This is a genomic window from Nocardia sp. BMG111209 (genome assembly GCF_000381925.1).
Classification (GTDB): Bacteria; Actinomycetota; Actinomycetes; order Mycobacteriales; family Mycobacteriaceae; genus Nocardia.
In genome coordinates this window covers 403,700-461,370 of record NZ_KB907309.1, presented here as the reverse complement: position 1 = coordinate 461,370, position 57,671 = coordinate 403,700, and the positions used below count along the sequence as shown (strand labels likewise).

The 57,671-nt window shown below is 69.5% G+C and carries 50 protein-coding genes and 4 tRNA genes (2 of these 54 running past the window's edge); 32 read left to right on the top strand and 22 right to left on the bottom strand.

From position 1 onward, the window contains the following. A protein-coding gene (locus G361_RS0133205) for a folate-binding protein YgfZ (protein ID WP_019931453.1) crosses the window boundary here: on the bottom strand, positions 1–827 show its 5' portion. It extends 292 nt beyond the left edge of the window; only the first 827 of its 1,119 coding nucleotides appear in the window; it begins with the start codon at positions 825–827; its stop codon lies off the left edge, out of view. Between the two features lie 244 nt (positions 828–1,071). Here G361_RS0133205 and G361_RS0133200 point away from each other — a divergent pair, with 244 nt between their 5' ends. The 5 genes from G361_RS0133200 to G361_RS0133175 all read left to right on the top strand — a co-directional run bounded on the left by G361_RS0133200 (position 1,072) and on the right by G361_RS0133175 (position 8,368). Next, positions 1,072–1,959, top strand: a complete 888-nt coding sequence (locus tag G361_RS0133200) for an aminodeoxychorismate lyase (protein WP_019931452.1) — start codon at positions 1,072–1,074, stop codon at positions 1,957–1,959. Positions 1,960–2,088: 129 nt separating this feature from the next. After that, positions 2,089–3,540, top strand: a complete 1,452-nt coding sequence (locus G361_RS0133195; protein WP_019931451.1) for a cytochrome ubiquinol oxidase subunit I — start codon at positions 2,089–2,091, stop codon at positions 3,538–3,540. Between the two features lie 9 nt (positions 3,541–3,549). Further along, on the top strand, positions 3,550–4,638 hold the full coding sequence (gene cydB / locus G361_RS0133190; protein WP_019931450.1) for a cytochrome d ubiquinol oxidase subunit II: 1,089 nt from the start codon (positions 3,550–3,552) through the stop codon (positions 4,636–4,638). A 4-nt stretch (positions 4,639–4,642) separates the two neighbouring features. Beyond that, positions 4,643–6,412 carry an ABC transporter ATP-binding protein/permease gene (locus G361_RS0133185; RefSeq protein ID WP_036496165.1) on the top strand — a complete coding sequence of 590 codons (1,770 nt, stop codon included), beginning with the start codon at positions 4,643–4,645 and terminating at the stop codon, positions 6,410–6,412. A gap of 285 nt (positions 6,413–6,697) precedes the next feature. Next, on the top strand, positions 6,698–8,368 hold the full coding sequence (locus G361_RS0133175; RefSeq protein WP_019931447.1) for an ATP-binding cassette domain-containing protein: 1,671 nt from the start codon (positions 6,698–6,700) through the stop codon (positions 8,366–8,368). A gap of 296 nt (positions 8,369–8,664) precedes the next feature. On the opposite strand, the gene G361_RS0133170 is transcribed toward G361_RS0133175, so the two are convergent. The 6 genes from G361_RS0133170 to G361_RS0133140 all read right to left on the bottom strand — a co-directional run bounded on the left by G361_RS0133170 (position 8,665) and on the right by G361_RS0133140 (position 12,924). After that, a complete protein-coding gene (locus G361_RS0133170; protein ID WP_019931446.1) occupies positions 8,665–9,441 on the bottom strand; it encodes an FABP family protein in 777 nt (258 codons plus the stop codon). Between the two features lie 189 nt (positions 9,442–9,630). Beyond that, positions 9,631–9,936 (bottom strand): DUF1416 domain-containing protein, encoded by a 306-nt coding sequence (locus G361_RS0133160; RefSeq protein ID WP_019931444.1) that lies wholly within the window; start codon positions 9,934–9,936, stop codon positions 9,631–9,633. 5 nt (positions 9,937–9,941) lie between these two features. Continuing rightward, the gene (locus tag G361_RS0133155) at positions 9,942–10,775 is read right to left on the bottom strand and encodes a sulfurtransferase (RefSeq protein WP_019931443.1); all 834 of its coding nucleotides are present in this window, start codon (positions 10,773–10,775) and stop codon (positions 9,942–9,944) included. 32 nt (positions 10,776–10,807) lie between these two features. Further along, positions 10,808–11,299 (bottom strand): DUF4395 domain-containing protein, encoded by a 492-nt coding sequence (locus G361_RS0133150; RefSeq protein ID WP_019931442.1) that lies wholly within the window; start codon positions 11,297–11,299, stop codon positions 10,808–10,810. Between the two features lie 312 nt (positions 11,300–11,611). After that, positions 11,612–12,070, bottom strand: coding sequence for a thioredoxin family protein (locus G361_RS0133145; protein WP_019931441.1), 459 nt, complete (start codon positions 12,068–12,070; stop codon positions 11,612–11,614). Continuing rightward, positions 12,067–12,924 (bottom strand): LmeA family phospholipid-binding protein, encoded by an 858-nt coding sequence (locus tag G361_RS0133140; RefSeq protein ID WP_019931440.1) that lies wholly within the window; start codon positions 12,922–12,924, stop codon positions 12,067–12,069. Before G361_RS0133140 ends, G361_RS0133145 begins: the two co-directional genes overlap by 4 nt. 292 nt (positions 12,925–13,216) lie before the next feature. Here G361_RS0133140 and G361_RS0133135 point away from each other — a divergent pair, with 292 nt between their 5' ends. From G361_RS0133135 to pstB, 6 genes are all read left to right on the top strand, one after another. Next, positions 13,217–13,987 carry a response regulator transcription factor gene (locus G361_RS0133135; RefSeq protein ID WP_019931439.1) on the top strand — a complete coding sequence of 257 codons (771 nt, stop codon included), beginning with the start codon at positions 13,217–13,219 and terminating at the stop codon, positions 13,985–13,987. Continuing rightward, complete coding sequence (gene mshD / locus G361_RS0133130; RefSeq protein ID WP_019931438.1) at positions 13,984–14,928, top strand: mycothiol synthase; 945 nt, start codon at positions 13,984–13,986, stop codon at positions 14,926–14,928. Before G361_RS0133135 ends, mshD begins: the two co-directional genes overlap by 4 nt. Positions 14,929–15,212: 284 nt before the next feature. Then, positions 15,213–16,334, top strand: a complete 1,122-nt coding sequence (pstS, locus tag G361_RS0133125) for a phosphate ABC transporter substrate-binding protein PstS (RefSeq protein ID WP_026343800.1) — start codon at positions 15,213–15,215, stop codon at positions 16,332–16,334. A 13-nt stretch (positions 16,335–16,347) separates the two neighbouring features. Then, complete coding sequence (gene pstC, locus G361_RS0133120) at positions 16,348–17,409, top strand: phosphate ABC transporter permease subunit PstC (RefSeq protein ID WP_019931436.1); 1,062 nt, start codon at positions 16,348–16,350, stop codon at positions 17,407–17,409. Next, a complete protein-coding gene (gene pstA, locus G361_RS0133115) occupies positions 17,409–18,311 on the top strand; it encodes a phosphate ABC transporter permease PstA (RefSeq protein WP_019931435.1) in 903 nt (300 codons plus the stop codon). The genes pstC and pstA overlap by 1 nt, the downstream gene beginning before the upstream one ends. Positions 18,312–18,330: 19 nt before the next feature. Then, positions 18,331–19,107, top strand: a complete 777-nt coding sequence (gene pstB / locus G361_RS0133110; protein ID WP_019931434.1) for a phosphate ABC transporter ATP-binding protein PstB — start codon at positions 18,331–18,333, stop codon at positions 19,105–19,107. 104 nt (positions 19,108–19,211) lie between these two features. Here pstB and phoU read toward each other — a convergent pair whose 3' ends face one another. The 5 genes from phoU to G361_RS0133085 all read right to left on the bottom strand — a co-directional run bounded on the left by phoU (position 19,212) and on the right by G361_RS0133085 (position 24,961). Beyond that, entirely contained in the window at positions 19,212–19,883 is a 672-nt protein-coding gene (gene phoU, locus G361_RS0133105; RefSeq protein ID WP_019931433.1) for a phosphate signaling complex protein PhoU, read from the bottom strand. Positions 19,884–19,982: 99 nt separating this feature from the next. Next, entirely contained in the window at positions 19,983–21,959 is a 1,977-nt protein-coding gene (locus G361_RS0133100) for an LCP family protein (RefSeq protein WP_019931432.1), read from the bottom strand. A gap of 150 nt (positions 21,960–22,109) precedes the next feature. Beyond that, positions 22,110–23,258 (bottom strand): tRNA dihydrouridine synthase DusB, encoded by a 1,149-nt coding sequence (gene dusB / locus G361_RS0133095; RefSeq protein WP_019931431.1) that lies wholly within the window; start codon positions 23,256–23,258, stop codon positions 22,110–22,112. Positions 23,259–23,328: 70 nt separating this feature from the next. After that, on the bottom strand, positions 23,329–24,300 hold the full coding sequence (locus G361_RS0133090) for an acyl-ACP desaturase (protein ID WP_019931430.1): 972 nt from the start codon (positions 24,298–24,300) through the stop codon (positions 23,329–23,331). Positions 24,301–24,888: 588 nt separating this feature from the next. Next, positions 24,889–24,961 (bottom strand) — tRNA-Lys (locus G361_RS0133085). Positions 24,962–25,856: 895 nt separating this feature from the next. Here G361_RS0133085 and G361_RS0133080 point away from each other — a divergent pair. The 7 genes from G361_RS0133080 (at position 25,857) to G361_RS0133050 (ending at position 28,794) form a co-directional block, all read left to right on the top strand. Beyond that, entirely contained in the window at positions 25,857–26,516 is a 660-nt protein-coding gene (locus tag G361_RS0133080) for a TetR/AcrR family transcriptional regulator (protein ID WP_019931429.1), read from the top strand. Positions 26,517–26,651: 135 nt separating this feature from the next. Continuing rightward, positions 26,652–26,724: transfer RNA gene (locus tag G361_RS0133075), tRNA-Glu, on the top strand. A gap of 35 nt (positions 26,725–26,759) precedes the next feature. Continuing rightward, positions 26,760–26,833, top strand: a tRNA-Asp gene (locus G361_RS0133070). 36 nt (positions 26,834–26,869) lie between these two features. Then, a tRNA-Phe gene (locus G361_RS0133065) sits at positions 26,870–26,942 on the top strand. Positions 26,943–27,114: 172 nt separating this feature from the next. Next, the gene (locus G361_RS0133060; protein ID WP_026343798.1) at positions 27,115–27,528 is read left to right on the top strand and encodes an SgcJ/EcaC family oxidoreductase; all 414 of its coding nucleotides are present in this window, start codon (positions 27,115–27,117) and stop codon (positions 27,526–27,528) included. A gap of 276 nt (positions 27,529–27,804) precedes the next feature. Further along, entirely contained in the window at positions 27,805–27,990 is a 186-nt protein-coding gene (locus tag G361_RS0133055) for a hypothetical protein (protein WP_019931427.1), read from the top strand. Positions 27,991–28,050: 60 nt separating this feature from the next. After that, positions 28,051–28,794, top strand: coding sequence for a polyprenol monophosphomannose synthase (locus tag G361_RS0133050; protein WP_019931426.1), 744 nt, complete (start codon positions 28,051–28,053; stop codon positions 28,792–28,794). Here G361_RS0133050 and G361_RS48770 read toward each other — a convergent pair. After that, a complete protein-coding gene (locus G361_RS48770) occupies positions 28,791–30,701 on the bottom strand; it encodes an HAD-IB family hydrolase (protein WP_019931425.1) in 1,911 nt (636 codons plus the stop codon). The genes G361_RS0133050 and G361_RS48770 overlap by 4 nt on opposite strands. Beyond that, complete coding sequence (locus tag G361_RS0133040; protein WP_036496312.1) at positions 30,698–33,076, bottom strand: glycerol-3-phosphate 1-O-acyltransferase; 2,379 nt, start codon at positions 33,074–33,076, stop codon at positions 30,698–30,700. The genes G361_RS48770 and G361_RS0133040 overlap by 4 nt, the downstream gene beginning before the upstream one ends. A 179-nt stretch (positions 33,077–33,255) precedes the next feature. Between G361_RS0133040 and G361_RS0133035 the strand changes: the two genes are divergently transcribed. After that, positions 33,256–34,557, top strand: coding sequence for a salicylate synthase (locus G361_RS0133035; RefSeq protein ID WP_019931423.1), 1,302 nt, complete (start codon positions 33,256–33,258; stop codon positions 34,555–34,557). A gap of 142 nt (positions 34,558–34,699) precedes the next feature. Here G361_RS0133035 and G361_RS0133030 read toward each other — a convergent pair whose 3' ends face one another. Beyond that, positions 34,700–36,319, bottom strand: a complete 1,620-nt coding sequence (locus G361_RS0133030) for a (2,3-dihydroxybenzoyl)adenylate synthase (protein WP_019931422.1) — start codon at positions 36,317–36,319, stop codon at positions 34,700–34,702. Positions 36,320–36,433: 114 nt separating this feature from the next. Here G361_RS0133030 and G361_RS0133025 point away from each other — a divergent pair, with 114 nt between their 5' ends. The 6 genes from G361_RS0133025 to G361_RS0133000 all read left to right on the top strand — a co-directional run bounded on the left by G361_RS0133025 (position 36,434) and on the right by G361_RS0133000 (position 44,406). After that, positions 36,434–40,222 (top strand): non-ribosomal peptide synthetase, encoded by a 3,789-nt coding sequence (locus G361_RS0133025; RefSeq protein WP_019931421.1) that lies wholly within the window; start codon positions 36,434–36,436, stop codon positions 40,220–40,222. Positions 40,223–40,308: 86 nt separating this feature from the next. Further along, positions 40,309–41,193 (top strand): oxidoreductase, encoded by an 885-nt coding sequence (locus G361_RS0133020; RefSeq protein ID WP_019931420.1) that lies wholly within the window; start codon positions 40,309–40,311, stop codon positions 41,191–41,193. A gap of 39 nt (positions 41,194–41,232) precedes the next feature. Further along, complete coding sequence (locus tag G361_RS0133015) at positions 41,233–41,526, top strand: hypothetical protein (RefSeq protein WP_019931419.1); 294 nt, start codon at positions 41,233–41,235, stop codon at positions 41,524–41,526. Between the two features lie 107 nt (positions 41,527–41,633). Then, complete coding sequence (locus G361_RS0133010) at positions 41,634–42,107, top strand: carboxymuconolactone decarboxylase family protein (RefSeq protein ID WP_019931418.1); 474 nt, start codon at positions 41,634–41,636, stop codon at positions 42,105–42,107. Positions 42,108–42,184: 77 nt separating this feature from the next. Continuing rightward, positions 42,185–43,105, top strand: a complete 921-nt coding sequence (locus G361_RS0133005; protein ID WP_019931417.1) for a sigma factor — start codon at positions 42,185–42,187, stop codon at positions 43,103–43,105. A gap of 116 nt (positions 43,106–43,221) precedes the next feature. Then, on the top strand, positions 43,222–44,406 hold the full coding sequence (locus G361_RS0133000) for a pyridoxal phosphate-dependent aminotransferase (protein WP_019931416.1): 1,185 nt from the start codon (positions 43,222–43,224) through the stop codon (positions 44,404–44,406). 9 nt (positions 44,407–44,415) lie between these two features. On the opposite strand, the gene G361_RS0132995 is transcribed toward G361_RS0133000, so the two are convergent. The 3 genes from G361_RS0132995 to G361_RS0132985 all read right to left on the bottom strand — a co-directional run bounded on the left by G361_RS0132995 (position 44,416) and on the right by G361_RS0132985 (position 46,598). Then, positions 44,416–45,060 carry a LysE family translocator gene (locus G361_RS0132995; RefSeq protein WP_026343795.1) on the bottom strand — a complete coding sequence of 215 codons (645 nt, stop codon included), beginning with the start codon at positions 45,058–45,060 and terminating at the stop codon, positions 44,416–44,418. Positions 45,061–45,225: 165 nt separating this feature from the next. Next, entirely contained in the window at positions 45,226–46,308 is a 1,083-nt protein-coding gene (locus G361_RS0132990; RefSeq protein WP_019931414.1) for a 3-deoxy-7-phosphoheptulonate synthase, read from the bottom strand. A 98-nt stretch (positions 46,309–46,406) separates the two neighbouring features. Beyond that, positions 46,407–46,598, bottom strand: coding sequence for a hypothetical protein (locus G361_RS0132985; RefSeq protein WP_019931413.1), 192 nt, complete (start codon positions 46,596–46,598; stop codon positions 46,407–46,409). 39 nt (positions 46,599–46,637) lie between these two features. On the opposite strand from G361_RS0132985, the gene G361_RS0132980 reads away from it, so the two are divergent. From G361_RS0132980 to G361_RS0132955, 5 genes are all read left to right on the top strand, one after another. After that, on the top strand, positions 46,638–48,293 hold the full coding sequence (locus G361_RS0132980) for a DNA repair helicase XPB (RefSeq protein ID WP_019931412.1): 1,656 nt from the start codon (positions 46,638–46,640) through the stop codon (positions 48,291–48,293). Positions 48,294–48,337: 44 nt separating this feature from the next. Further along, a complete protein-coding gene (locus tag G361_RS0132975) occupies positions 48,338–49,012 on the top strand; it encodes a DUF3239 domain-containing protein (protein ID WP_019931411.1) in 675 nt (224 codons plus the stop codon). A 30-nt stretch (positions 49,013–49,042) separates the two neighbouring features. Beyond that, on the top strand, positions 49,043–49,681 hold the full coding sequence (locus G361_RS0132970; protein ID WP_019931410.1) for a LysE family translocator: 639 nt from the start codon (positions 49,043–49,045) through the stop codon (positions 49,679–49,681). A 52-nt stretch (positions 49,682–49,733) separates the two neighbouring features. Next, a complete protein-coding gene (locus tag G361_RS0132965) occupies positions 49,734–51,152 on the top strand; it encodes a M1 family metallopeptidase (protein WP_019931409.1) in 1,419 nt (472 codons plus the stop codon). 317 nt (positions 51,153–51,469) lie between these two features. Beyond that, a complete protein-coding gene (locus G361_RS0132955) occupies positions 51,470–51,979 on the top strand; it encodes a hypothetical protein (RefSeq protein ID WP_019931407.1) in 510 nt (169 codons plus the stop codon). Between the two features lie 9 nt (positions 51,980–51,988). On the opposite strand, the gene G361_RS0132950 is transcribed toward G361_RS0132955, so the two are convergent. Beyond that, on the bottom strand, positions 51,989–54,319 hold the full coding sequence (locus G361_RS0132950; protein WP_019931406.1) for a helicase-associated domain-containing protein: 2,331 nt from the start codon (positions 54,317–54,319) through the stop codon (positions 51,989–51,991). 226 nt (positions 54,320–54,545) lie between these two features. On the opposite strand from G361_RS0132950, the gene G361_RS0132945 reads away from it, so the two are divergent. Beyond that, positions 54,546–54,734, top strand: a complete 189-nt coding sequence (locus G361_RS0132945) for a hypothetical protein (RefSeq protein WP_026343792.1) — start codon at positions 54,546–54,548, stop codon at positions 54,732–54,734. A gap of 789 nt (positions 54,735–55,523) precedes the next feature. Here the strand turns inward: G361_RS0132945 and G361_RS0132940 are convergent. Both G361_RS0132940 and G361_RS45775 read right to left on the bottom strand, forming a co-directional pair. Then, on the bottom strand, positions 55,524–56,165 hold the full coding sequence (locus G361_RS0132940; RefSeq protein WP_019931404.1) for a transglycosylase family protein: 642 nt from the start codon (positions 56,163–56,165) through the stop codon (positions 55,524–55,526). Positions 56,166–56,569: 404 nt separating this feature from the next. Then, positions 56,570–56,803: a hypothetical protein gene (locus tag G361_RS45775; protein ID WP_019931403.1), complete on the bottom strand. Its 234-nt coding sequence runs from the start codon at positions 56,801–56,803 to the stop codon at positions 56,570–56,572. A gap of 176 nt (positions 56,804–56,979) precedes the next feature. Between G361_RS45775 and G361_RS0132930 the strand changes: the two genes are divergently transcribed. Continuing rightward, positions 56,980–57,402: a cold-shock protein gene (locus G361_RS0132930; protein WP_019931402.1), complete on the top strand. Its 423-nt coding sequence runs from the start codon at positions 56,980–56,982 to the stop codon at positions 57,400–57,402. 33 nt (positions 57,403–57,435) lie between these two features. Here G361_RS0132930 and G361_RS0132925 read toward each other — a convergent pair whose 3' ends face one another. Next, positions 57,436–57,671: the 3' end of a DUF2771 domain-containing protein gene (locus tag G361_RS0132925; RefSeq protein ID WP_019931401.1), read on the bottom strand. It continues 289 nt past the right edge of the window; 236 of the gene's 525 nt are visible here — the last part of the coding sequence; its start codon lies beyond the right edge, outside the window; the stop codon is at positions 57,436–57,438.

Here is a 57,671-nt window from a genome sequence, read left to right as displayed (position 1 = left end):
AGGTTCTGCACCCGGGCCACCGTCTCCTGGCCGCGGTAGCAGCCCTTGTTCAGGTGTACGGCGCCGCGTTCGGCGATATCGCCGATCCAGCGGGCCTCGTGCGGGATGGTCCGGTCGTCGGTATCGATCCCGAGGCGCGGGCGCAGGGCCGCCACCCGCAGGGCCTCGTAGGTCCACATCCCGGCCGGTTCGGCGCCCGCGGTGGTCAGCCGGGACCACCAGTCGGCGAGTTCGGCGCGCGGGACGACGAGATCGTAGGAATCCTCGGTGGGCCAGGGCATCCGGCGCAGGAAACCGTCGCGATCACCGAGCCGCACCGCACCGTAGACGTCGGGCAGCGTCTCCACCCCCAGGGCGGCGGCGAGATCGGGCACCCGCGGCCCGAGCAGGCTCAACACCGCGTGGCCGGGGGCCGCCTCCGGTCGCGCATCGGCCCAGAACACCATCTTGCGCAGGAAGTCCAGCAGCTCCGGACCGCGTTCGCCCTCGGTGTCGATCCACGCCGTGTCACCGAGATCGGTGAGGACGAAGTGGTTCAGCACCCGGCCGTTGAGATCGAGGTCGAGATTCTCGGCGGATCGCCCGTCGGCGAGATCGGCGACGGCCTGGCTGGAGATGGTGTGCAGCCAGGACAGCCGCTCGCGGCCGGTGATGGTGAGCACGAACCGGTGTGACCGGTCCACGATCGCCACCCGCTGCGCGGCGGCGCGCTGTTCACCGAACGGATCGCCGTAATGCCAGGCCACCGCCGTGTCGGGGGAGCCGGGCGGACCGGCGACTGCTCCCCGCTCCTGCAGCAGTGGGCTGGTCGGAAGAACGTCGGTCACACCAACCACTGTATGGGAAACCTCGAACTTCGGCCGGGCCACCTCCGCCGGGGTGGGAAGATCGACAGTGCCGTGGTCCCCCGATCGTGGCCGGGAGGAACGGTGATCGTGGCCGGGAGGTGCCCCCGGGATTCGGGGGTGTCGTGGCACATTAATTGACACAGCATAGGTTTCGATGGCCGAAATGTGTACCGAAGGTTCGGTAGCCCGTCGCGGAACGGCCTGTTGGCCTAGGCTTCCACGCATGGTGGATCGAGTTCTGGTGACTCTCGATGGCACGATCAGAGACCTGGACGAGCCGTTGCTCTATGCCGACGATATCGGGCTGCTACGCGGCGACGGCATCTTCGAGACAGTGCTGCTCCGGGACGGCAAGGCCTGCGCGCTGGAATTACATCTGGCTCGTTTGCGCCGTTCCGCGGAGGCGCTGGACCTACCCGAACCCGATCTCGGGCGGTGGCGTCGCGCGGTCGAGATCGCGGCGAAGGAGTGGGGCAGCGAGCGCGAGGGCACCCTGCGCCTCGTGTTCACCCGCGGCCGCGACACCGATCCGCATCCGGGGCGCGACTCCGGCACCTCCTACGTTCTCGTGGTGCCGGTGCCCGAACGGGTGAACAAGGCTCGCGCCGAAGGGATTTCGGTGATCACCCTGGCGCGCGGCACCTCGATCGAGCTCGCACCCACCGCGCCCTGGCTGCTGCTCGGCGCCAAGACCCTCTCCTACGCCACCAATATGGCCGCGCTGCGCTTCGCCGCGCGCAACCATGCCGACGACGTCATCTTCACCAGCCCGGAGCATCGGGTGCTGGAGGGGCCGCGGTCCACCGTGGTCATCCAGCGCGACGACAAGCTGATCACCCCGCCGGTGCGCAACGGCGTGCTGCCGGGGATCACCCAGCGCGCGCTGTACGCGGAGGCCGGGAAGGCGGGCTGGGACTGCCGCTACGAGCCGTGCTTCGTGGCGGATCTCATCACCGCCGACAGCGTGTGGCTGTTGTCCAGCGTCACCCTCGCCGCGCGCGTGTCGTCGCTGGACGGGCTGCGCATGTCGGCGCCGGAGCGGGCCGCCGAGATTCCGGAGCTGGTGGATCGCGGGATCTCCAAGCTGTGGAGCCTGACCGACTGGAAGTGATCGGCCGGACTCCGGTCGTGGAAAAAAGCTCCGGTGGTGCACCGGAGTGTCGTGACCCAAGACTCGTTGCCCGGCGGCCGATCCTGCGTAGCCTTTACTACGACACGTCGTAGTACGGCAGGAGGCCGCATGAATGTCGTCGATGTCGCGCGCTGGCAGTTCGGGATCACGACCGTCTACCACTTCATCTTCGTGCCGCTGACGATCGGGCTGGCCGGTCTGATCGCCGTCATGGAAACGGTGTGGGTCGCGACCGGTAACGACGCCTGGGTGCGCCTGACCAAATTCTTCGGGAAGCTGTTCCTGATCAACTTCGCCATCGGTGTCGCGACCGGCATCGTGCAGGAATTCCAGTTCGGGATGGCCTGGAGCGAGTACTCGCGGTTCGTCGGCGACGTGTTCGGCGCGCCGCTGGCGATGGAGGCGCTGGTCGCCTTCTTCCTGGAGTCGACCTTCCTCGGGCTGTGGCTGTTCGGCTGGACCCGGTTGCCGAAACTCGTCCACCTGGGCTGCATCTGGCTGGTGGCGATCGGCACCGCCGCCTCCGCGTACTTCATCGTCGCGGCGAACTCGTTCATGCAGCATCCGGTCGGCGCCGAGTACAACCCCGCGACCGGCCGCGCGGAACTGCACAGCATCGCGAAGGTGCTGACGAATCCGACCACGCTGGCGGCCTATCCGCACATCGTCGCCGGCGCCTATATCGTCGCGGGGTCGTTCGTCGCCGCGATCGCGATCTGGTGGCTCGGTCGTGAGGCGCGGGCCGGTCGCGGCGCGGCCGCGAACGCGATGTGGCGGCCGGCCGCCTGGCTGGGGGTCTGGGTGGTGATCGTCTCGGCGGTCGTGCTGTTCTTCACCGGCGATACGCAGGGCAAGCTGATGTTCCAGCAGCAGCCGATGAAGATGGCCTCGGCGGAATCGTTGTGCCACTCCCAGCTCGACCCGAAATTCTCGGTGCTGACCATCGGCACCCACAACAACTGCGACAGCGTCACCCACCTCATCGAGGTGCCGTATGTGCTGCCCTACCTGGCCGAGAGCAAATTCTCCGGAGTGCGGCTCGAGGGTGTGAAGGATCTGCAGGCCGCCTACAACCAGAAGTTCGGGCCCGGTGACTACCGGCCGAACCTGTTCGTCACCTACTGGAGTTTCCGGGCCATGATCGGCTTCCTGGCCGGTCCGGCGCTGCTGGTACTGGCGGCGTTCTGGGCACTGTGGCGCGGCCGGATGCCGCGGCAGCGCTGGTGGCCGTGGCTCGGCGCGTTCGCGGTGGTGACGCCGTTCCTCGCCAACAGCGCGGGCTGGGTGTTCACCGAGATGGGCCGCCAGCCCTGGGTGGTCGCGCCCAATCCGACCGGCGACGCGCACATCCGGATGACCGTGCAACAGGGCGTCTCCGGACTGTCGGCCGGCACCGTGCTCACCTCGCTGATCGTCTTCACCCTGCTGTACGGGGCGCTCGCGGTGGTGTGGTTCTACCTGATGCGCCGCTACGCGTACGCGGGACCGGAACCCGTGAAGGCCGTTGCCGAGGCCGACGCGAACGACGTTGCCGTCGAGAAGCTTTCGTTCGCCTACTGAGGAGCTGTGATGAGTCTGCCGGAATTCTGGTTCTTGCTGATCGGCGTCCTGTTCACCGGCTATTTCGTGCTGGAGGGCTTCGACTTCGGGGTGGGCATGCTGATGCCGATCCTCGGCCGCGGCGACGACACCCGCCGCCGCGCGCTGCTCAACACCATCGGCCCGGTCTGGGACGGCAACGAGGTGTGGCTGCTGACCGCGGGCGGCGCGATGTTCGCCGCCTTCCCGGAGTGGTACGCCAGCCTGTTCTCCGGGATGTACCTCGCGCTGTTGCTGATCCTGGTGGCGCTGATCGTGCGGGCCTGCGCGATCGAATACCGCGGCAAGATCGACGATCCGCGCTGGCGGCTCTGGTGCGATGTCGCGATCGGATTCGGCTCGTGGGTGCCCGCGATCGGCTGGGGCCTGGCGTTCGCGAACATCGTGCACGGGGTGCGGCTGAACGCGCATCGGCAGATGGAGGGCGGCCTGCTGCCGCTGCTCGGGCCCTATGCCCTGCTCGGCGCGCTGACCACGGCACTGCTGTTCGCGCTGCACGGCGCGGTCTTCATCGGCCTGAAAACCGGTGGGGAGATCCGGGATTCGGCCGACCGGACGGCGCGGGTGCTGTTGCTGCCGACCGCGGTCGTGGTCGCCGTGTTCGGGATCTGGACGCAGCTGTCCCACGGCACCGGCTGGACCTGGGCGCCGCTGGGCATCGCGGTGGCCGGACTGCTGCTCGCGGGTGTGGCCGTACTCGTCCGCCGCGACGGCTGGGCCTTCACCGGCACCGCGATCACCATCGTGGCCGCGGTGACGCTGCTGTTCGGCGCCCTGTTCCCGCATGTGCTGCCCTCGACCCTGGATCCGGCCTACGGGCTGACCGTCGACGGCCGCGCGATCGACGGCCACGCCACCGTCGCCGCCTCCTCCACCCACTACACGCTGGTGGTGATGAGCTGGGTGGCGGCGGTCATGACCCCCGTGGTGCTGATCTACCAGGGCTGGACGTACTGGGTGTTCCGCAAGCGGATCACCCTGGACCAGATCCCGGCGCCGACCGGTCTGCCGCTCGAGCAGGTCGTCTACGGCCGGCATGCCAAGAGCGCCGAGGTGTAGTCCGATGGCCGCACCCGTGGATCCGCGCCTGTGGCGGCACGCTCGTTCGGCCCGCCGCTATCTCGTTGTCGCCGTGGCACTCTCGCTGGTGACCACGGCCGGCATCGTGGTCGCGGCGATCGCGCTGGCCGGGGTGCTCGCGGGCGTCGTCACCGATCCGGCCCGGCGTGACATCGCGTCCTGGCGCACCGCGCTGCTGGTCTTCGCCGGTGCGGTGCTGTGCCGGGTGGTGGCGACGTGGTGGCAGTCCCGGCTGGCCCACCGCGCGGGGGCGCGGGTGGTCGCCGAACTGGAGACCGCCGTCCTCGCGGCCGCCGCCGCACTCCCGCCCCGCGAATTGGAGTCGCGCCGAACCGAACTGGCCGTCGTGGTCGCCGACGGGCTGGCCGGGCTGCGACCGTACTTCAGCGGCTACCTCCCGGCCCTGTTGCTCGCGGTGCTGGTGCCGCCGAGCGTGCTGGCGGTGATCCTGTACCACGATCCGGTGTCCGGTGGCATCATCGCGGTCACCCTCCCCCTGATCCCGATCTTCATGATCCTGATCGGCCGGATGACCCAGGGCCGCTCCGCCGCGACACTGGCGGCGGCCACCCGGCTGTCCGGCCAACTGCTGGACCTGTTCGCCGGCCTGCCGACACTGCGCGCCCTCGGCCGCGAAACAGCCGGTGCGGCAGCGGATTCGGCCGCCGCACCGGGGCGCGGCGCGGCCGAAGAGATCGCCGATGCGGTTTCCGCCACGACGATGCGGCACCGGGTGTCCGCCCTCGGTGTCACGCTGCGGGAACGCACGATGGCGGCGCTGCGGGTGGCGTTCCTGTCGTCGATGGTGCTGGAACTGCTGGCCACGCTGTGTGTCGCGTTGGTCGCCGTCTCGATCGGGATGCGGCTGGTCTACGGCCATATGAGCCTGTATGCCGGACTGCTCGCCCTCGTTCTGGCACCCGAGGTGTATCTGCCGCTGCGGGCCGTCGGTGAACGCTTCCACGCCGCTCAGGACGGAATGGCGGCCGCGGACAAGGCTTTCGGGGTGCTCGAGGATCCGGCCCGGATCGTGCCCGGTACTCGTGGGCTCGACGTTCCGCACCCGATCGTCGAGATCCGCGATCTGTCCGTCGCCGCCCGCGACGGTCTGGCCCCGGCCGGCCTGTCGGCGATGCTGCGCCCCGGTACGGTGACCGTGTTCACCGGTCCCAACGGCTGCGGCAAATCGACCACGCTGCAAGCGATTCCGGGCCTCGTCACCCCGGACGGCGGCGAGGTGCTGGTGGACGGCATCCCGGTTGCCGATCTGGACCCGGACGGCTGGTGGCAGCGTATCGCCTGGCTCCCGCAACGTCCGGTGCTGCTGCCCGGCACCCTGCGGGACAATCTCGACCTGCTCGGTACCCGCACCTTCGACACCATCCCGAGCGCCGAGCTGGAAGATGCTTGCGCGGCAACGGGTTTCGATGACGTGCTGGGTGACCTGCCCGACCGCTGGGACACGGTGGTGGGCGCCGGTGGCACCGGACTCTCACTGGGGCAGCGGCAGCGACTGGTGCTCACCCGAATCCTGGTGGCGGACCGCCCGATTCTGCTGCTCGACGAGCCGACCGCCCATCTCGACGAGGTCGCCGAGGCCCGGGTGCTCGCCGCCCTCGTCGCTCGTGCCCGAGCCGGCGCGACCGTCGTCCTGATCGGTCACCGTCCGGCAGTGCTCGCTGCTGCCGACGAGGTGATCACCGTGATGTCCACGGCCACAACGCCATTGAGACCTGTGGAGCTGATCGGATGAGCGCGCTTGTTCGGCGTCGTGCCGCCCGCCTATCGAGCTCCGGCGAGCAGATCTTCCACGACGGCGCGCTGGTCCGAAGAGGCAGTCGCTCATACCCGGAGCTCGTCCGCAGGGGTCGCTCGTACCGGGTGTCGTTCGATGCGGTCGGTTCGCTCGGAGCGGCCGGCCGGCCGAACGTGATCGGCCTGCTCGCGGTCACGGCGCCGGTCGCCTACGGCTGCGCGTCGTTCGCCGGGATCGGGATCTCGGCGGAACCGTCGGGACGGCGGAGGAGGGAGTAGTCCGATGTCGTTGCTGCTGAAAGATTTCCGGCGGATGCGGGAACTGGCCGGGTTGCCGTGGTGGCGGGTCGCGGTGTCCGTGCTGTGGGGTGTGCTGGCGCTGGGGAGTGGGCTGGGGCTGGCGGGGCTGGCCGCGTGGTTGATCGCGCGCGCGTGGGAGATGCCGCATGTGCTGGAGCTCAGCGTGGCCGTGGTGATCGTGCGAGCGCTGGGGATCTCGCGAGGCGTGTGCCGGTATGTGGAGCGGCTGGCGACCCACGATGCCGCGCTGCGCGCGATGACGCGGGCTCGGGCGGGGGTCTACTCGGCGCTGGCGGCGGCGGACGTCTGGAGTCTGCGGCGTGGCCGGGCCGAGGACGATCCGACCCGACTGCGGCGCGGTGACCTGCTCACCCGGATCGGGCGCGACATCGACGATCTGGGGGCGGTGGTGGTGCGGGCGGTCGTACCGATCGCCGTGGCGTTCGTCTTGTCGGTCGCGGCGGTGCTGGCGCTGGGGACCGTTTCGGTGGCCGCGGCGGGGGTGCTCGCGGTCGCGCTGGTGGTGGCGGGTGTGCTCGCACCCTGGTGGTCGGCGCGGGCGGCCCGGGAGGCGGAGACGGCGGTGCGCGCGGATCGGATCGCGTTCACGACGGCGGCGGTCACCGTGCTCGATCATGCGCCGGAACTGCGGGTGGCCGGTCGGCTCGGCGGTGCGATGCGGGACGCGACCGACGCCGCTGCGCGCGCGGTGGCGGCCGAGGACCGGGCGGCCGCGCGCGGCGCGTGGGCGGCGGCGGCGCTGCCGTTGTCGATCGGGGCGAGCGTGCTGGGTGCGCTGGCGATCGGAATCATGTTGTACGGCAGTGGTTCCGGCGCACCAGCCGGTCCGATGCAACCGGCGCCGGCCGGCGGGATCACGCCGATGGCCCTCGCCGTGCTGGTCCTGCTACCGCTGTCGGCGTTCGAGGCGGTGGCGGTGCTGCCGGCCGCCGCGCAGGCGCTGACCCACGGCCGGGCGGCGATTCGGCGCATCTTGACGGCCGAACGGGTTCGGAACACGCTGCCGCCCAACGGTTCTCCGCTCATGCCCGCCGGTCGGCGGATCGCGGTGGTGGGACCCAGCGGGGCCGGTAAGACCACGCTGCTGATGTCCTGGGCGGGGCTGTTCGACGTGCCGCGGCCGGGGGTCACCTTCTTCGCCGAGGACGCGCATCTGTTCGGCACCACGGTGCTGGAGAATCTGCGGGTCGCCCGCGGTGATCTGACACCCGCGGCGGCCGAGGCCGCGTTGCGGGCGGTCGGTGCCGGGCCCTGGCTGGACGGGCTGCCCGACGGTCTGGACACCGACCTGGTCGGGGGCGCGGCGGCGGTCTCCGGCGGTCAGCGGCGGCGCATCCTGCTGGCCCGCGCGCTGATCTCACCGGCCCGGGTGCTGCTGCTGGACGAGCCGACCGAACATCTGGAAGCCGTTGCGGGAGCGGATCTACTGCGGGCACTGCTCGACGAGACCAGCGGGTTGGTCGAACCCGATCGCACGGTCGTGGTGGTCACCCACCGGCTGCCGCCGGATCACCGCGCCGAGACCGTGCTGGACGTGGCCGCGGGTGGCGTCGTCCATGTCCGGTCCGTCTGCGCGGAAAGGGCTCCGACCAGGGATTCCGCGCTCCGCGAAAATGCGTTGCCGATCCGTTGAGCGCGGACTACCTTGATCTCTACACGGGAAAGGAGGTGGTTCCGAGAATGAGTAATTCCAGGACACGTGAGGTGGCTGCCGGCTAGGCGTCACCGCTGCAAAGACGGATTCCGTTCGCGCGAACGCCGAACCAATCCCAGGCAGTCACCCGGCCCCCGAGCCCCCGATTGGTCCGATCGGGATCGTGCGAGGTTCTCCTCCACGATACGGCTCGGGGGCTGTTCCCTGTCCGGGCTCGTCCCGGAGAACAGCTCCGGCACCCACGCGGGCGCCGGAGATACGAATTCGATTGTGGCTCAGCCGATGTAGCGTTGCAGCCGAGCCGACAGGCGAGGTTCGAGCACGCCGTCGGCGACCACCCGCTCCTCGACGTAGCCCAGATCGCCGCCCTCGACGATGCCGTAGAGGCGCTTGGCGCCGCCCACCACCGCGCCGGACTGGCTGCGGATCACGACATCGGTGGCCAGCTCCCAGGACGACTGGGTGAGCGCCTGGCCGTAGAACAGTTCGACGATGCCGGAGCTGTGCGTGAGCAGCAGTTCGATCACCTCGTCGTCACCGTCGGTGCCGACCCGCCAGAAGCCGCTCTCGCGCAGATCGGGGCCGGCGTAGCTGCCGTCCGCGTCGATCACCCAGGAGCGCGCGTTCCAGGTCAGATAGTCGCCGCCGTCGTGCGACACGATGATCTGCTGGCCGAAGTGGTAGTCGCCGCGCTCGGGATCGTTGCCCTCGCCCTCACCGCGCCACACACCGACCAGCGGCAGCAGTGCGAGCATCGCGGAACTCAGATCCGGGCCCAGGCGCAGGTTCGCCGTATCGTCGGGCAGCGGGAGATCCGGGAGCTGCGGAATGTTGCGGCTTCCGGTGGATTCGGCGCGATCGGCGGCCTCGATGACGGCTCGGTCGCCACTGCGGCGGGCCGTATCTTCGGCGCCGCGGGGGGCCGCGCCATCAACGCTGCCGCGGGCCGCGTCGTCGCCACTGCGGCGGGCCGTATCGTCCTCGTCCGCGGTTTTCGGCGCCGTCCCGTTCGTCGTTACGTTCTCGACGTGCTCGTGCGCCGCGTCGCTCACGACTCGGTGAACAGCCGGTAGAGGACGTACAGACCGAACCATGCGATCAGCACGGAAACGAGGACCAGCAGAATCTCGAAGGCAAGGACCACGTCTGGCATTCTAATCACCCACTGCCCCGGACATGCGAACGGCCCCGGGAAAATTTCCCGGGACCGTTCCCATGGTTGCCGAACGATAAGCGGCGACCTACTTGGCGACGGAGACGTCCACGTTGTGGATGCCGGCGCCCTCGGGCTTCACCTGCGCCGTGCCGTTGCCGGCCGACGACAGCGCCCGGATGGTCCAGGTGCCGGGGGCGGCGAAGAAACGGAAATCACCGGTGCCGGAGGCGACTACCTCCGCGGTGAACTCGTCGCCGGAATCCAGCAGACGAACGAACGCGCCGCCGACGGGGTTACCCTCGGCGTCCAGGACACGGCCGGTGATGACCGTCTCCTTCTCGGTGTCGACATTCGCGGGCAGGGTCTGGCCCTGGGTAGGTGCTGCACACATGTCTATTACGCTCCCAACTCGATCGGTGCACCGACGAGGGAGCCGTACTCGGTCCAGCTCCCGTCGTAGTTCTTGACGTTCTTGTGGCCCAACAGCTCCTGCAGCACGAACCAGGTGTGCGAGGAGCGCTCACCGATGCGGCAGTAGGCGATGGTCTCCTTCTCGCCGTCCAGACCGGCCTCGGCGTAGAGGTCCGCCAGCTCCGCATCCGACTTGAAGGTTCCGTCCTCGTTCGCGGCCTTGCTCCACGGCACGTTGATCGCGCTGGGGACATGGCCCGGACGCTGGCTCTGCTCCTGCGGCAGGTGTGCGGGAGCCAGGATCTTGCCGGAGAACTCGTCGGGCGAACGCACGTCGACCAGGTTCTTGGTGCCGATGGCGGCGATGACCTCGTCGCGGAAGGCGCGGATGGACAGATCCTGCTCGGCCGCCTTGTAGGTGGTGGCCGGCCGGTTCACGCCGTCCTGGGACAGCGGGCGGCCGTCGAGCTCCCACTTCTTGCGGCCGCCGTCGAGCAGCTTGACGTTCTGGTGGCCGTACAGCTTGAAGTACCAGTAGGCGTAGGCGGCGAACCAGTTGTTGTTGCCGCCGTACAGCACCACGGCGTCGTCGTTGCCGATTCCGCGGGCCGACAGCAGATCGGAGAACTGCTCCCGGTTTACGAAGTCACGACGGATCTGGTCCTGCAGATCCTTCTTCCAGTCGAGCCGGACGGCGCCCTCGATGTGGCCCGTGTCGTAGGCGGAGGTGTCCTCGTCGACCTCGACGATGACGACGCCGGGGGCGTTGAGGTTCTCTTCGACCCAGTCTGCGGAGACCAGGACATCGGAGCGAGCCATGTTGTTCCTTTCAGAGGTGACTTGCCAGGAGGCTAGGCGGGGTTATCGCTCGCAGCGGGGAGTACCCGCAATGCGAGGGGGTACAGCATGCAGCCCAGGCAGATGCCGAAGGCCGCGTTGAGAAACGCCGCGAACAGGGCGAACGCGGTGAAGATCGCGCCGAAGACGACGCTGCCCGCGACGAACCCGACGAAGCCGAGTACCGCGAAGATCAGACCGACCAGCTGGGCGAACCGCAGCGGCGGCACCGGCTCGGTCTCCGTGACCGGCCGCAAGCGCGGCGCGATCAGGGCGTAGAGCCGGCCGTAGGGGCTGCGCCGCGGGCCGAGGAGCGCGCCGAGCGCGAACACCACCGCCTGCAGGCCGAGCAGCACGGCGGCCACGGTGGGACCGAAGGCCGCCGCCACCAGGACCAGCACCAGCACGGCCGAGGTCACCCAGGCGGCGAAGCGAGGGCCGCGGACGTCGACCTGCCCCGCGGGCGGTAACGGCCGATCGGTGGCGAGAATGTTTTCATCGGACATGGTGCAAGCTCCTGCGCTGGGAAGTCGGCCAGTTTTCTCCGGATGCCGGGCGGTGCCGGTTCGGGTACGTGATTCGTACGCACGGCGAAGAACAGAACCGGTCGGCAACAGAGGTTGACGAAGGGCCGACCGGCTAGCGGCACAGGCAGCAACAGCCGCCGAGGCGGCACAGATCAACTGTGCGGCGTCGGGTGAGCATCAGCTCTCGGCGGGTTTGCACGAGTAGCAGTTTACCTGCTTCGTGCGGGGAATTGGACCCGGGGTACGGAACTTTGTCACGAATTCGCTGGTCCGATCATGAACGGACGCGGTTCAGGCGACCTGTGGCACGGTCAGCGGGCGGACCGCACTGTGCAGATCGGCGGCCCGCGGCACCCCGGAGATCCGGAAGCGCTCCCGGCCCGCGGCGTCGAAGACGAAGGTGGTGGGCAGCGACAGCACGTTGAGTTCCCGGGCCAGCGCGGGCTGCGCGTCGATATCGATCTCGACGTCGCGCGGCGGTTGCGGACTGTCGGCCAGGCCGGTGACGACGCCGGCCACCACCCGGCGCACGGCCGCGCACGGGCCACACCAGTCGGCGGAGAAATGCAGGATCACGGGGGTGTCCGGGGTGATGCCGGCGGCGGCCAGCAGTCCGGCGCGCGCGTCGGCCGCACCGGCCGCGGCGCCCCTGCCCGGGGTCTCGCGGGCCCGGCCCTCGCGGCTCTTCAGGATCAGCCCCGCGGCCAGCGCGGCCAGCAGGACGACCACCAGGATGATCAGCGCCGTCATGGTCTCGCGAACCTGTCCATATCGATCGTCACGTCCTCACCTTTACCTTCCACGACGATGCCGCCGTATTCGGTCTTCACCTTGTTCGGGTGCACACCGAACGGCAGATCGCGGGTGTCGATGGTGCGGGTGAACCGGCTCAGGACCACCGACTTGTCCAACAACGGCCCCTCCACGACCGGCGTCGAGATGGTCGCGGTGGCGGAGTCCTTCTCCTTGTCCTTGTAGAGATCGGTGGCGACGATGCGCACCTGATCCCCGTCGAGCAGGAGATCCGCCTGCACGCTCACCCGCTGGGTGGTGCGCGGCTCGATGCCGGTCAGGATGGTGCCGGTGAGTACCAGTTTACTGGTGGTGCTCACCGGCCCGTCCGCCGAGTTGTCCGAGCCGTCGCTGCCGTCGCTGTTGTCCGATCCCGGTGTGCCGTCGTCGGACTTGTCCTTGTCGACGGGTTTCAGCTGCACCGAGAGGTCGGGAATCCGGAACAGCCGGCCCAGTTCGACCGGTTCGATGCGCATCCGGCCGGCCACCTCGTCGACCGGCACCGAATGCAGGTGGACGTCGGCCAGATCGCCGGGCGGTACGTGCGCGCGGCTCAGCGTCGCCTCCACCACGATCTCGCCCGGGATGTCGGGCCGCACCGCGCGGGCGCGGATGTCCACCGTGCGGTAGGTCCCGCGCACCGCCTGCACGAGGAACGGGAAGCCGTGGATGGTGACCTCGGGATCGGCCGACAACTGGGCGCCGGCGCGCAGCGATCGCGACACGCGGTACTCGGAATAGGCCGCCGTGGTGAAGTCCGCCACCACCGCGAGCGCGGCCACCAGCACCACCGCGCCGATCACCCGGCGCACGACGATTCCGCGCCGCCCCGTCTCCCCACGCGTGGGCCCGTCGTTGGTCACAGGTCCTGCGTGTGTGCCGCTCGGATGGGAGTTTCCCGGGGAGTTACCCATGTACGCACGATATCTGTTGTACCCCCCGCCGGCCCGGGGGTCCGTGGCCCCGAGCTGGGTAGGTTGCCCGGAATGCGTGGTGAACGGGACGGACGCGCTAATGTAGGCACGAATTACCTGTGCAGACTTGCATGGATTCGCGAAAGACACCGAGGTTGCCGCGGACATGCCAGATTGGGAGGAGAGCTGAATGGAGCTGCTCCTGCTGACATCCGACCCGAATCCGGAGTCGGTGTTGCCTTCGCTGGCCTTGTTGCCGCACAACGTCCGGCCCGCGCCCACCGAGGTCGCCTCGCTGCTCGAGGCCGGTACCGCGGATGTGGCACTGGTCGACGCCCGCACCGATCTGGCCGCCGCGCGCGGCCTGTGCCGGCTGCTCGGCAGTACCGGCTCGTCGGTTCCCGTGGTGGCAGTACTGACCGAGGGCGGTCTGGTGGCCGTGAACGCGGACTGGGGTCTGGACGACATCCTGCTGCCCGGCACCGGCCCGGCCGAACTCGACGCCCGGCTGCGGTTGCTGGTGGCCCGCAACGGCGGCGCCGCGAGCCCGGAGAACACCGGCAAGATCACGCTCGGCGAGCTGGTCATCGACGAGGGCACCTACACCGCCCGGCTGCGCGGCCGGCCGCTCGATCTCACGTACAAGGAATTCGAGCTCCTCAAGTACCTCGCCCAGCACGCCGGCCGGGTCTTCACCCGCGCCCAGTTGCTGCAGGAGGTGTGGGGTTACGACTTCTTCGGCGGTACCCGCACGGTCGACGTCCATGTGCGGCGATTACGCGCCAAACTCGGCAGCGAATACGAATCGCTGATCGGTACCGTGCGCAACGTGGGCTACAAGGCCGTGCGTCCGGCCCGCACCGCCAGCGGTAAGGGCGAACCGGCCACCACCTTCGCCGACGACGATGTCGAGGGCACCGACGACTCGCAGCTGGCTCCGGCCAACGGATCGCTGTCGTGACGGAATCCGAGACGACGGCCCGCCCGCAGGCGCCGGGCCCGGGTGACTGGGCCGTCGCGCTGGACGACGAGACCGCCGCGGGTGTGCGCCGCGCGTTCGAGCGGGCGGTCGCGGCCGACGGAGTCGACCCCTTGTCCGAACAAGTGCTGCTGTCGTTCACCTCCGAATCACCGGCCCGACACCTGGTCGCGGACCGGGACGGAGAGGTGGCGGGCTACGCCAACCTGGTGCCCGCGCACGGCGAGCATCCGGCCATGGCCGAGGTCCTGGTCGACCCCAGACAGCGAGGCCGCGGTCTCGGGGCCGCTCTGGTCGCGGCGGCGCTGGCGGCCGGCGGACCGGAGGCCCGGGTCTGGGCGCACGGCAATCTGGCCTCCGCGCGGGCGGTGGCCGGTCGGCTCGGCCTGCGCGTGGCCCGGGAACTGTGGCAGATGCGCCGCGGGCTTGCAACCGGTGAGCTACCGGAACTGCTGGTCCCCAGCGGCCTCGAACTGCGCACCTACGCCGGTCCGGCCGACGACGCGGAACTGCTGCGGGTCAACGGCGCGGCCTTCGATTGGCATCCGGAACAGGGCGGATGGACGGCGGCCGATATCGCGGCGCGGCGGGAGTCGGACTGGTTCGATCCGGCGGGGCTGTTCATCGCCGTCGATCCGGCCGATCCCGACAAGATCCTGGGCTTCCACTGGACGAAGGTGCATCCGGCGACGCCGACGGAACCGGCGGTCGGCGAGGTCTACGTGGTGGCCGTCGATCCGGCCGGTCAGGGCCGTGGCCTGGGCCGCCTGCTGACCCTGGCGGGCCTGCACTACCTGCGCGAGCGCGGACCGGGCGAGGTCCTGCTCTACACCGAGGCCGACAACACGGCCGCCGTGCACACCTACACCCGGCTGGGTTTCGAGGTGGCGCACGTCGACGCCGCCTATACCGCGGTGGGCTGAACCGGTCCGTGGGACCGGCGGCCGAGCGCCGCGAACCGGCGATTTCGGGCGGCTCGAGACTCGAGTTACATTGCGGTTAATCTCACAATCGGGACTTGGAATCGCGCCGGGTTGTTCACTCTTCGTTCACTTACCCAGGTCTCGCTGTCAACCGACCCACCCTACGTTACTTGTGGGCGGCGCATCGCTGCCTGGTGCGCAGTGTTCCCTGTGAATTGCTCACCACCGCGCCCGCCCGATCGTTGAGGGATCGGGCGTGTACGACACGATTCCCGGAGGACTAGGTGAATCTCAAGCGCACGAGCGCTCTCCTCGGTGTGCTGGCTGCGGCCGGCGCTCTGACCCTTTCTGCCTGTGGCAGCGACGACAACTCCAACCAGTCGTCCGGTGGCTCCAGCGTGGCCAAGACGTCCGTCGACTGTGGTGGCAAGAAGGCTCTGAAGGCCAGCGGCTCCTCGGCTCAGAAGAACGCGATGGACCGTTTCGTCGCCGCCTACCAGCAGAACTGCGACGGCTACAACCTGGACTACACCTCCAGTGGTTCGGGTGCCGGTGTCAACGAGTTCATCGGTGGCCAGACCGATTTCGGTGGCACCGACTCGCCGCTGAGCGCGAAGAACCAGGAGCCGGACAAGGCCAAGGCCCGCTGCGCCTCGGACGCGTGGAATCTGCCGACCGTCTTCGGTCCCATCGCGATCACCTTCAACCTGGGTGACGTCACCAAGCTGAACCTGGACGGCCCGACCGCCGCCAAGATCTTCAACGGTGGCATCACCAAGTGGGACGACCCGGCCATCAAGGCGCTGAACGCCGGTGTCAACCTGCCGAGCGACGCGATCCATGTGATCTACCGCAGCGACGACTCCGGCACCACCGACAACTTCCAGCTGTACCTGGACGCCGCGTCGAACGGTGCCTGGGGCAAGGGCGCCGGCAAGGCGTTCGCGGGCGGCACCGGTGAGGGTGCGAAGGGCAACGAAGGCACCTCGGCGATCATCAAGAGCACCAAGGGCGCCATCACCTACAACGAGTGGTCCTTCGCCAAGTCGCAGAGCCTGAACATCGCGTCGGTCGTCACCTCCGCGGGCCCGACCCCGGTCGCGCTGACCATCGACTCCGCGCAGAAGGCCGTCGCCGGCGTGCAGGTCAAGGGCACCGGCAACGACCTGGTGCTGGACACCAGCTCCTTCTACAAGCCGACCCAGGCCGGCGCCTACCCGATCATGCTGGCCACCTACGAGGTCGTGTGCTCGAAGTACGCCGATGCCAACACCGCCAAGGCGGTCAAGGCGTTCCTGACCTCCGCGGTCGGTAACGGTCAGGCGGGCCTGGACACGGCCGGGTACATCCCGCTGCCGGACGCGTTCAAGGCCAAGCTGACCACCGCCATCAACGCCATCAACTGATTGCAGCCTCCCCATGACCGTGCACGACGAAGTCGCCCCCGCGGGTAGGTCCACCGAGACCGACCCGCGGGCGGGCGGAGAAGCCGCCACCATGTCCCTCGAGAGCACGCCCGAACCCTCGACGCCGATCAAGGCCCGAGGCGGGCGTTCGCACAGCAAGAACGCGGAATTCGCGTTCCGCTCGCTGGCCACGGCCGCGGGCGCGACGATCGTCGCTGCGATCGCGCTGATCGCTTTGTTCCTCTTGATCCGCGCGGTGCCGTCGGTGGCGGCCAACAAGGCGAATTTCTTCGCCAGCACGGAATTCAATGTCCGTGACGCGAACAATCTGCGCTTCGGTATCCGCGACCTGTTCGCGGTGACCGTGCTCAGTTCGCTCATGGCATTGGTGATCGCGGTGCCGCTGGGTGTCGGGATCGCATTGTTCCTGACCCAGTACGCGCCGAAGGCGCTCGCCCGTCCGTTCGCGATCCTGGTGGATCTGCTGGCGGCGGTGCCTTCGATCGTGTTCGGTCTGTGGGGAATCCTGGTTCTGGCCGAGAAACTGTCTCCGGTGGAGCAGTTCCTGAACGACAATCTCGGCTGGTTCTTCCTTTTCGATACCGGCAATGTCTCGGTGACCGGCGGTGGCACCATCTTCACCGCCGGCATCGTGCTCGCCGTGATGATCCTGCCGATCATCACCTCGGTGAGCCGCGAGGTCTTCAACCTCACCCCGCGCGCCCACATCGAGGCCGCCCAGGCGCTGGGCGCCACCAAGTGGGAGGTGGTGCGGATGACCGTGCTGCCGTACGGCCGCAGTGGTGTGATCGCCGGTTCCATGCTCGGGCTCGGCCGCGCGCTCGGTGAGACCATCGCGGTCCTCATCGTGCTGCACACCGCCGCCAAGGCCGGCCACTGGTCGCTGTTCGACGGCGGGTACACCTTCGCCTCGAAGATCGCCTCGGCCGCTTCCGAATTCAGTCAGGCGCTGCCCACCGGCGCCTACATCGCCGCGGGCTTCGTGCTGTTCGCGCTGACCTTCGTGGTCAACGCGCTCGCCCGGATCGCGGCCGGCGGGAAGGTCAACGGCTGATGTCCACCACGACTCTCGACCGCCCGATCAAGGCGCCGACCTTCCGGGACGTGAGCGCCTCGCGCAAGCTCCGCAACAACCTCGCCACGGTGGTCATGTGGCTGTGCTTCGCCATCGCGCTGGTGCCGCTGGGCTGGGTGCTGATCCTGGTCATCCAGAAGGGTCTGCACGCCGCCACCCGCAACGGCTGGTGGACCAGGTCGCAGCGCGGCATCCTGCCCGACCAGTACGGCGGCGGTGTCTACCACGCCATCTACGGCACGATCATCCAGTCGGCGATGGCCGCGGTGATCGCGGTGCCGCTGGGCATCCTGGCGGCGATCTTCCTCGTCGAGTACGGCCGCGGCCTGCTGGCGAAGGTCACCACCTTCATGGTCGACATCCTCGCCGGTGTGCCGTCGATCGTCGCCGCGCTGTTCGTCTTCGCCCTCTGGATCGCGACCTTCGGCTTCCCGCAGAGCGCGTTCGCGGTATCGCTGGCGCTGGTGCTGCTGATGCTGCCCGTGGTGGTGCGCAGTACCGAGGAAATGCTGAAACTCGTCCCCGACGAGCTGCGCGAGGCGTCGTACGCGCTCGGCATCCCGAAGTGGAAGACGATCCTGCGGATCGTCGTACCCACCGCGGCCCCCGGCATGATCAGCGGCATGCTGCTGGCGCTGGCCCGCGTCATGGGCGAGACCGCGCCGGTGCTGGTGCTGGTCGGCTACTCGAAGTCGATCAACTACAACATCTTCAACGGGAACATGGCATCGCTGCCGCTGATGATCTATCAGGAGCTGTCCAACCCGGAGCCCGCCGGCCGGGCCCGGGTGTGGGGCGCGGCCTTCACGTTGATCGCGATCATCGCGCTGCTGTACCTCGCCGCGGCGGCGGCGAACAAGCTGCTCACGCGGAACCGATAGAGGCGGAACGGAATATCACATGGCCAAGCGGATCGATGTCAAAGATCTGAACATCTACTACGGGAAGTTCCACGCCGTCGCCGGCGTCGCGCTGACCGTGCTGCCGCGCAGCGTCACCGCCTTCATCGGTCCGTCCGGTTGCGGTAAGTCCACCGTGCTGCGCTCGCTGAACCGGATGCACGAGGTCACCCCGAATGCCCGGGTCGAGGGCGGGGTGCTGCTCGACGGCGAGGACATCTACGGCGCCAGCGTCGATCCGGTCGGCGTGCGCCGCACCATCGGCATGGTGTTCCAGCGGCCGAACCCGTTCCCCACCATGTCGATTCGCGACAACGTGGTGGCCGGGCTGAAGCTGCAGGGTGTGCGCGGCAAGAAGGAACTCGACGAGGTCGCCGAGCGCTCGTTGCGTGGCGCCAACCTCTGGAACGAGGTCAAGGACCGGCTGGACAAGCCGGGCGGCGGCCTCTCCGGCGGTCAGCAGCAGCGGTTGTGCATCGCCCGGGCCATCGCGGTGTCCCCGGACGTGCTGCTGATGGACGAGCCCTGTTCGGCGCTGGACCCCATCTCCACGCTGGCGATCGAGGATCTGATCGCCGAGCTGAAGAAGGAGTTCACCATCGTCATCGTCACGCACAACATGCAGCAGGCGGCGCGCGTGAGCGATCAGACGGCCTTCTTCAACCTGGAGGCGCAGGGCAAGCCGGGCAAGCTCATCGAGATCGATGAGACGGAGAAGATCTTCTCCAACCCGTCGCGCAAGGAGACCGAGGACTACATCTCCGGTCGGTTCGGCTAGATCGGCCGAGAGTTCGGACAGGCCGAGGGCCCCGGGGTAATTCCCCGGGGCCCTCGTCGCGTGCCGTGGGCCGAGGATCTCCTCTTCGGATCCTCGGCGCAATCCTAGATGTGCTCGATCTCCGCGTCCGGATCCGCGGGCAGCACGCCGGTCACCAGGAAGACCACCCGGCGGCCGATCTCGACGGCATGATCGGCGAACCGCTCGTAGTAGCGGCCGAGCAGCGTCACATCCACCGCGGCGGCGACGCCGTGCTTCCATTCGCGGTCCATGAGCAGCGTGAACAGGTGCCGATGCAGGTCGTCCATCGCGTCGTCGTCGCCGCTGAGTTCGGCGGCGCGTTCCGGATCGCGGGTCTCCAGCACATCCTTGGCCGCGGTGGCCATGGCCACCGCGACCCGGCCCATCTCCGCGAAGTAGCCGTTGACGGCCTCGGGCAGGGCGTGGTTCGGGTGGCGGCGGCGCGCGACCTTGGCGACGTGCAGCGCCAGCGCGCCCATCCGGTTCACATCGGCGACGATCTGGATGGTGCTGACCACCTGGCGCAGATCGCCGGCCACCGGCGCCTGCAGGGCCAGGAGGGCGAAGGCCTTCTCCTCGGCCAGCGTGTTCATCTCGCCGATGCGATCGGATTCGGAGATGACCTGTTCGGCCAGATGCAGATCCGCCTGCAGCAGCGCCTGGGTGGCCCGCTCCATGGCCGACCCGGCGAGGCCGGCCATCTCGCCCAGCAGAGCGGCGAGCTCCGCCATTTGTTCGTTGTAGATGACACGCATGGAGACACACAGTAGTGGGAAGCCCTGACCGGGTCACCAACGGTGGGTGAACCACCGGTGTTGCCCGCTACTTGCGGGAAATTTTCCGGTAGCGAGCCGCTATTTACAGATGTCATCGGCGGCGTTGCGATGTTCCAGGTCGGCGGGCAGGGTGACCGGAGCCGACAACGCGACCGCCTCCGGCGCCTCCGGCAGCAGGCTGCCGGGCGGGCTCGGGGCCTGCACGGTCCCGGTGAAATCGGCGCCGAGCGCGACCTCGACCAGTGCGCCGAGCCCGGCGACCGATTCCAGCGTGGCGCCGGGCAGCGCCGAGGCGAGCGTGGCGGCCTCGGCCTCGTGTCCCGCCGAATACCGCACCCGGGTACCGGCGTTGCCGCCGTCGGCCAGATTGCCGACGCCCGCCACCTGGAAGCCCTGGTCGGACAACTTCGGAGCCGCACCCGCGGCCAGGCCGGGCACGCCGGACGCGTTCGACACCCGCACCTGCACCGCGGCCGGATCGACGGCGGCGTACCGGACCGGCGGCGCGGGGATGCCGATCGCCGGGGATTTCACCTCGCCGGGCAGCGGCTGGTCGTCGATGATCGCCCGGAACAGCGCCTTGATATCGGATTCGCGCGGGATCTCGTTGCCGTAGGTCGTTGTGCCGCCGGTGGGCAGGGTCACGAAGGTGACCGAACCGGTCTCCAGCCGCTGCAGCGAGCGGCCCAGCGTAAGCAGATCGCCGGTACTGACGTTGTCCATGAAGGCATGGCCGGTGAACGCCTCGACCAGCCCCCGCAGCCGGGCCGGATCCAGGAGCACCCGATTCGACACCGCCGAGCGAAGCAGCGAGGACAGGAACCGCTGCTGGCGGTTGATCCGGTCGTAGTCGCTGCGCTGCTCGCCGTACACGTGCCGCGCGCGCACGTAGTCCAGGGCCGTGGAACCGTCGATGACCTGCCGTCCGGCGCTGGTCAGGACCGTGCCCAGCTGCCCGTCGACGATCGGCCGGGAGGCGCACACCTCGACGCCGCCGAGGGTGTCGACCATCGCCTGGAATCCGCTGAAGTCCATGCCCACGAAATGGTTGATCTTCAGCCCGGACAGCTTCTGGATCACCTTGGTCAGGCATTTCGGGCCGCCGAGCGCGTACACGCCGTTGAGTTTCTCGCCGTTGGCCGCGTAGTACGTCTGCCCGGTGTAGACGGCCTTCTCGTTGTTCCACGCCTCGCAGGCGGGACGGCTGACGTCCAGATCGCGCGGGAACGACACCACCACGGCCCGCTGCCGGCTGGCCGGAATGTTCACCAGCATCACGGTGTCGGCGCGGGCGCCGTCGGCATCGTCGGTGGTACCCGCGCCGATCTGCCCGTTGGCGCCGGCCCGCGAATCGGTGCCGACGATCAGATAGTTCTCGTCCCCGAGCTGGCCGAGCGGGTCGACGATATCGGCGGAGTTCACATCCAGCGCCGCGACCCGGTTGAACCCGTCGTCGGTGGACCGCAGGAAACGCCAGCCCACCCCACTGGCGGTGAGCAGCCCGATCGCACACCCCGCCGCCGCGATCCGCACACCCCACCGCGCGGTCCCCAAGGCCCGGCCGGCCGCCACCTGGCCGCCGTCGGCCGGCAGTTCCGGGGATTCCGCGATATCCGATGCGACCAGTGAGATGTCCGGTGGCTGTGCGGAGTCCGCTGTGACGAGCGAGATGTCCGGTCGCTGTGCAGGGTCCGGTGCGGCGAGCGGGATATCCGGTGACCGCTCGGCGTCCGGTGCGACGAGCGAGATGTCCGGTGGCTGTGCAGAGCCCGCCGCGCCGAGCGGGATGCTCGACGACTCTGCGGAGCCCGCTGCGGTGCGGTCCGGTGACTGCGTGCCGTCCGGTGCGACGAGCGAGAGATGCGACGACCCTGCGGCCTCCGGTGTCGCGAGCGGGCTGTCCGTCTGCTTCACGACACCCGGTGCCGCGACCCGGATGACCGGAAATTCCGCGACCACGGCAGCGGACGGCCGCGCGGCGGGCAGTCGCTCCCACGGCGCGCGCCGCAGGAACGCGGGCGGTTCCTCGGTTCCATCCTCACCACCACCGGTCACGAAACCTCGCTTCGCTCGGGTCGCCGTACCGGAACGGTGGTCCCAGGTCCCGGCCGTGGGATACGCGCGGAGATGCCTCGAGTGCACGATCCTCGCACGCCGATCCGGCGAATCCGGCGAACCCGGAGGTTACGTGTCAGCCACGCGGACTCAGCCGCCGGAATGCATCACGTCGGCGGCGGTGGGGACGGTGGCGTCCTCCGGATCGTCGAGCCAGCCTTCGGGGAGGACGACCTTGCCGGGGGAGCCCTGGCGGCCGCGGGGGCCCTCGGCGTCGGCCGGGAAGGGTGCGGTGGGGTCGAGCAGGCCGATGAGGTCCTGGAGTTCGGCGAGGCCGGTGACCGTCGCGAAGCGGCGGCGCAGGTCGGAGCCGACCGGGAAGCCCATCAGGTACCAGGCCATGTGCTTGCGGATATCGCGCATGGCCTTGTCCTCGCCGTCGTGGTCGGACAGCAGCACGGCGTGGCGGTAGAGGATCTCGCCGACGCGGCCGAGCGCCGGGGCCACCGGAATCGGCTCGCCGCGCAGGGCGGCGGACAGTTCGGCGAACAGCCACGGGCGGCCGAGGCAACCGCGGCCGACGACGACGCCGTCGCAGCCGGTTTCGGCGACCATCGTGAGGGCGTCGGCGGCGGAGAAGATATCGCCGTTGCCGAGCACCGGGATGGTGGTGACGGCCTCCTTGAGGCGGGCGATCGCGGACCAGTCGGCGGAGCCGGAATACCGCTGCGCAGCGGTGCGAGCGTGCAGCGCGACCGCGGCGGCGCCCTCGGCCTCGGCGATGCGGCCGGTGTCGAGATAGGTGTGGTGGTCGTCGTCGATGCCGATGCGGAACTTGAAGGTGACCGGAACGCCGGCCGGTTCCGCGGCCGCGACCATGGTCCGCACGATCTGCTGGAACAGCCGGCGCTTGTAGGGCAGGGCCGCGCCGCCGCCGAGCCGGGTGACCTTCGGTACCGGGCAGCCGAGGTTGACGTCGATGTGGTCGGCCCAGCCCTCGCCGACGACGATCCGCACGGCCTCGCCCAGTGTCTTCGGGTCCACGCCGTAGAGCTGCATGGAGCGGGGCCGTTCGCCGGGGCCGAACGCCATCATGTGCAGTGTCTTCTCGTTGCGCTCCACCACCGCGCGGGCGGTGATCATCTCGCAGACGTACAGCGAAGTGGCGCTGCCGAATTCGCGGCACAGGGTGCGGAAGGCGACGTTGGTGATACCGGCCATCGGCGCCAGCACGACCGGCGGATCGACCTGGTAGGGGCCGATCCGCAGGGTGGTTCGTGTCTCGACGGCGGTAGTCATGGTCCCCATTTTCGCATCCGGCCGGCAGTGGCCGGGGTCACAGCGGAATTCGGGGACCCGGCACCGCCGGTCAGCCGGCGAGGGTGGTGATCTCCTCGCGCTCGCGCTTGGCGGCCTCGCGGGCCAGCATGCGGTCGCGCTGCTCCTCGAACTTCACGACATCCTTGGCGAGGCGCTCCAGGAACAGGCCCAGGCGCTCGCGCACCGCCTCACCGCGTGCGGTGAAGTCGTCGCGCTCGAAGATCTTCCACTTCTTGAGGACCGGCTGGATGACCTCTTCCAGGTGCTGCCGCAGGTCGTAGATGCCGTGCTTGGCCATCATGACACCGTTGCGGCGGAAGTTGGGCATGCCCGCACCGGGCATCTGGAAGTTCTCCAGGATCAGGGTGACGGCCTCGAGCGCCTGATCGGGCGCCAGATCGAGGGCCGCACCGCACATGTTGCGGTAGAAGATCATGTGCAGGTTCTCGTCGGTGGCGACGCGCTGCAGCATGCGATCGGCGATCGGGTCGTCGCAGACCTTGCCGGTGTTGCGGTGGCTCACCCGGGTGGCGAGTTCCTGGAACGTCACGTACGCGACGGAGTGCAGGAAGCCGGCCTCGTCCTCGGTGGGCGAGGCGAACCCGTTGGTCATGTGGATCATCCGGGCCTGTTCCAGCGCCACCGGGTCCACCGCGCGGGTGACCACCAGATAGTCGCGCATGACGATGCCGTGCCGGTTCTCCTCGGCGGTCCAGCGACCGACCCAGGTGCCCCAGGGGCCGTCCTGGGAGAAGTTCTCGGCGATCTCGCGATGGTAGGAGGGCAGATTGTCCTCGGTGAGCAGGTTGGTGATCATCGCGGCCTTGGCGAGCTCGCTCAGCCGAGATTGCGACGGATCCCAGTCCTCGCCCCCCATGGCGGCGAAGTTGCGGCCCTCGTCCCATGGGACGTAATCGTGCGGGTGCCACTCCTTGGCCATCGAGATATGTCGATCGACGTTCTCTGCGGCAACCGGCTCCAGCTCAGACAGAAGCTCGAGTTGGGTCAGATCCCTGGCCATAAATCCGTGTCCTTCATCAGTCTGGTAAGTGCGATCGTGCAGGTCGCCCCCCGAGGGCCGTGGCCATGCTCCGCGCCCATACCCTACGTCACCGTAGGGTGATGCGAAACGCATCTTGGGCGAGTTCACAGCTCGCCCGATGAGTTCACAGGCTCGAGTTGTGCGCCTCACACGACATCGTCGGCGTGCGTGGAACGTTATCGAGTGTAGGCGCGGCCGTGATCGTGTCCAGACGCATCCGTGACCGCGCACCCTTCGCCCGAATCCGGTATCCGGTCTGTCGCCCAGGTCGGCGGGCTGTTGTCTCCGATATGAAAATCTCTCCGTCACTTCGGGGGATGTGTGCGAGATGTCTGTTTTCCTCGATCTGTTCGTAATGAACGGGAACGCCGCCCGCCGGGGCGTTGCCGGCACGCGCCGAACCGTCCCCGGGGGGAGTGCGATGCGCGGGCCCCGGCGACGGGACCGCCGGTGACGGCCCCGGTCCGGCGGGCCCGCCCGGCCGCCGGCCGCCGGGCCCGTGATTTGCCGGGCCGGATGACGAACGGCGGCGGGCCGGTGACCGTGGTCACCGGCCCGCCGCCGGAGTGCCCCCACCAGGGCTCGAACCTGGGACCTGCGGATTAAAAGTCCGTAGCTCTACCAACTGAGCTATAGGGGCGCGGATGGCAAGTCTAGTGGGCGCGGTGCGGAAGTGGTAACCGGTATCTGCCCGGCCCGCCGGGCCGGGATGTCCGCCCAGGTCGGCGCGATTCGGCGGAGGTTCGCGGGAGGTGCGCCCGGGTGCTCGCGCGGCCGCCGGCGGCGCCGGTGTGGCGGTGCGAGTGGGTGATTGTTGACATGTCCTGCATTTCCGGGACGCGCGCAAGGCAATCTTCTTGCTTCCCAATTTGTTTCGGCGCGGAAGTGTGGAAACATTACCCAATCGTTGTGCGTGGCAATGTATTTGGTCGGGAGGTGAGCATGCTGATCCGGTGGTCCGGCCCGGCCCGGTTCGCGGACGGTCGCGGCCCGGCGGGCGGCGGTCTCGCCCGGGATGCGCGGGGCCGGCGGTGCGTCCGGCGCCACGTTCGGGAATTCGCGACAGCGGATCTCGCACAATTCGATAGCTGCCCATTTGCATATGTCCTACAACCGCTATTGCACGAACTGACTTGCCGGTATGACTTACAGGGCGCAACGATTCGAGGTACGGTGACCGCTTGGTGAATTCCGTAGGTTCCGGCAGTGCCCGGGGGGATGGGATTCGGCCGAAGGTTGATGTGCCCGAATGTGTCGCGACCGGTCAGGCCGATCGCGGTGCTCCGAAGACCACGTCACAGGAGGCAGTTCCACGACGAAGAAAATGCCCGGGTGTGCACCCCTGCCGCGCACCCGGGCGGGAAAACTGTACCACCGGGTCTCGGGACTGTTTTCCCGGAAGTTTTCGTACCGAAAGTTTGTAAAACCGGGCAATAGCCTGAGTTGAAGTATTCGAAAATCTCATAACTTCGCGTCGGGGGCTGTTCCCTCTTGGCAGTACACCGGCGGCAAGTAGCTTCGGAGGCGTTTCGAGCATGGCACGGCAGCAAGAGCGGGCCCGCCGGACACGGGCGGCGATCATCAGGTCCGCCGCCGTTGAATTCGGGAAGAGCGGCTACGCCGCGGCATCGTTGAACCGGATATTGGAAGGGTCGCACGCCACCAAGGGCGCCATGTACTTCCACTTCGACTCCAAGGAGGACCTCGCCCGCGCGGTACTGGAATCGGCGGTCGAGCGCTACCGCGCGACCTCCGAACGCTGGCTCGCCCGAACCGATCTCGGTCCGGTGGACGTGCTGCACGGGATGGTCGACGAGGTGGCGCTGCGGCTGGAGAACGACATCGTCATCCAGGCCGAGTTTCGGCTCGTGATCGAGCCGGAGTTCTATCGCGACGCCAAGGCGGCCGGCGGGCGCATCGTCGACCGCGCCACCCGCCTGCTGGCGGTCCGGGCGATCGAACAGAAACAGTTGCGCGCCGACGCCGATCCGGACCGGTTCGCGCGCACGCTGTCCGCCGCCCTGGCGGGCCAGCGCTACATCGTCGACGTCCAGGGCGGCCCGATGGATCTGCGTACCAGGTTCCAGGAGGCGCTGGAGGTCATCGTGGAGGCCATGGCGACGCCCGAGTGGGCCGACGAGTTCCGGCGGTACGGCTGGCGGGCCGCGGCGCGCCTGGAGGAGCTCGACGTCTGAATGTCGCCGCCGACGATCGAGTTGGTCCACAACGTGGCCTCTGACCTGCCGATTTGGGAATCGTGTCCAGCCTGTCATAAGCTATGCGAGCTCCCAACGGAAGCCGTTGAGAAACGGACCGGAGAGATCCGGCGGGCCCCCTTCGTCTAGCGGCCTAGGACGCCGCCCTTTCAAGGCGGTAGCGCGGGTTCGAATCCCGTAGGGGGTACAGTGGCAACACTGTATGAGAGCAGAACAGAGTATGGCCCTGTGGCGCAGTTGGTTAGCGCGCCGCCCTGTCACGGCGGAGGTCGCGGGTTCGAGTCCCGTCAGGGTCGCAAGTTTTGCTGGGCATTCGGTTCGGGTGCCCCCCGGGCCAGGTAGCTCAGTTGGTAGAGCGTCCGCCTGAAAAGCGGAAGGTCGCCGGTTCGATCCCGGCCTTGGCCACGTCCACAACCCTCGGTTCCGTGTCACGGGCCGAGGGTTTTTCGTTGTCCCCAGGCTGTGGACAGCCCGGAAACTTTCTTCCGTGCCCGCGATGAGTCCTGCCCGGGCTGCCGGTATATACCGGCGAGCTCACCGGAAGTCCCCGGGCGGGCCGTTGACAAGGGAGAATCCGATGTCGAACAGTCGTGCGGACGATGTGGCCGCGATCCGGGCCGTGCTGGCCGATTCCTACCTGGCCTGGGCGGCCGGCGACGCCGACGGGATGGTCGCCGACTACACCGAGGACGCGACCGCCATCATGACCGGCTCCTACCGCGACAGCCGGGATGTGATCCGGCAGAGTATGGCGGCGGCCTTCGAGGGGCCGCTCGCGGGCAGCTCGACCTGGAACGAACAACTCGGTATCCGTTTCGTCGGCAGCGACGGCGCGATCGTGATCAGCGAATCCGCCATTCTGTTCGCGGGCGAGACCGAGGTGCCCGACGATGCGCGCAGGGTCAAGGCGACCTGGGTACTGGAGAAACGGTACGGCCGATGGCTGATCGCCGCTTATCACAACAGTCCGGTGCTCGCGCCCGCGCAGTGAACCGATCCGGAACGGCCCTCCCCGCGCTCGCCGGAGGAGGGCCGTGACGGAGTTTCCGGCCGCCGGTTCGGCGACTGCCCGAAAAGTGTGAAGTGTTGTCGTCCGGTCACGGCAAATGTTTCTCTCCGGGGCTGATTCGTACCCTCTGCCCTTTTCGGTCCCGCTCATTCCGGGATGACGGCGGAATTGTGATCAGAATCACTGCAATTCATTACCGGAATTGCCGGGGCGGGAGGTGTCGCGGAACGCGCCGGCGACTCGTGCGATCCTGATCACATGGCTGACTCCGAGTGGTACTACTGCCTCAAGCATCACCGTGCGGAGCAGGGCAAGCGATGCTGGTTCGCGGATCGGATGGGTCCGTATCCGGATCAGGCCACCGCCGAACGGGCCCTGGAAATCGTGCAGTCCCGCAACAAACGCGAGGATGCCCGCGACCACGCCTGGCGCGAGGACGATTAACCCGCATCCGCTACGGTCTGGGGTGCAATATTCGGCGCCCGCTCGGCGGGCGTGAGCAGTATGCCGAGTCGAGCGGAGGGCGTCTTGAAGGTGACCGTGGTCGTGCCGACCTACAACGAGCGGGAGAACCTGCCGGTGGCGGTCGAGCGACTGACCTCGCTACCGGTCCCCGACCTGCATGTGCTGGTCGTCGACGACAACTCGCCGGACGGTACCGGTGAGGTGGCCGACAAGCTGACCGCCGAGCACCCGGGCAGGGTCGGCGTACTGCACCGCGTCGAGAAGGACGGACTCGGCCGCGCCTACGTCGCCGGTATCACCAGGGCCCTCGACGAGGGTGCGGACGTGGTCATCCAGATGGACGCCGACCTGTCGCATCCGGCGGAGGTCATCCCCGCCATGCTGGACAAGCTGGCGAACTCCGACGCCGGCGTGGTGCTCGGATCCCGTTATGTTCCCGGCGGTTCCACCGCGGCGGAGTGGAAGTGGTACCGCAAGGCGCTGTCGGCGTGGGCCAACTTCTACGTCAATACGATTCTGCGGCTGGGTGTCCGGGACGCCACCGCCGGTTTCAAGGCATGGAAGGCCGACACCCTGCGCGCGATCGACGTCGCGTCCATCGGCAGCAACGGGTACTCGTTCCAGGTCGAGATGAACTACCGGACCATCAAGAAGGGCATCCAGATCGCCGAGGTGCCGATCCGCTTCGAGGAGCGCACCAAGGGCGCCTCGAAGATGAGCCTGAAGGTGCAGCTGGAATCGGCCGCGATGCCGTGGAGGCTGCTGTTCGGGCGGAAGGTCTAGGCACCCTCCGGCGCCGGCCGGTCCAGCAGCGTCTCGACGAACAACTGCCGGACCCGTTCGACGTCCTCGTTCATCGCCGCCGGCCGCCAGCCGCCGACATCGATCGGCGGCAGCACCACGACCTCCACGGTCCCGTGCCGGACGAGCATCGAATCGCGGCGGACGATCTCGCCCGCATTGCGGATCACCACCGGCACGATCGGCACGCCCGCCTGGATGGCGATGTGGAAGGCGCCCTTCTTGAACGGGCCCACCCGCGGCGACCGCGAGCGGGTGCCCTCGGGAGCCACGGCGATCGACAGCCCGCCGCGCAGCGTCTCCACCACCGGCGCCAGTGCCGCCTTCGCACTCGCGGTGTCCGAGCGGTCGATGAAGGTCGCGCCGGTGAACCGCAGCAGCGGCCCGAACACCGGATTGGCGGTGATCTCCCGCTTCACGATGCCGGTGACGCCGCCGCGCAGGACGGCCGCGAGTACCACGATGTCGAACTGACTCTGGTGGTTGAACACGAATACCGCCGGTCGCGGCGCGCGGGCGTAGTCGGCGCCGGTGATCCGCAGGCGCACACCGGTCGCGCGGAGGGTGGCGTCGGCGGCGCGCGCGATCATCGCGTCGGCCATCCGCTGATGCCGCCGGGCGCCGGCGGTGTCTCCCGGCGATGTGACGGTGGGTTCGGACGCCGCCTCGGGGCGGGGTGAGCCGGTGCCGCCGCGTTCCGTGTGGGTGGTCGCAGGGTGGTCGAGTGCCGTGGTGCGACCAGCCGGGAAGATCGCGGCGCCGGCGATCCCGGCGGCGGCGCCGGTCAGCAGTGCGGTGAAACCGGCTGCGGTGCGGGCGATGTCGCGGACACCAGTCTTCGTACGAGGCCGGAACGACAGGGTCGGCCAGTCCCGTTCACGGGCCTGCACGGACAGCCCGGCGTCCGGATCGACCGCGGCCGGCCGGCCCGCGAGCTCCAGCAGCGGCAGATCGGTGATCGTGTCGGCATAGGCGTAGCTGTGCGGCAGGTCGAGGTCGTGTGCGGCCGCGAACCGGCGCACCGCTTCCGCCTTCTCGGTGCGCCACAACGGCTTTCCGGCCACGTGCCCGGTGAGGACGCCGTCCTCGACCGCCATCCGGGTGTACAGGACATGGGGGATATCGAGTTCCGCTGCGACAGGCAGAACCTGGAACCGGGTCAGGCAACTGGCGAGGATGAGCGTGTGCCCGGCGGCCTCGTGCGTCCGGATCAGCTGCCACGCTTCGGGATACAGCTGCTCGTACAGCGTCGAGCGGAACAGCCGCGCACCCGCCTCGTCCAGCTCGGCCTCGGTCCGCCCGGCCCAGGACTGCGCGGCCCGCTGGAGGAATCGCTCGTACTCACCCTCGGCCCGCGCGCCCCGGATCCCGGCGGCCAGGCTCGCCTCCAGCGCGCGCCGATCGCGGCCGATCCGCCGCCACCGTGGCGGCGGCGTGAGGCCGTGTACGACCGTGCCACCGAAATCGAAGACGGCGGCGATCCGCGGACCCTGTGGACCGTTGCGGACAGCCGCGATCCGGTCCGTCAGCGCGAGGGGTCGGCAACCGGTCGAGAGCAGGCCCTGTCCGGTCGGCGCGGCCTCCGGTCCGGTTGTGGCCGAGTCGGTTCGGGTGGTCGCCGAGGCGGGGTGGTCGTCCGCGTCCGCTCCGGTTGCCGCTGCCTCGGGTTCGCCCGCTGCGGCGCCGGAGAATGTGGTGCTCGCCGGGCGGCTGTCTGCTTCCGGTCCGTTCGCTGTTTCGCGCCTGGCCGGTGCGGTGTCGGAGCGTGTGGTGCTCGCCGGGTGGTCGTCCGCTTCCCGTCCGTTCGCTGCCTCGGGCCCGGCCGCTGCGGTGCCGGGGTGTGTGGTGCTCGCCGGGTGGCCGTTGCGCCGAAACTCGTTGTCGCTCATCGTTGCTCCGGGCGGTTGGCCGGGTCGAGCGAGGCGGCGTAGGAGATGCGGGTGCCGAGGGCGCGCAGTTCGGCGGCGAAGGCCACGCGGCGCGCGTGCAGGTCGGGGCCGTCCGGATCGAGCAGGCCGTGGTTCTCGGCGAGTTTCAGTGCGCTGGTGAACAATTCGGTCGACACCGATTCGGGGCTGTGCAGGCGCTGTTGCAGCAGCATCTGGCGGCCGGCGGCGAGGCATTCGGCCAGGAACTGTTTGCGGTCGAGCGGGCCCGGCTCGGTATCGGCGGCGAGGCGTTCGGCCACCACCAGCTGGGCGTCGAAGAACGAACGCAAGACGCGGTGCGCCATCATGAATCCGGTTCCGGTCAGCTCGGCGAGGATGTCCGTGCCGACCGTGCCCGCCGCGGTGCGCTCGTGCCAGTGCGGATCCACCAGCAGCATCTCGGCGGTGAGCTGGGCGGCGAATTCGGTGCGCTCGGGGAAGAAGAACTCGAATTTGAGCAGATCGCGCAGCCGGTAGGCGATCTCCCAGCCGGTGTCGAGTTGTGCACCGGGCGGCGCGTCGACCGCCGCCAGCACCGCGAGCTCCAGGATGGCCCGGTTGACGAACCAGTGCACGGCGCTGTTGCGGTAGAAGGCGGCCTCCAGGTGAGCGCCGGTTTCGATCGAGTACACCGGTTCCAGGCCGCCGCGGAAGACTGTCACCACCTTCGCGCGCGACAGCTGTTCCAGTACCACCGACAGGCTGTGATCCGCACCGAGGGAATCCAATTCGCCGCCGGGCAGTCCGCGCCGGCGGATGTAACCGCGCACCGGCTCCAGCGTCCGGCGCACCTCGCCCAGCGTCAGCGCGCGCTCGTGCACGCCGAGCAGGACCAGGGTCACCAGGGCGTTGACCGTGATCGGGGTGACGGCGTTGATTCCGACCGCGACCTCGAAGGCCAGGCGCTGCACGGCATTCCGCTCCCGCTCGGTGGTGTCCGGCGCGACCGGCGCACCCGGGTCCGGCGCCGGGACCAGTGGATCACCGTGCGCGGCAAGCCGTTCCCGGGCCGACAGCGGTGCGCCGAAGCGCAGGTACACGTGACCCGCCGAATGCTGCTGATTGCGGATGTAGCGGGCCATCCAGGTCAGGCCCTCGGGTTCCTTTGTCCCCCCCGCCTGTTCGCTGGCGATGGCGCCGAGTTCGTTGAGCCGCTCGTAGGTGATCGACACCGGCACCAGCATCACGTCGTCGACGCGACGGGAGCGGATCGCGGCCGCGAGATAGTTCAGCAGGCCGTAGCGTGGCGGCCGGAGTTTGCCGGTGCGGGTGCGGCCGCCCTCGAAATACCACTCCAGATTGAAGCGTTTGGCCAGCAGATAGGCGAAATACTCCTCGACGACGGCCTTGTACACCTCGTCGTCGCCGAAACTGCGGCGGATGAAGATGGTTCCGGTGCGCCGGGCGATCGGGCCCATCGGCCAGAAGCCCAGATTCATGCCGCCGACCACATGGTTGGGCGGAAAGTCGTGGCGCGCCAGCGCATCCCCGAGCACGAACGCGTCCACATAGGAGCGGTGCGAGGGCAGGAACACCAGGGAATGCCGCCGGTTGAGCCGGCGCAGCTCGTCGAGGCGGCCGACATCGCTGTCGACCTTCCAGGTCCAGGCGTGCACCGGTCGCATCGCCTGGGTGAACAGATCCGACACCAGCCGGCTCTGCGCGGCGACGAGTTCGCGCAGCCCCTTCTCGGCGCGCCGGTACACCTCCCGGGAACCGGTTCCGGTGTGTACCGCGATGGCGTCGAGGCGGTGCAGGAACTCCGGGGAGTCGAGGATCTCCTCGGCCACCAGCCGGGGCACCTTGTAGCGGTCGCCGATCACCGCGCGCTCGGCGCGCTCCAGCGCGACGGTGCCGGCCCGCACGATGGCCCGCGCGAACGGTTCCGTGCCGGACCGGTCGGCCGCCTCCGGATGGTTGGCGCGCAGTTCGCTGAGCCGCGCGGGCTGCCCGGTCAGCACCAGATGCCGGTCCGGCGCCTTCGCGACCAGGCGGCGCTGCCGCAACCGGTTCGGCCGGCGGGGATCGTTGAAGAACACCAGATCCGCGAAGGTGGTGCGCCGCACGCCGTCTCGTTCCGGCGGTAGCCAGACCACCCGGACCGGCACCACCAGCGGATCGTCGCGGCGGCCGACCAGCCGGTCGGCCACCGCCGCGGCGTCCAGATCCAACTGGGTGACCGGCGCGTCCACGCCGACCTCGGCCAGGATGCCGCCCGCGGCGAGCCAGTCGCCGATCAGCGTCCGTTCCACCGAGGAGGAGGCATCCACCAGAGCGACCACCGAATGCGGTGCGGTGTCCGGGGGCGCCGGAGAAGGCTGGGGGTGATCGATCATGGTCCCTCCGTTGGTGGTGCGGCCCACCGCGAAGCAGCACATCCCACTATTGAAGCCCGGCCGGAGGTTTCGCGCAGGCGGTTGTCGTGCGGGATGTGCACATCGGGGCGGCACCAAAAGCAGAAAGGTAATGCTAACCTCACTTCCAGAAGTAAGGTGAGCATAACCTTGGAGGTCTGGTGACGGTCACGGACGAACGCGTGCGGATTCTCGATCCGGCGGCGGCGGTTTCGGCGCTGGCATCCGCGCAGCGATTCGGCGAATACGTCGTCTATGAACGACCGGGACAGTGGGTGTTCGCCGCCGATCCACTCGGCGGTATCGAGCTCACCGCGGATGAACTGCGGGTTCGCTGGGCGGATCGGAGTACGACGAGTCACTGGACGGGCACCCCGGCCCAGGCCCTCGATCGCGCCCTGTCCGAACTCCCGTCGGCGGGCCGAACCGCTTACGGCTGGCTGGCATTCGAGTTCTGTGCCTGGTCCTTCGAGGCCACCGCGCATGTACCGGCGCGAACCCCGTTGGGATTCCTGATGATTCCGCGGATCGAGGTGCGCCTCGACGGCAACGGCATCGAGGTGACCGGGGCGACGGCGGCGGAACTGGAACTCATCCACCAGCTGGTCGAGCAGGCCCAGCACACGGCCCTGCCGGATCCGTCCCCGGTGGACGTCACACCGGACCCCACCGGGTATCGCGATCGGGTGGCCACCGCGGTGGGCGAGATCCGTGACGGCCGGTATCAGAAGGTGATCCTGTCGCGAAAGGTGGAGTTGCCCTTCGCCGTCGACGTGCCGGCCACCTATCGGCTGGGGCGAGCGCACAACACCCCGGCCCGCTCCTTCCTGCTGCGGCTGGGCGGCCTGGAGGCGGCGGGATTCAGTCCCGAACTGGTCGCATCCGTCGACGAGGCGGGCGTGGTGACCACCGAACCGCTCGCGGGCACCCGCGCGTTCGGCCGCGGCGACGCCGCGGATCTCGCGGCCCGCGCCGAACTCGTCACCGATCCGAAAGAGATCGTGGAGCACGCCATCTCGGTGCAGACCTCGTTCGCGGAGGTGGCCGCGGTCGCCGAGCCCGGCAGTACCGCCGTGTCGGATTTCATGGCGGTCCGGGAGCGCGGCAGCGTGCAGCATCTGGCCTCGACCGTGCGCGGCCGGCTGGCCGCCGACCAGAGTTCCTGGGACGCACTGGAATCGCTGTTCCCGTCGGTGACCGCGTCCGGAATCCCCAAGCGCGGCGGCGTCGATGCGGTCTTCCGCCTCGACAACGATCCGCGCGGCCTGTATTCCGGTGCGGTGGTGACGGTTTCGGGCGGCGAGCTGGAGGCGACCCTGGTCCTGCGCGCGGTGTACCAGACCACCGACGGGGCCTGGATCCGCGCGGGCGCGGGTATCGTCGCCGCCTCCACCCCGGCCCGGGAGTTCGAGGAGACCTGCGAGAAGCTCGGCAGCGTCGCACCGTATCTGGTCGCCGGCTGAGCGACGCCATCGGGCACCGAGGGTGGCTGCGCCACTGCCTCGGTGCCCGTTGCCGTTGTCCAGCAGCATGTTCCGAAGTGACGGTGACGCGAGCCGACGGCTCCGGCCCGGCTTCCGTTGTCGCCGGGCCGGTTCCGGTGCGTCACAGGGTCGCTCGCAGCACCTTCTTGTCGATCTTGCCGACCGCGGTGAGCGGCAGGGCGTCGGTGGTGCGCAGCAGGTCGGGCAGTTTGAAGGCGGCCAGGCCGCGTTCGGTGAGGAAGCGTTTGATCTCCGCCAGCGTGGGTGCGTCGCCGTCGACAACGAGGACGGCGCAGACCTTCTCGCCGAGCGCGGCATCCGGCAGGCCCACCGCGGCGGCGTGCCGGACGGCCGGATGGGCCAGCAGATGTTCCTCGAGCTCGTCGCAGGAGACGTTCTCCCCGCCGCGGTTGATCACGTCCTTGATCCGGCCGGACACGATCAGGTGCCCGGTGGGCAGCCGCCGCACCAGATCACCGCTGCGGTAGAAGCCGTCCGAGGTGAACGCGCGGGAATTGTGTTCCGGCGCACGGTAGTAACCGCGGATCGTGTACGGCCCGCGGACCAGCAGCTCACCCTCCGCACCCGGCGCCACATCGTTGCCGTCGGCGTCGACGACCCGCAGTTCGTCGGCGGGCGACAGCGGCCGGCCCTGGGTGGTGCAGACGAGATCGTCGGCGTCGTCGAGGCGGGTGTAGTTCAGCAGGCCCTCGGCCATGCCGAACACCTGCTGCAACTGCGCCCCCAGCGCGGGCCGCACCTCGCGCGCGTTGACATCCGCCAGCCGTGCCCCTCCCACCTGCAACAACCGCAGCGACGACAGGTCCGCCTCCTCCCATTCGACGGCGGCGCACCACAATTGGGCCAGCGGGGGTACGACCGCGGTGACCGTGGCCCGATGGCGCGCGATCGCCGCGAAGGCCGCCTCCGGGCTGGGATCGGCGGTGAAGGCGATCGAGGCCCCCACCGTGATCGCACCCAGGATTCCGGGGCAGGCGAGCGGGAAGTTGTGTGCCGCGGGCAGAGTCGCGAGATAGACGTCGTCCGGCCCGAGTGCGCAGACCGCCGCGCTCTCCCTGGCGTTGAAGGCGTAGTCGTCGTGGGTGCGGGCGATCAGCTTCGGCAGGCCGGTGGTGCCGCCGGACACCAGCATCAGCGCGATCTCGTCGGCCGCCGGTTCCGGCAGCGAATCACCCTCGGCCGCAACCGTTGCCAGATCCGTGAACGGTCCCGGATCGCCGAGGACGAAGACCCGGCGCAGACTGCCGACCTGCTCCCGGAGGGTGGCCGCCAGCTCGCGGTAGTCGAAATCGCCCACCCGATCGGCGATCACGTAGGCGACCGCGCCGGACAACGCGGCCAGATGTTCGATCTCGGCGCGCCGGTGCGCGGGCAGGGCCAGCACCGGGATCGCACCGGCGCGCAACAGCCCGAACAGGATCGGCACGAATTCCGGCACATTCGGCAGTTGCACCAGCACCCGATCGCCGGCCGCGATGCCGTGGGCCCGGAAGCCGTGGGCCATCGCGTCGGCGTCGGCATCGAGCCGGGCGTAGTCGCGGACCCCGTCCGCATCGTGCAGGGCCGGTCGGCCGGGCCACCGCCGAGCGGCCGTCCGGAGCAGGTCACCGAGGGTCTGCCCGGTCCAGTACCCGGCGGCACGGTAGGCGGCGGCGGCCTCGGCGGGGATCGGCACGAAGCCGTCGCGGTGCGTCTCGGCGGTGGGAGAGAGGGATGTCACGGGCGCTGCCTCACGGTCGACAGGTTACTGAGGGTCTGATTACAAAGGTTAGGCAACCCTATCTCAATGGGCTACGCTGATCGACGATCGGCCAGAGCAAGGAGTGACGCGGAGATGGAGTCAGCACAGCTACCCGGTGAGGGTGACGGCATCGAGCGCGACGAGATCCGGGCGGCCGTCGCGGCGCAACTCGGTATCGAGGCAACGGATATCGCCGACGAAGACGACCTGATCCAGCTGGGCCTGGACTCGATTCGCACCATGAAACTCGCGGGCGGGTGGCGCAAACGCGGTATCGACGTCAACTTCGCGCAACTCGCCGCCACACCCACCGTCGCCGACTGGCTCCGAATGCTCGGCGGCACCGCGGATTCCGCCGCCCCGGCCGACGGCACACCCACCGCGACCGGCAGCGCATCCCCGGCGATCAGTGCCGGACTCATGGCGGCCGGCGGCACACCCACGAAGGCGACCGGTGGTGGCCCCACGGCGACCAGTGGTGCATTCACGGCGGCCGGTGGCGCATCCGTGGCGAGCGGCGGTACTCCCACGGCCGGTGGTGGGCCCATGGTGGCCGGCGGCACGCCGACAGCGACCAGTTGTGAACCCATGGTGGCCGGCGGCGCGACCGTGTCGGCCGACCGCACACCTGCGGCGATCGACGACACATCCGAGGCGGTCGCCGATGTACCCGCGGTAACCGACGACGGCTCCCCGTTCCCCTTGGCCCCCATGCAGCACGCGTACTGGATCGGCCGCTCGGCCGAGCAGCGGCTCGGGGAGGTGGCCGCGCATCTGTACATCGAATTCGACGGTGGCGCGGTCGATCCCGAGCGCCTCGGGGCGGCGGTGGCGGCGCTGGTGCAGCGGCATCCCATGCTGCGCACCCGGTTCCGGCCGGACGGGCAGCAGCAGACACTCGCGGCGCCGGGCCGGCCGGTGTGGAGTGTCACCGATCTGCGACAGGCCGCGGCGGCCGAGGTCGACGCGACACTGGAGTCGTTGCGGCACAGCCGGACCCATCAGCGACTCGCGGTCGAGGAGGGCCAGGTCGTCGACATCGCCGCGACCTTGCTGCCCGGCGACCGAACCCGGCTGCATCTGGACGTCGACATGCTGGCCGCCGACGCGATGAGCTATCGCGTCCTCATCGCGGATCTGGCCCGGCTCTACCGCGGCGAGACGTTGCCGCCGGTGACCTACACCTTCCGGGAGTACCTCGCCGATCCGGGTGGCCGGGCCACGGCCGGAGAGCGGGAGCGGGCCCGCCGCTGGTGGCAGGAGCGGCTGCCGGAACTGCCCGGCGCGCCGGAACTTCCGCGCTCGGCCGCCACCGAGACCGGCAACAGCACCGTGCGCCACCATCATTGGCTGCCGCCGGCGGAGAAGGCGCGGGTGTTCGCCACCGCGCACGCGCGCGGCGTCACCCCCGCGATGGCCCTGGCCTCGATCTTCGCCGACACCATCGGGGGCTGGTCGGCGCAGCGCCGCTTCCTGCTGAATCTGCCGCTGTTCCATCGGGAGCCGGTACATCCGGAGGTCGGTGGCGTGGTCGGCGACTTCACCTCGTCGGTGCTGCTGGAGGTGGATGTCACCGAACCCGCCACCGTCTTCGAGCGGGCCGCCGCGCTGCAACGCCGGATGCACGCCGCCGGAGCGCATTCCGCGTACTCCGGGCTGGAGGTGTTGCGCGATCTGGGCCGTTCCCGAGGTGAGCCGGTGCTGGCCCCGATCGTCTACACCAGTGCGCTGAACCTCGGCGAGCTGTTCGCGGACGTGGTCACCGAGACCTTCGGCGATCCGGTCTGGATCATCTCGCAGGGCCCGCAGGTCCTGCTGGACGCGCAGGTCACCGAGGTGCGCGGCGGGCTGCTGCTGAACTGGGACGTCCGCGCGACCGCCTTCCCGCCCGGCATGGTGGAGACCATGTTCGACGGCTACCTCGCCGCGATCACCGCACTTGCCACCGAATCCCCCGAACCGGGTACCGGCTGGGATACCGCTGCGGGCGTGCGACTTCCGGCGGAGCAGGCCCGGATCCGGGCGCGGGCCAACGCCACCGACGGTCCGGTGTCCGGAAGAACCCTGCACACCGGCTTCTTCACCCACGCGGCCGCCGAACCCGATGCCCCGGCGCTGATCTGGGAATCTACGGACCGTACGCATCGGCAGACCTACGGCGAACTGGCCGCCGAGGCGCTGACGGTGGCGGGCGCCCTGCGCGCCGCCGGGGTGCGGCCGGGGGACGCGGTCGCGGTGCAGCTGCCCAAGGGCCCCGACCAGGTGGTCGCGACGCTCGGTGTGCTGGCGGCGGGTGCGGTGTATGTGCCGATCGGCGCCGATCAGCCGTCGGCCCGGCGGGCCGAGATCCTCCGCGTCGGGGATGTGGTCGCCGCGATCACTGCGGCCGAGACGATCGCGGCGCTGCCGACCCTGACGCTCGCGGCCGCGCGCATCCATCCGCAGCCGCTGCCGGAACCGGTGTTCCCGGATCCGGAGCAGATCTCCTACGTGCTGTTCACCTCCGGCTCGACCGGTGTGCCCAAGGGCGTCGAGGTACCGCACCGGGCCGCGATGAACACCATCGATGACCTGAACGACCGGTTCGCGATCGGCCCGGCCGACCGCGCGCTGGCGCTGTCGGCGCTGGAGTTCGACCTCTCGGTGTACGACCTGTTCGGCCTGTTCAGCGCGGGTGGCGCGGTGGTCGCGGTGGATGCCGCGCAGCGTAGCGAACCGGCCCGTTGGGTGGAGTTGATCACCCGGCACCGGATCAGCGTGCTCAACTGCGTGCCCAGCCTGCTGGACATGGTGCTCACCGCCGCCGGTGACATCCCGCTCGACTCGCTGCGCGCGGTGCTGCTCGGCGGGGACTGGGTGGACGTCGCACTGCCCGGCCGCCTGGCCGCGGTCGCCCCCGGCTGCCGGTTCGCCGGCCTCGGCGGCGCCACCGAGACGGCCATCCATTCGACCGTCTGCGAGGTCGCCGGGGCGCGGGTTCCACAGGACTGGAAGGCGATTCCGTACGGGACCCCGCTGCGCAACGTGCGCTGCCGGGTGGTGGATCCGGCCGGGCAGGACTGCCCGGACTGGGTGACCGGCGAGCTGTGGATCGGCGGCGCGGGTGTGGCGGCGGGTTACCGCAACGAGCCGGAGCGCACCGCCGACCGGTTCGTCGAATACGCCGGTCTGCGCTGGTACCGCACCGGCGATCTGGCCCGCTACCGGCCGGACGGGATCCTGGAGTTCTTCGGCCGCGCCGACCATCAGGTGAAGTTGCGCGGTTATCGGGTGGAACTCGGCGAGGTGGAGAGCGCGCTGCGCGCGCTGCCCGGGGTCCGGCACGCTGTCGCCGCCGTGATCGGTTCGGCCGCACCAAAACTCGCGGCCGTGGTGGTGGCCGCCGACGGCATGGTCCTGCCTCCGGACGAGACGCTCGGGGTCCTCGCGGAGCTGCTGCCGGACTACATGGTCCCGTCCCGGCTCGCGGTGCTGCCGCGACTTCCGTTGACCCCGAACGGCAAACCGGATCGCCGCGCGGTCCTGGCGCTGCTCGCGGAATCCGCGGCGGAACACGAATTCGTCGCGGCGCGAACGGATGTCGAGCGGGCCCTGGCCGATATCGTGGCCGCGGTCCTGCAACGCGCCGAGGTCGGCGTCACCGACGACTTCTTCGCGCTCGGCGGCGATTCCGTGCTGGCCACCACGGTCGTCGCGCGGGTGCGGGAATGGCTGGACGTGCCCGGCGCGGTGGTGTCGGATCTGTTCGCCACCCGCACCGTCGCCGGTCTGGCGCAACGGCTTTCGCAGCGCGAACCCGCCGGGCGGCTGGACACCGTCGCCGGCCTGTATCTGGAGGTCGCCGCGATGAGCGACGACGAGGTCGTGGCGGCCACCCGCTAGACTCGTGGCCAGAAGGCGGGCCCGCGGCGCGGGCGCGCCGCTGCGCCCGCCGGGCGGGCGCCGCGAACCACGGGCGAGGAGGCGGCGTGAGTCGTTGGGATACGTCGAACATTCCGGATCAGAGCGGACGCACGATCATCGTCACCGGTGCGAACAGCGGGCTCGGCGCGGTCACCGCGCGGGCACTGGCCGCGGCCGGAGCACAGGTGATCATGGCCTGTCGCGACGAGGTGAAGGCCCGGTCGGTCGCCAATTCCATCGGTGAGCGGGCCCAGGTTCGCCGCCTGGACCTGGCGGATCTGGCGTCGGTGCGGGAGTTCGCCGCGTCGGTGGACCGCGCCGACGTGCTGATCAACAACGCCGGCGTGATGGCGGTGCCGCTGCGCCGCACCGCCGACGGCTTCGAGATGCAGATCGGCACGAACCACCTGGGCCATTTCGCGCTGACCGGCCTGTTGCTGGACAAGATCGCGGATCGGGTGGTGACGGTCGCCAGCAGCGCGCACGCCGTCGGCAAGATCGATCTTGCCGACCTGAACTGGGAACAGCGCCGGTACAGCCGCTGGGCGGCCTACGGGCAGGCGAAGCTGGCGAATCTGCTGTTCACCTACGAACTGCAGCGCCGGCTCGCCGCCGCCGGATCGACGAAGCTGGCGCTGGCCGCCCATCCGGGCTACGCCGCCACCGACCTGCAGTCGCACACCGAGACCTTCATGGACAAGGTGATGGTGCTCGGCAACCGCTTCCTGGCGCAGAGCGCCGAGATGGGGGCGCTCGGCTCGCTGTACGCCGCTACTGCCACCGACGTCGAGCCCGGCGGGTACTACGGCCCCACCGGCCTGGGTGGCGCGCGTGGCTACCCGGTCCGCTGCACGTCCTCGGCCGCCTCGCGCGACGAGGCGACCGCCCGCGGGCTGTGGGAACTGTCCGAGCAACTCACCAAGGTCACCTTCTCGTTCGCCGAGCGCTGAACCCGGACCGGGACCGCCGGTTCCGGGCATGCTGGGGGCATGAACGAGGTGAGTGTGGATCCGATCGCGCTGGACCGGCGGCGGGCCGAACTGCGTGACCGGCTCGCGGCGTTGCGGGCCGAGGTGGCCGCACTCGCCGATGATTATCGGGCGTTACCGCGTGCGGGCGTACTCCTGGACACCCCGGGGATCGGTGCCCTGACCACGCCCGGCTACTGCATCGCCGGGGCCGTCGAGATCCTGGAGGAGACGTCGATCGAGCTCGACGCGGCCGACGACGCCCTGGGCCGCGCCGCGGTCTACACCGAGCGGCTGCGGCCCGTTCCGCTGTGATGCGGGTCACCGGCGGGGATGTCACAGCCCGTCGGGCCACATCGTCACCTTGATGTACGGGCGCCGCGCCACCGCGCGGCGCACCACCTTCGAGGAAGGACATCGTGATGGAAGCCCGATTCAACGTGTTCGCCAGCCCCGCCGCGGCCAAGTTCACCAAGCGGCTGAACGCCGCCGGTCAGGCCGTCTCCGAGTCGACCCTGCCGCACGAGATCCAGGAACTGGTGAAGCTGCGCGCCAGCCAGATCAACGGCTGTGGATTCTGCACCGATATGCACGCCAAGGACGCCGTGGCGGCGGGGGAGACCTGGCTGCGGCTGAACCTGGTCGCGACGTGGCGGGAGGCCACCGTGTTCACCGAGGCGGAACGGGCCGCGCTGGCCCTGGCCGAGGAGGGCACCCGGATCGCCGACGCCCATGAGGGCGTCTCGGACGCGACCTGGGATCAGGTGCGCAAGCATTTCGACGACGACCAGATCGGCGCGCTGATCGCGACCGTGGCGCTGATCAACGCCTACAACCGGCTCAACGTGATCGCCCGCACCCCGGCGGGCGGCTACGAGCCCGGTCAGTTCGACTGATCATTACCACAGGGCCTCCCGCCGTCGGCGGGAGGCGGCGGTCGGGGGTGTCGGCGCGCCGCCGTAGAATCAGCGCAATGGTCTCCGCACTCGTCGCCGATCTGTTCGAATCCCATCGGCCACATCTGTTCTCGGTGGCCTACCGGTCCACGGGCAGTGTCGTGGGCGCCGGGAGTGCGGTCGAGGAGACCTGGCTGCGGCTGGCCACCACCCCGCAGTACGAGATCGAGGACCTGCGCGAATGGCTGACCGCGGTGATCGCCCGGATCTGCCTGGAGCAGTTGCGTACTGCCGCGGTCCGGCGGGAAAACTATGTGGGACAGTGGCTTCCGGAGCCGATCGTCACCGGCCCGGCGCCCTCCGGCCGCCCCGAACTGCTGGAAACCGTTGCGCGCCGCCGTGACTGCCGTTTCGTGACGATGATCGCACTGGACGTCCTGGAGCCGGTGTCCCGGCTGGCATCGGTGCTGCACGACGGGCTCGCGATGCCGGCCGCGACCGTCGCATCGATCCTCGACTGCACCGAGGAAACGGTGACGGCGGCGGCCACGGCCGCGCGGGCCGTGCTCGTCGGCCTGCCCGCCCCGGTCGCCGATGCCGCGCACGCCGCGGCGGTGCACCGGCTGCTGACGGCCCTGGAGTCCGGGGATCGCGACGCCGTGCAGACGGCGCTGCATCCGGAGGCCCGGTACATGGCCGACGCGGGCGGGGTCACCCACGCGGCCCTGCGCGGGGTCGTGGGCGCGCCGGGATTCGCCGACCTCACCCTCGGCCTGCTGGGCCGGTACGGGATCAGCCTCGCACCCGATGCCCCGGACTGCGCGGTCGTGCGGGTCAACGGCGAGGTCGGCCTGCTGATCCACGAGCGGGCCTCGCACGACGGCCGCCCGGGTACCCCGGCGCGGGTGATCGCCTTCGCGGTGGACGGTGAAACAGTCTGCGGCGCATACGATCTCGCCAATCCGGCGAAGCTGTCCGGGGTCCGGGTCCCGCACTGAGCGCATCCGGTCACGATCCGGCGGAGCGCACGGGACCGGCCCGGACAGGTGACAGGTTGGAATCGGCTCGAGCCCGGCCGTCTCGGCCCCGCTGACCAGCACGCTAGGTTGGGAACATGTCCCACACGCAGACCGTCGCCCGCTTGCGTCCCTTCGCCTCGACGATCTTCGCCGAGATGACCGAGTTGGCGGTCCGCCACGGTGCGGTCAATCTCGGCCAGGGCTTCCCGGACTCCGACGGTCCCGCGGCCATGCTGGACGTCGCCCGGGCCGCCATCGCCGACGGCCTGAACCAGTACCCGCCGGGGCGCGGCATGCCGGTGCTGCGGCAGGCCATCGCCGCCGACCGGGCCCGCCGCTACGGCACCCGGTACGACCCGGACAGCCAGGTGCTGGTCACCGTGGGCGCCACCGAGGCCATCGCGGCGGCGGTGCTGGGGCTGGTCGAGCCGGGGCAGGAAGTGGTGCTGATCGAGCCGTACTACGACTCCTATTCGGCGGCGGTGGCGCTGGCCGGGGCGACCCGCCGGACCGCGCGGCTGGTACCCGACGGCGACGGCTTCACCCTCGACCTGGACAGCCTGCGCGCCGCCATCACCCCGAAAACCCGCCTGCTGCTGCTGAATTCACCGCACAACCCGACCGGCACGGTACTGGGCCGCGCCGAACTGCAGGCCGTCGCCGACCTGGCGCTCGAGCACGATCTGCTGGTACTCGCCGACGAGGTGTACGAGCACCTCACCTACGACGGGCACGAACATCTCAGCATCTCCACCCTGCCCGGCATGTTCGAGCGCACCGTCGTGGTGTCCAGTGCCGCCAAGACCTTCAGCGTCACCGGCTGGAAGATCGGCTGGGCCTGCGCACCGGCCCCGCTGCTGGACGCGGTGCTGGCCGCGAAACAGTTCCTGACCTTCGTCGGTGGCGGCCCGTTCCAGCCGGCCGTGGCGTACGCGCTGGAACACGAGCTGCCCTGGGTGGCCGCGCTGCGGGACACCCTCGCGGAGAAGCGGATTCGACTGTCGGACGCGTTGCGGGAGGCGGGTTTCGAGGTGAAGCGCAGCGACGGAACGTATTTCGTGTGCGCCGACATCACCGGCCTCGGCGCCGCCGACGCCGGCGCCTTCTGCCGGGAACTACCCGAGCGCCTCGGCGTCGCCGCCGTACCGCTGAGCGTCTTCGCCGACGACCCGGCCGCGTGGAATCGCTTGATCCGCTTCACCTTCTGCAAGAAGGAGGAGACCCTCACCGAGGGCATCCGCCGCCTGCACGCTCACCGGGCCCCCAGTCCGGCCCGCTGACCGCGCCGTTCAGGCGGGCATCGGCCGCGCCCGATCGGTGGCCAGCAGTACGGCGATGGCGCCGAGCAGGGTGCCGGTGACCCAGCGCTGCGCGCGCAGCCACAACGGCCGCTCGCCGAGGAATGCCGCGATCGACCCGGCGGCCAGCACGATCAGCCCGTTCACGGTCAGTGCGACGCCGATCTGGACCGAGCCGAGGCACAGGCTCTGCAACCACACCCGGCCGTGCCCCGGCACCACGAACTGCGGGATCAGTGCCATGTACATGATGGCGATCTTCGGGTTCAGCAGATTGGTGACCAGGCCCATGGTGAACAGCCGCCGAGTGGGATCGGCGGGCAGCTCGCTGGGTGCGAAGGCCGAGATCCCGCCCGGCCGCAACGTCTTCCACGCCAGCCAGCCGAGGTACAGCGCGCCGGCCAGTTTCACGGCCAGATACAGCTCGGGCACCACCGCGAAGATGGCCGTGATGCCCGCGGCCGCCGCCGTCAGATAGACCAGGAATCCGGCCGCCACGCCGGTGAGTGAGATCAACCCGGCCCGCCGGCCCTGGGAAACCGTGCGCGACACCAGATACATCATGTTCGGCCCGGGCGTCAGCACCATTCCGAGGGCGGCCGCCGCCACGCCCACTACCGCAGTCGTCTCGATCACGAATCCGATACTGGCTCCTCGGCCGAGCCGCTGTCGCGGGCCAGTTGGCTGCCCGTGGACCGCAACCCGGCCCTACCGCACGACGTAACCACGCCCGCGACCCGATGCACCGGCCCGCGGTGCCGGGTGCCCGCGATGTCCCGCGGGCAGCCCGGTCGAGCGCGGTCACGCGGTGATGCGGGCCGTCCGGCGGGTCGCGACGGCGTCCGCCAGACGGTCGAGCTGCGCGGCGGTGGTGTCCCAGTCCAGGCAGGCGTCGGTGATCGACCGGCCGTAGGTGAGATCGGCGGCGCGGCCCAGGGTCAGGTCCTGGCGACCGGCCACGAGGAAGCTCTCCAGCATGACGCCGACCACGGCCCGGTCGCCGCCGGCGATCCGCTCGGCGATATCGGTGACCACGTCGACCTGCTTGGTGTGGTCCTTGTTGCTGTTGCCGTGACTGGCGTCGACGACCACGCGCTCCGGCAGCGACGCCTTCTCCAGGCGCAGGCAGGCCTCGGCGACCGAGGCGGCGTCGTAGTTGGTCCCCGAGCTTCCGCCGCGCAGGATCACGTGACAGTCCGGATTGCCGGCGGTGCGGATCAGGGCCGCGTGCCCGTCCAGATCGGTGCCGGGGAACACGTGGCTGGCCGCCGCCGCGCGCACACCGTCCACGGCCACCTGCACGTCGCCGTCGGTGCCGTTCTTGATGCCGACCGGCATCGACAGCGCGCTGGACAGCTGCCGATGCACCTGGCTGGCGGCGGTGCGGGCGCCGATCGCGCCGTAGGCGACCAGATCGGCGATGTATTGGGGGGTGATCGGGTCGAGGAATTCGCAGGCGACGGGCAGCCCGAGCGCGGTGATGTCGACCAGCAGCCGCCGGCCGAGACCCAGGCCGGTGTTGACGTCGAACGAGCCGTCCAGATGGGGATCGTTGAGCAGGCCCTTCCAGCCGAGGGTGGTGCGCGGCTTCTCGAAGTACACCCGCATCACCACGTGCAGCCGATCGGCCAGTTCGGCGGATTTCGCGGCCAGGCGGCGCGCGTAGTCCAGGGCGGCGTCGGGATCGTGCACCGAGCACGGGCCGACGATGACCATCAGCCGGTCGTCGGCGCCGTCGAGCACGTCGACGGTGGCGCGGCGGCCGGCCCGCACGGTGGCGGCCAGGGTGTCGTCGAGGGGGTGGGCGCGGCGGACATCGGCGGGCGACAGCAGTGGGCTGATGCTCAGCGTGCGCTGATCGTCGAGATCACCTGCGGTACTCATCTGGAGCTTGTCCTCTCGGGATTTCGGAGCGGGGCCGACTCACCGAGAGCGAATCCCTCGAGCCGGTCTGGGGCGTCCGGCTCGGGGTGGGGGGAAGGTCAGCGCGATTCACCGACCGGCCCACCCGGGGCCGGCTTGGTAAACCAGAAATACGCGCGCTGCACGAGGAGGGACTGTACCAGCCGCGGGTCGCACGGCGGCCCGGCGACCCGGTGGGGTGACGAGCGCCACATCCGGTCCGCGCAGGTCGCCGAGTCGTGGTCGATCCCATACGGCGAGATGTCGGTCACCCCCGATATCGTGGGCAGATGTCCCACGAAGGTGACCGAGTGGCCGGGCCCCTCATCGTTCAGAGCGACAAGACCGTCCTGCTGGAGGTAGACCATCCGCAGGCCGATGCCGCGCGGCAGTCGATCGCGCCGTTCGCCGAGCTCGAGCGTGCCCCGGAACACGTGCACACCTACCGCGTCACCCCGCTGGCGCTGTGGAACGCGCGCGCCGCGGGGCACGACGCCGAGCAGGTGGTCGACGCGCTGGTCAGCTATTCGCGGTACGCGGTGCCGCAGCCGCTGCTGGTCGACATCGTCGACACCATGGCCCGCTACGGCCGGCTGCAACTGGTCAAACATCCCGCACAGGGCCTGGTACTGGTCAGCCTCGACCGGGCCGTGCTGGAAGAGGTGTTGCGGCACAAGAAGATCCAGCCCATGCTCGGCACCCGCATCGATGCCGACACGGTCCAGGTGCACCCGTCCGAGCGCGGCCGCATCAAGCAGATGCTGCTGAAGATCGGCTGGCCCGCAGAGGATCTGGCCGGATACGTCGACGGCGAGGCGCATGCGATCGACCTCGACTTCGAGGGCGGCGCATGGCAATTGCGCGACTATCAGGAGATGGCGGCCGATTCGTTCTGGGCCGGTGGTTCGGGTGTGGTGGTGCTGCCCTGTGGCGCCGGTAAGACCATGGTCGGCGCGGCCGCGATGGCGAGGGCCAAGGCCACCACGCTGATCCTGGTCACCAATACCGTCGCGGGCCGGCAGTGGCGGCGCGAACTGCTCGCCCGTACCTCGCTCACCGAGGACGAGATCGGCGAATACTCCGGCGAGCGCAAGGAGATCCGCCCGGTCACCATCGCCACGTACCAGGTCATCACGCGCAAGACCAAGGGCGAGTACCGGCATCTGGAGCTGTTCGACAGCCGCGACTGGGGCCTGGTCATCTACGACGAGGTGCATCTGCTGCCCGCGCCGGTGTTCCGGATGACGGCCGATCTGCAGTCCCGCCGCCGCCTCGGCCTCACCGCCACCCTGGTCCGCGAGGACGGCCGGGAGGGCGACGTGTTCTCGCTGATCGGCCCGAAGCGCTACGACGCGCCGTGGAAGGATATCGAGGCGCAGGGCTGGATCGCGCCCGCCGACTGTGTCGAGGTCCGGGTCACCCTCACCGACGCCGAGCGCATGTCCTACGCCACCGCCGAGCCGGAGGAGCGCTACAAGCTGTGCTCCACCGCGCGCACCAAACTCGCGGTGGTGGAGTCGATCCTGGCCCGGCACAAGGATGCGCCGAGCCTGGTGATCGGCGCGTATCTGGACCAGCTGGACGAACTGGGCGAACATCTGAACGCCCCGGTCATCCAGGGTTCCACCCGCACCAAGGAGCGCGAGGCGCTGTTCGACGCGTTCCGCGCCGGGGAGATCCCGGTGCTGGTGGTGAGCAAGGTGGCCAACTTCTCCATCGACCTGCCGGAGGCCTCGGTCGCGGTGCAGGTATCGGGCACCTTCGGTTCCCGGCAGGAGGAGGCGCAGCGGCTGGGCAGGTTGCTGCGCCCGAAACACGATGGCGGCCAGGCGCATTTCTATTCGGTGGTGGCACGCGACACGCTGGACGCAGAATATGCGGCGCACCGGCAGCGTTTCCTTGCGGAGCAGGGGTACGCCTACCGCATCACCGATGCGGACGATCTCCTGGGACCGGCTATCGGATGATCGGACCGGCGCGTCGGGCGATCCGGCCCGGGAGACAGGTGAGGATGGTGGACGTGCGACGCTTCGACTTCGCGGTGGACCGCGCGTATGCCCGGTCGGTCAACGAGATCGTCCCTACGATCCGGCGGTTGCGCATCGTGGCCTTCGCGGTCGCGATCGTGCTGGGGCTCTCGACCGCGGGCCTGATCCGGCTGGGGCACCCCTATTCGTTCATCCTGTCCGTCGCCTTCGCGCTGGGCACGGTCACGGCGCTGTTCGTCGCGGTGTGGACGCCGCACCGCGCGCGGGTCGACAAGCTGTACGCGGCCGGCGAGCTGGTGCCCGCGGTGGTCACCGACCGCAACCCCAAGGGGCTGACGCTGCTCGCGCTGGTCAACATCGCGAAACCCGGCGGCGTGCCGGTCTACGCCCTGATCGCCCGGGTGGTGCGGGCCCTGCCGGGGCATCGCGACCGGGCCGGTGAGCAGGTGCCGTCGATCACGGTCCGCACCGACTTCGCATCCGGTTCCATCGGCGATCTGCGACAGCCGATCACGCCGATGCCGATCGCCTGGGGCACCCGCGATCCCGGCGTGATCGAGCGGGCCCGGTCCGCCATCAGCGATGTGGAGTGGAAGTTGCTGGCGGACAACATCACTCTCGCCGCGAAGGTGCTGGCCGCGGAGTCGAAGCGGCTGCTGCTGGATCCGCATCAGCTGCCGGAGGAATTGCGCGGGTAAACCCGTTGTGCCCCTTCGTAGAATGATCTCGTGATTCCCACCTCGAACCTGGTGGCCTTTCTCGTCGCGGCGACCGTCATCATCGTGATTCCCGGACCGGGAGTGCTGTTCACCATCGGCCGCGCCCTCACCGACGGGCGCCGCGCCGCCCTGGTCTCGGTGCTGGGACATTCCCTGGGGGTGCAGTTGCTGGTGCTGGCGGTCGCCGCCGGGCTGGGCAGCCTGGTCGCCGCCTCGGCGCTCGCGCTGACGGTCGTGAAACTCGTCGGCGCGGTCTACCTGATCTACCTCGGCGTACAGGCGGTGCGGCAGCGGCGTTCGCTGCGCGAGGCCTTCGCCGCGCGCACCGAATCGGTGCCGCATCGGCGGGTGTTCCGTCAGGGCGTCGTGGTCGGGGTGACCAACCCCAAGGCCCTCATCTTCTTCTCCGCGGTGCTGCCGCAGTTCGTGGAACCGGCCAACGGCGATCTGCCGGTGCAGTTCCTGATCCTCGGGTCGATCTTCCTGGCCGTGGCGCTGGTCTCCGACAGCGCCTGGGCGCTGCTGGCGGGCACCGCGCGCAACTGGTTCGCGCGGTCGCCGCGGCGGCTGGAGGCCGTCGGCGGGGCCGGCGGGCTCATGATCATCGGTTTGGGTGCGACCGTGGCGATCACCGGCACGAACAACTGATCCGGCTACCATCCCGATATCCGCACGCAGGTCGGAAGGGGTGGCTCGACGCATGCACAACCGAATGCGCCGCCTGGCGGCCGGGCTGCTGCTCGTCGGCGCCACCGTATCGCCGGCGCCGGTCACCGTCGGCGCGCAGGTACTGGACGATCCGGCGGTCGGCACGCCCGGACTCGGCGATCCCTACTATCCCGACGACGGCAACAGCGGTTACCGCGTCGAACACTACGACCTCACCCTCGGCTACGACCCACCGAATCGGCAGCTGACCGGGACCGCCCGGCTGTCGGCGATCGCCGCGCAGCCGTTGCGCGCCTTCGATCTCGATTTCAGCGGTCCGGAGGTCCACGCGGTGGCGGTGAACGGCCGACCGGCGCTGTTCGAGCGGACCGGGGCGCACAAACTGGCAGTGACCCCGCTGCTGCCGCTGTTGCCGGGACTGCCCTTCACGATCGTCGTCGACTACGCCGGACAGGCCACCGACACGCCCGACTCCGGGTGGACGGTGTCGGCCGACGGCGGCGCCTTCGCCGCGGGCGAGCCGCATTCCGCCGCCACCTGGTACCCGCTCAACGACACCCCCCTGGACAAGGCCACCTTCGAGGTCCGGGTCACGGTTCCGCAGGAGTGGGAGGTGGTGTCGAACGGGTTGCGCACCCGCGACGTCAGCGACGGCGCGCGGCGGACCGTCGAATGGCGGCTGCGCGATCCGGTCGCCGGATACCTGACCACGGTGGCGATCGACCACTTCGACTTCCTGGAGCAGCGGCGCGCCGACGGCACCCCGTTGTTCAGCGCCTTCGCCCCGCAGGCGGTGTCGCGCCGGGAGCTGGAGAAACGGTTGCCGGAGGTCCTGGACTTCCTGGAGACCCTCTACGGCCCGTATCCGTTCGAGGCCGGCGGCGGCATCTACGTCGACACCGATCTGCAGTTCTCGCTGGAGACCCAGACCCGGCCGATCTATGCCCCGTGGTCCGATCTGAACACCGTGGTGCACGAGAACACCCATCAGTGGTGGGGCGATTCGATGTCGGTCCGGCAGTGGTCGGACATCTGCCTGAACGAATGCTTCGCCAGCTACACCGCCGACTATCTGTGGCCGGAACGCAAGGAGGGCAAGGACGTCGACGCGATGTACCGCGAAACCGTCGACAAGAACCGCGCCGATCCGGATTTCTGGTCGGTCCCCCTCCAGAACCCCGGCGCCGGAAAGGAATTCACCGTCGTGTACACCCGCGGCCCGCTGTTCCTGCACGCGCTGCGGCACCTGCTGGGCGACGCGGTCTTCTTCCCGGCGGTGTCGCGGTTCGTGCAGGCGCATCGCTACGGCAATGCCGCGATGCCCGAATTCCGCGCCTATCTGCAGACTCTCACATCGATGGATCTCCGCGAATTCCTCGCGGCCTGGCTGGACGAGACCACACCGCCCCCGGACGGCGATCTGTTCCCGGGCACCCTTTCCCTCGGCTGAACCGCGGTAACGTTTGTCGCAAATAGGACGACACAATCCTCGGTGCGATCGGGGACAGTCCCCGCGCCGCTGTGGAAGGGTGTCGGATATGACCTACCTCGAAATGCTGACGCTGATCAATATCAGTCGCACACTCGGATATGCCCTGCTCGGACTGCACGGCCTCGCCATGGGGGGCACCCTGTACTGAACCCCCCGGGCAACCGGCCCGGGTGCCCCGGAGGACCGGGACACGGGGTATCGTCCGCTCACCGGCGTTCGCAGGCGACCGCGCCGCGGATACGCCGTGAACGATTGGGTGAGAGAGGTTTTCGTACGTGAACAAGGCAGGGCCGAAGCTGATCGTTCGCTTCGTGCCGGCGCTGGTGGCGGTGGCCGCGCTCGCGGTCACCGGCTGCTCGGCCGGTTCCGGCAAATCCGATACCGCGCGGGCCAAGGTGGGGGACTGCATCAACGTCCTCGAGGGTTCGACGACCGCGGCCAAGACCGAGCCCGTCGACTGCTCCTCCGACAAGGCGGTCTACAAGGTGGTGTCGACCTCGGATCAGAAGGCCGACTGCGGCACCGAGAACACCTCGTACGAGGAGAACTACGGCGGCGGCACCGCGCACCTGTGCCTCGCCCCGAATCTCAAGCAGGGCAGCTGCTATCACCAGGACCGGGAGACCGGTTTCGCATATGCCGACTGCGCATCCGCCGACGCCACCGTCAAGGTCGTGAAGCGGGTCGACGGCACCAGCGACGAATTCGTCTGTGACTCGAATTCGACCTTCCTCACGCTGTCCAACCCCAAGACCACGTTCTGCCTCGCCAATCCGAAGGGCTGAGCGCGGAATTCACTCGACCAGCGCGACGGACGCGATCCGGTGCAACGTGAAGTGCCGGACCGCGCCGGTGACCGGATCGAGCGCGTCCAGCTGCCCGCCGGACACCTGCAACGGTTCCACCACTCGCTGGGTGGCGACGCCCTGCGCGTCGACATAACCGATGTGCACCGGCCGGCGGACCTTCGCCGCCAGTTGCAGCAGCGCCATCGTGGCGGCGGTGGTCGTCCGGCTGCCGTCGGACCGGACCGCCTGCCCGGAACGGGTGCGCGCGGCCTTCTCCCCGGCGCGTAGTTCGGTCACCAGCGCGCGCAACTGTTCCGTACTGGGCGGATTCGGCCGCCACGACTGCCGGGCATTCGGGCGCAGGGACAGTCGCGCCCCGCGCGGGCGCAGGTCGACGATCGCGCCGGACGTGTCCTCCCCGGCCGGACTGAAACCGGCCGCGCGCAGCTGTTCCAGCACATCGCCGAGGGGCGCCTGGGAGATCGCGACCGTGGGCGCGACCGCGCGCAGGGCCAGCCGTTCGGCCACCGGCGCCGCCAGCACCTCGGCCAGCAGGCTCGGATCCTCGCTGCGCAGGAAGGATTGGGCCAGACCCGCCCGTAATCGGCCGTGCCGGCGGGCCACGTCGTCGATCAGGTAGGTGAGCGCCTGCGGGACCGGGGTGCGGGAATGCGCGGTGAACAGCTGTTGCAGTTCGGCGGAGGTCAGTCCGGCGTCCAGCGCTCGCCGCACCGAATTCTCGCCGACCCGGTACACGGTGGCGGCGCCCGCCGATTCGACGTCCGCGACCAGCGCGATGCGCTGCTGGAGTTCGGGCACCAGCGGGCCCGGCGCGATCACCGTCAGATCGGCCTGAACGAGGACGTGATCGAGGGGTGCGGGCAGTGCCGACTCCATCTCGGCCTCGGCGTCGCCCGGATTACCGTGCAGCAGAGCGCGTCCCGCGGAGGTGAGCGCGCCGCGACCGGCCAGCCCGAGCGCCGCCGCCTCGGCCAGGGTGTGCTCGACCATATCGGTGCGGAAGTGCCGGCGGCGCCGCGGTTGCCGCCACGCCAGCACCCGGGCCACCTCGGCCGGGGGCACCGCGGATCCGGCCGGATATTCGGCCAGCAACGACAGCACGGCGTGCCGGTCGCGGGCGGCGTGCACGGTGCGCAGTTCGGGCGAGAGCGCGGCCAGCGGTTTGTCGTTGGCGTCGCGCAGGCCGATCATCCACGGGCAGCGGTCCAGGTCCAGCCAGGCCAGGGCGAGCACCACCCAGCGGCGGGCGGGCGGGCCGTCGAGCCAGCCGTCGGTGGCGGAGGTCGGCGTCCAGAAATCGTCGACGGTGTCGAGATCCGGCGGTGGATCCGGGAGTCCCTTGTCCAGCAGGCGGGCGGCCGTCAGGATCTCGGCGAGCAGTCCGGCCCGGTTCTCGTCCACCCCGGCCTGTTTGGCGATCCGCCGCAATTCCCGCACCCCGAGCCCACCGGCCCGCAACACGGGCGCCGGACCCTGACCGAGCACCTCCAGCAGGTCGCCGGCGTGACGCAGCAGTTCGCCCACCTCACCCGCGGCGGCCGCGTTGGCCTCGGCGGCGGTGTGGTGGACGGGTTCCGGATGCGGTGGGGTGAGGACGTGCGGGTCGGTCACCGGTTCGCGGCGCAGTACCTGGCCCACCGCGGGCGGCAGTTCGACCGTCTCGGCGTCGACCCAGTTCAGCAGGCGGGCGGCGAGCAGGCGCTGGATCGGGCGGTCCGGCGCGGTGTCCGGCGCGGCGTCGCGGGTGCGACCGCGGGGGCCGGTGCCGGCCAATTTGTCCAGCAGTGCGCGCTCGGGCGGGGCGAGGCCGGTCAGCGCGGCGGTGATCTCCGCCTCGCTCAAGGCGTCCGGTATCTCGGTGATGCTGCCCAGCGGCCACGGCAGCGCCTCCTGGGCGGCGGCCACCGCGTACAGCCGGTCGGTACCCCACACCAGAGCGCGTGCGGTCAACCGGTCGATCGCGGCCTCGATATCGGCGGCCGGGGCGCGGTCGCCGAGCAGATCGATCAGGCGCTGTCGCGGCAACGGTTCGGCGGCCCGGCCGCGGGCGGCTCCCTCCTGGACCGCGTGGTGCACCGCCAGGGTCTCCAGGACTGCGAAATCCAGGGTGTCGAGATCGTCCGCGGCGCGGAATACCGAGGCGCGCTGTTCCGCGCGGGCCGCCAGTACGGCCATCGATGCCGGGAGGGGTACCGCGAGGTCGGGGCGCAGCGTCAGCAACGTCACGAGATCGTCGTCGGAGCGGGCGCCCAGCCAGTCGGCCAGAGCGGCCCCGCCGGCCGCACCGGTCGCGGCGGAGGCTTCGGTCGCAGTCATCGCAGTCCAGCGTACGGTGAGAGGCTCTTCCGTGTCTGTGCTCTGCTGTCGCCTGCGCGCGCGTCCGGCTACCGGGCGGCCACATGTCGCCGGTGTCGTCCGGACGGGGTCTGCGGTGATCATCCGGCCGGTCGTCCGGTACCGGACCGGCATCGGGACGGGCCGGACGGTAGCCGGCGTACCGGGCCGTGAACAGGAACATGTGTCGCCGTGTCAGAATGACCTCGTGGCGAAAGAATCGAAGAAATCCTACGTCGACAACGGCTGGCCGCGACTGGACAACGGCGACCATGCGGTCACCGAACTCTCGGCGACCCGCGCGGGTGGTCTGTCCCCGTACGGCGAGGACACCGAATTCCCCGTCCCCGCGGAGCAGATGCCCTACGTGCACCCGCATACGGTCGTCAACCGCTGATCCGAGCGTTCCCGGGCCCCTGGCACCGTCGGTGCCGGGGGCCTCTGTCGCGCAAGTAAGCGGTCGACCGGAGTTCGGGCCCGGTGGCATATCCGGGTGGTCGGATCCCATCTCGGTGGGTTTCCGATGCCGTCGTGGCGTCCGTGCACGTCGACCGAGGTCACGGGTAGGCGTTCGAGGCGGCGACGTGGCACCCGCGCGCCGGACTCGGTTCACGGAAACCGCGTGCCCGCCGGTCATCTCGACCGAGAGTGCGGCGATCACGGCGGCCGGTCGATTCCGAGCGGGTTGCCGATACCCGGCTCGCTGGGCAACGGAAGAACCCAGCGAAAAATACGGATGATCGATACGCGCGGTGATCCTGGCGGGGAAGTGCTGTAGCAGCCGCAGTTACCGACAGTCGACTGTGCGATGGTCCGGCACTCCTGCTCGGACCGGCTGTGGAGGAACAGCGACCGGGCTCGAAAGCCTGCCGGCGACACCGGCTCTGCCGCGTAGGTGCAGGCTCGGTCAACGCCCGCAATCACATTCGCGGTACGGCGCCGGACGCCCTCGTAGCCATGGCTAGCCTGCACGTTGGACGTGTTCAGAGGCTTGCCTGTACGGGAAAACCGTTCAGAGGGATGTCATGTCGACAGGCACGTCCGGAAACCATTGATCGGCAACTGATCCACAGCTCGACCACGGCCGAACGATACGACCTGTCGTGTGTAAGCGTGATCACCTGCGGGAGAACGAACACCGGCCGTGCTGACAGAGTCGACGGCCGGTTCGCGACCCGGCGGGCAATCAGTTGGGCAGCAGGCCCTTGTTCGCTTCGAAGAAGTTCACCACGGAGGGGTCGAGCTTGGTGCCGCTGGCCTTGAACGCGTTGTAGGTGTTCATCGCGTCCTGCGGGACCTGGAAGCCCTGCGACTGTGCGGCGGCGACGACCTTGTCGACGGCCTGGAAGATGTCCTGCGTGCCGTCGGGGAACTGCGCCTGCGGCGCGCCCACGACATCGTCGGCATCCGGGCTGCTCCAGTGCTGGCCGGGGCTCACCGGGGCGGTGCGCTCGCTCGGCGAGCTGTGCAGGCCGAGGTTGGAGGAGCAGGTGGGCCAGGCGCCCCAGCCCTGAGTGGCGAGAACCTTCTCGGCCACGGTGATCTGCTGCTCGCGCGAGGCCTGGTTGGCCGCGGGGGCATAGTCGGTGCCGCCGTGCGAGGCCCAGGTGCCGGGGGAGAACTGCAGGCCTCCCTGGAAGCCGTTGCCGGTGTTGATACCCCAGTTACCGCCGGATTCGCACTGTGCGAGACGGTCCCAGTCGGAGTCGGGGGCCGCGGAGGCGTGGCCGGCGAGGGCGACACCGGCCCCACCCACGATCGCGCTCGTCACAGCAACCTTGGCGACGGTGCGGCCGGTGTTGGTCGGCTTGCGATGGCGTCCACTCATATCGGGTCGTCTTCCTCTCGTACGCACCTGCGAGATGAACTCGGGTTCGGACTGAGAGGTCGTCCGTTCCCTGCGCGCCCGGAGGTGCGCCGCCCTCACCCCTGCTTCCGTTTGGGGTCCGTACCCGCGGGGTGAGGTTCGGTGCGGCGGGCCGGTGGTGCCGGGAATCCCGGCTGCGTTAAGAACGGTACGACGAACGCCGGAGAAAATCACCATTTGATAACCGGCGTGTGCCGGGGGCCGGATCCCGCGCGGTCAGCGGCCGAAAAGTGTTTCTGCGCAGGTGAATGCGGTGCGTCTGCGCCGAGCGGAGACCGTGACCCCCTCGTTATCGTCTCGTTATGTGACGAACATCACAGGAGTGGTTCCGGGGTGAACTGGGCAAATACCCGGGTGCGCGCGAACTAGCGCGCGCGGCGTCCGGACCGGAGGGCGAAGACGAGTGCCAGCAACAACCCCAGTGCGGTACCGGCCATCGCGGTGACGTACAACCACAGCGCGGGTTTGCCGTCGGACAGCACGGGAGTCAGCAGAATGGCGACGATGGCCAGCAGACCGATCGCGAACAGCCCCAGGGCGACGTAGAGCAGAGGATTGCCGGACCGGCGCGCCGCCGGCTGCGAGTGAGGATCGGGCATTACTGCACCGTAAAACTCATGTGCTCGCGCTCTCGGCACCGGGGTAGACTCAGGAGCATTCGCGTCCTGCATACCTGTGGGGCGCGTTCTTTTCGCAAGCAGAAGGGCCCGGACGTATCCCGGTGCCCTGGTTGTGTCCGGGTGGTCCGGGCATCGATGACGAACGGGTGAGCGCAGTGCCGACCGGCAGGGTGAAGTGGTACGACGTCGAAAAGGGCTTCGGCTTCCTTTCCCAGGATGAGGGTGAGGACGTCTATGTTCGGTCGTCTGCGTTGCCCAAGGGTGTCGACGGGTTGAAGCCCGGGCAACGAGTGGAATTCGGGATGGCCGCGGGTAAGCGCGGCCCGCAGGCGCTGAGCCTGAAGTTGCTCGATCCACTGCCGTCGGTGCGCGAGGAGGCCCCGAGCCGCCCCCGCCGCAACGATGCCACGCATCCCCGCAAGTCCCCCGACGATCTGCACGGGATGATCGAGGACATGATCACCCTGCTGGAGGCGACGGTGCAGCCGGATCTGCGCCGGGGCAAGTACCCGGATCGCAAGACCGCCCAGCGCATCGCCGAGGTCGTCCGCGGCGTCGCGCGCGAACTCGATCACTGAGCCGGCCCCGCGGCCCGGCCGCGGGATCGCAACTCACGCGGTCGCGATCGACCACACCTGATACGGGGCGTACGACTCCGCCCCGGTCTCGTCCCGGACCGGCAGCACCAACTGGATCTCCACGCCCACCAGCCGGAGATCGTGCTGCGGACGGGAATTCACCGTGACGGCCATCGTCCCGGCCGGGTAGTCGCGGTAGGACGCCAGATGCTGGACGGCCGTGCCGTCCGGCAGCGCGTACTCCTGCACCATCACCCACGGCGCGTCGG

Coding starts and splice junctions, on each gene's coding strand:
- G361_RS0133200 (WP_019931452.1), top strand. CDS start 1,072: ATGGTGGATCGAGTTCTGGTGACTCTCGATGGCACGATCAGAGACCTG.
- G361_RS0133195 (WP_019931451.1), top strand. CDS start 2,089: ATGAATGTCGTCGATGTCGCGCGCTGGCAGTTCGGGATCACGACCGTC.
- cydB (WP_019931450.1), top strand. CDS start 3,550: ATGAGTCTGCCGGAATTCTGGTTCTTGCTGATCGGCGTCCTGTTCACC.
- G361_RS0133185 (WP_036496165.1), top strand. CDS start 4,643: ATGGCCGCACCCGTGGATCCGCGCCTGTGGCGGCACGCTCGTTCGGCC.
- G361_RS0133175 (WP_019931447.1), top strand. CDS start 6,698: ATGTCGTTGCTGCTGAAAGATTTCCGGCGGATGCGGGAACTGGCCGGG.
- G361_RS0133160 (WP_019931444.1), bottom strand. CDS start 9,936: ATGTGTGCAGCACCTACCCAGGGCCAGACCCTGCCCGCGAATGTCGAC.
- G361_RS0133155 (WP_019931443.1), bottom strand. CDS start 10,775: ATGGCTCGCTCCGATGTCCTGGTCTCCGCAGACTGGGTCGAAGAGAAC.
- G361_RS0133150 (WP_019931442.1), bottom strand. CDS start 11,299: ATGTCCGATGAAAACATTCTCGCCACCGATCGGCCGTTACCGCCCGCG.
- G361_RS0133145 (WP_019931441.1), bottom strand. CDS start 12,070: ATGACGGCGCTGATCATCCTGGTGGTCGTCCTGCTGGCCGCGCTGGCC.
- G361_RS0133135 (WP_019931439.1), top strand. CDS start 13,217: ATGGAGCTGCTCCTGCTGACATCCGACCCGAATCCGGAGTCGGTGTTG.
- pstC (WP_019931436.1), top strand. CDS start 16,348: ATGACCGTGCACGACGAAGTCGCCCCCGCGGGTAGGTCCACCGAGACC.
- pstA (WP_019931435.1), top strand. CDS start 17,409: ATGTCCACCACGACTCTCGACCGCCCGATCAAGGCGCCGACCTTCCGG.
- pstB (WP_019931434.1), top strand. CDS start 18,331: ATGGCCAAGCGGATCGATGTCAAAGATCTGAACATCTACTACGGGAAG.
- phoU (WP_019931433.1), bottom strand. CDS start 19,883: ATGCGTGTCATCTACAACGAACAAATGGCGGAGCTCGCCGCTCTGCTG.
- dusB (WP_019931431.1), bottom strand. CDS start 23,258: ATGACTACCGCCGTCGAGACACGAACCACCCTGCGGATCGGCCCCTAC.
- G361_RS0133090 (WP_019931430.1), bottom strand. CDS start 24,300: ATGGCCAGGGATCTGACCCAACTCGAGCTTCTGTCTGAGCTGGAGCCG.
- G361_RS0133080 (WP_019931429.1), top strand. CDS start 25,857: ATGGCACGGCAGCAAGAGCGGGCCCGCCGGACACGGGCGGCGATCATC.
- G361_RS0133060 (WP_026343798.1), top strand. CDS start 27,115: ATGTCGAACAGTCGTGCGGACGATGTGGCCGCGATCCGGGCCGTGCTG.
- G361_RS0133055 (WP_019931427.1), top strand. CDS start 27,805: ATGGCTGACTCCGAGTGGTACTACTGCCTCAAGCATCACCGTGCGGAG.
- G361_RS0133050 (WP_019931426.1), top strand. CDS start 28,051: ATGCCGAGTCGAGCGGAGGGCGTCTTGAAGGTGACCGTGGTCGTGCCG.
- G361_RS48770 (WP_019931425.1), bottom strand. CDS start 30,701: ATGAGCGACAACGAGTTTCGGCGCAACGGCCACCCGGCGAGCACCACA.
- G361_RS0133040 (WP_036496312.1), bottom strand. CDS start 33,076: ATGATCGATCACCCCCAGCCTTCTCCGGCGCCCCCGGACACCGCACCG.
- G361_RS0133025 (WP_019931421.1), top strand. CDS start 36,434: ATGGAGTCAGCACAGCTACCCGGTGAGGGTGACGGCATCGAGCGCGAC.
- G361_RS0133015 (WP_019931419.1), top strand. CDS start 41,233: ATGAACGAGGTGAGTGTGGATCCGATCGCGCTGGACCGGCGGCGGGCC.
- G361_RS0133010 (WP_019931418.1), top strand. CDS start 41,634: ATGGAAGCCCGATTCAACGTGTTCGCCAGCCCCGCCGCGGCCAAGTTC.
- G361_RS0133005 (WP_019931417.1), top strand. CDS start 42,185: ATGGTCTCCGCACTCGTCGCCGATCTGTTCGAATCCCATCGGCCACAT.
- G361_RS0133000 (WP_019931416.1), top strand. CDS start 43,222: ATGTCCCACACGCAGACCGTCGCCCGCTTGCGTCCCTTCGCCTCGACG.
- G361_RS0132990 (WP_019931414.1), bottom strand. CDS start 46,308: ATGAGTACCGCAGGTGATCTCGACGATCAGCGCACGCTGAGCATCAGC.
- G361_RS0132975 (WP_019931411.1), top strand. CDS start 48,338: ATGGTGGACGTGCGACGCTTCGACTTCGCGGTGGACCGCGCGTATGCC.
- G361_RS0132965 (WP_019931409.1), top strand. CDS start 49,734: ATGCACAACCGAATGCGCCGCCTGGCGGCCGGGCTGCTGCTCGTCGGC.
- G361_RS0132950 (WP_019931406.1), bottom strand. CDS start 54,319: ATGACTGCGACCGAAGCCTCCGCCGCGACCGGTGCGGCCGGCGGGGCC.
- G361_RS0132940 (WP_019931404.1), bottom strand. CDS start 56,165: ATGAGTGGACGCCATCGCAAGCCGACCAACACCGGCCGCACCGTCGCC.
- G361_RS45775 (WP_019931403.1), bottom strand. CDS start 56,803: ATGCCCGATCCTCACTCGCAGCCGGCGGCGCGCCGGTCCGGCAATCCT.